This window comes from Paenibacillus sp. RC21 (assembly GCF_044907935.1).
In the GTDB taxonomy this organism is placed as follows: domain Bacteria; phylum Bacillota; class Bacilli; order Paenibacillales; family Paenibacillaceae; genus Paenibacillus; species Paenibacillus terrae_A.
This window is the reverse complement of sequence record NZ_JBIYCS010000001.1, coordinates 1-57,671: the sequence shown is the minus strand read 5'-3', so window position 1 is coordinate 57,671 and position 57,671 is coordinate 1. Positions and strand designations below refer to the sequence as shown.

48 protein-coding genes, 4 tRNA genes and 4 pseudogenes (1 of these 56 running past the window's edge) are annotated in these 57,671 nt (G+C 43.9%); 16 read left to right on the top strand and 40 right to left on the bottom strand.

The annotated features are described in order from the left end of the window. Positions 1-345, bottom strand: the 5' portion of a protein-coding gene (locus tag ABIA61_RS00280) for a hypothetical protein (protein ID WP_404580174.1). Its footprint begins 171 nt before the window's first position; only the first 345 of its 516 coding nucleotides appear in the window; it begins with the start codon at positions 343-345; the stop codon falls past the left edge of the window. 381 nt (positions 346-726) lie between these two features. Between ABIA61_RS00280 and ABIA61_RS00275 the strand changes: the two genes are divergently transcribed. Beyond that, positions 727-1,215: a hypothetical protein gene (locus ABIA61_RS00275; RefSeq protein WP_283655421.1), complete on the top strand. Its 489-nt coding sequence runs from the start codon at positions 727-729 to the stop codon at positions 1,213-1,215. 94 nt (positions 1,216-1,309) lie between these two features. Here ABIA61_RS00275 and nspC read toward each other — a convergent pair whose 3' ends face one another. From nspC to ABIA61_RS00255, 4 genes are all read right to left on the bottom strand, one after another. Further along, positions 1,310-2,449 carry a carboxynorspermidine decarboxylase gene (gene nspC / locus ABIA61_RS00270; RefSeq protein ID WP_283655420.1) on the bottom strand — a complete coding sequence of 380 codons (1,140 nt, stop codon included), beginning with the start codon at positions 2,447-2,449 and terminating at the stop codon, positions 1,310-1,312. An 8-nt stretch (positions 2,450-2,457) separates the two neighbouring features. Continuing rightward, positions 2,458-3,657 carry a saccharopine dehydrogenase family protein gene (locus tag ABIA61_RS00265; protein ID WP_137062499.1) on the bottom strand — a complete coding sequence of 400 codons (1,200 nt, stop codon included), beginning with the start codon at positions 3,655-3,657 and terminating at the stop codon, positions 2,458-2,460. Positions 3,658-4,082: 425 nt separating this feature from the next. After that, positions 4,083-5,963, bottom strand: a complete 1,881-nt coding sequence (gene htpG / locus ABIA61_RS00260; protein WP_283655419.1) for a molecular chaperone HtpG — start codon at positions 5,961-5,963, stop codon at positions 4,083-4,085. Positions 5,964-6,144: 181 nt separating this feature from the next. Next, positions 6,145-6,768 carry an SMI1/KNR4 family protein gene (locus tag ABIA61_RS00255; protein ID WP_283655418.1) on the bottom strand — a complete coding sequence of 208 codons (624 nt, stop codon included), beginning with the start codon at positions 6,766-6,768 and terminating at the stop codon, positions 6,145-6,147. Between the two features lie 249 nt (positions 6,769-7,017). On the opposite strand from ABIA61_RS00255, the gene ABIA61_RS00250 reads away from it, so the two are divergent. After that, on the top strand, positions 7,018-8,148 hold the full coding sequence (locus tag ABIA61_RS00250; RefSeq protein WP_283655417.1) for a phosphodiester glycosidase family protein: 1,131 nt from the start codon (positions 7,018-7,020) through the stop codon (positions 8,146-8,148). A gap of 188 nt (positions 8,149-8,336) precedes the next feature. Here ABIA61_RS00250 and ABIA61_RS00245 read toward each other — a convergent pair whose 3' ends face one another. The 3 genes from ABIA61_RS00245 to ABIA61_RS00235 form a co-directional block, all read right to left on the bottom strand. Continuing rightward, the gene (locus ABIA61_RS00245; protein ID WP_283655416.1) at positions 8,337-8,519 is read right to left on the bottom strand and encodes a DUF6386 family protein; all 183 of its coding nucleotides are present in this window, start codon (positions 8,517-8,519) and stop codon (positions 8,337-8,339) included. Between the two features lie 231 nt (positions 8,520-8,750). Beyond that, on the bottom strand, positions 8,751-8,855 hold the full coding sequence (locus tag ABIA61_RS00240) for a hypothetical protein (protein ID WP_014280781.1): 105 nt from the start codon (positions 8,853-8,855) through the stop codon (positions 8,751-8,753). 119 nt (positions 8,856-8,974) lie between these two features. Next, positions 8,975-9,340, bottom strand: a complete 366-nt coding sequence (locus ABIA61_RS00235) for a hypothetical protein (RefSeq protein ID WP_404580173.1) — start codon at positions 9,338-9,340, stop codon at positions 8,975-8,977. 253 nt (positions 9,341-9,593) lie between these two features. Here ABIA61_RS00235 and ABIA61_RS00230 point away from each other — a divergent pair, with 253 nt between their 5' ends. Further along, a complete protein-coding gene (locus ABIA61_RS00230) occupies positions 9,594-9,938 on the top strand; it encodes a helix-turn-helix domain-containing protein (protein ID WP_044647110.1) in 345 nt (114 codons plus the stop codon). 142 nt (positions 9,939-10,080) lie between these two features. Here the strand turns inward: ABIA61_RS00230 and tkt are convergent, their stop codons facing one another. The 10 genes and pseudogenes from tkt to ABIA61_RS00180 form a co-directional block, all read right to left on the bottom strand. Further along, positions 10,081-12,093 (bottom strand): transketolase, encoded by a 2,013-nt coding sequence (gene tkt / locus ABIA61_RS00225; protein ID WP_283655414.1) that lies wholly within the window; start codon positions 12,091-12,093, stop codon positions 10,081-10,083. A 55-nt stretch (positions 12,094-12,148) separates the two neighbouring features. Beyond that, a complete protein-coding gene (locus ABIA61_RS00220; RefSeq protein ID WP_283655413.1) occupies positions 12,149-13,507 on the bottom strand; it encodes a PTS ascorbate transporter subunit IIC in 1,359 nt (452 codons plus the stop codon). A 15-nt stretch (positions 13,508-13,522) separates the two neighbouring features. After that, positions 13,523-13,804: a PTS sugar transporter subunit IIB gene (locus ABIA61_RS00215; protein WP_044647107.1), complete on the bottom strand. Its 282-nt coding sequence runs from the start codon at positions 13,802-13,804 to the stop codon at positions 13,523-13,525. Next, positions 13,801-15,846, bottom strand: a complete 2,046-nt coding sequence (locus ABIA61_RS00210) for a BglG family transcription antiterminator (protein WP_283655412.1) — start codon at positions 15,844-15,846, stop codon at positions 13,801-13,803. The genes ABIA61_RS00215 and ABIA61_RS00210 overlap by 4 nt, the downstream gene beginning before the upstream one ends. Before the next feature lie 415 nt (positions 15,847-16,261). After that, positions 16,262-17,401 carry a 5-methyltetrahydropteroyltriglutamate--homocysteine S-methyltransferase gene (locus ABIA61_RS00205; RefSeq protein ID WP_404580172.1) on the bottom strand — a complete coding sequence of 380 codons (1,140 nt, stop codon included), beginning with the start codon at positions 17,399-17,401 and terminating at the stop codon, positions 16,262-16,264. Positions 17,402-17,524: 123 nt separating this feature from the next. Then, complete coding sequence (locus tag ABIA61_RS00200) at positions 17,525-18,427, bottom strand: LysR family transcriptional regulator (RefSeq protein ID WP_283655410.1); 903 nt, start codon at positions 18,425-18,427, stop codon at positions 17,525-17,527. Positions 18,428-18,571: 144 nt separating this feature from the next. Beyond that, positions 18,572-19,981, bottom strand: a complete 1,410-nt coding sequence (locus ABIA61_RS00195; protein ID WP_404580171.1) for a glycoside hydrolase family 1 protein — start codon at positions 19,979-19,981, stop codon at positions 18,572-18,574. A 76-nt stretch (positions 19,982-20,057) separates the two neighbouring features. Continuing rightward, positions 20,058-21,917: a beta-glucoside-specific PTS transporter subunit IIABC gene (locus ABIA61_RS00190; protein ID WP_404580170.1), complete on the bottom strand. Its 1,860-nt coding sequence runs from the start codon at positions 21,915-21,917 to the stop codon at positions 20,058-20,060. Between the two features lie 184 nt (positions 21,918-22,101). Next, on the bottom strand, positions 22,102-22,959 hold the full coding sequence (licT, locus tag ABIA61_RS00185) for a BglG family transcription antiterminator LicT (RefSeq protein WP_044647101.1): 858 nt from the start codon (positions 22,957-22,959) through the stop codon (positions 22,102-22,104). Between the two features lie 224 nt (positions 22,960-23,183). Beyond that, positions 23,184-24,235, bottom strand: a pseudogene (locus tag ABIA61_RS00180) (GntT/GntP/DsdX family permease); the annotation flags it as partial. Between the two features lie 22 nt (positions 24,236-24,257). Between ABIA61_RS00180 and ABIA61_RS00175 the strand changes: the two are divergent. Next, positions 24,258-24,878, top strand: a complete 621-nt coding sequence (locus ABIA61_RS00175; protein ID WP_283655406.1) for a GntR family transcriptional regulator — start codon at positions 24,258-24,260, stop codon at positions 24,876-24,878. Between the two features lie 106 nt (positions 24,879-24,984). On the opposite strand, the gene ABIA61_RS00170 is transcribed toward ABIA61_RS00175, so the two are convergent. Together ABIA61_RS00170 and ABIA61_RS00165 are read right to left on the bottom strand one after the other, a co-directional pair. Further along, complete coding sequence (locus ABIA61_RS00170; protein ID WP_283655405.1) at positions 24,985-25,320, bottom strand: carboxymuconolactone decarboxylase family protein; 336 nt, start codon at positions 25,318-25,320, stop codon at positions 24,985-24,987. 68 nt (positions 25,321-25,388) lie between these two features. Continuing rightward, positions 25,389-25,775, bottom strand: coding sequence for a tautomerase family protein (locus ABIA61_RS00165; RefSeq protein WP_404580169.1), 387 nt, complete (start codon positions 25,773-25,775; stop codon positions 25,389-25,391). Positions 25,776-25,886: 111 nt separating this feature from the next. Between ABIA61_RS00165 and ABIA61_RS00160 the strand changes: the two genes are divergently transcribed. Then, complete coding sequence (locus tag ABIA61_RS00160; RefSeq protein WP_283657786.1) at positions 25,887-26,777, top strand: LysR family transcriptional regulator; 891 nt, start codon at positions 25,887-25,889, stop codon at positions 26,775-26,777. Between the two features lie 179 nt (positions 26,778-26,956). Here ABIA61_RS00160 and ABIA61_RS00155 read toward each other — a convergent pair whose 3' ends face one another. The 4 genes and pseudogenes from ABIA61_RS00155 to ABIA61_RS00140 form a co-directional block, all read right to left on the bottom strand. Then, entirely contained in the window at positions 26,957-28,885 is a 1,929-nt protein-coding gene (locus ABIA61_RS00155; RefSeq protein ID WP_283655403.1) for a PTS fructose transporter subunit IIABC, read from the bottom strand. Between the two features lie 67 nt (positions 28,886-28,952). Beyond that, positions 28,953-29,864 (bottom strand): 1-phosphofructokinase, encoded by a 912-nt coding sequence (gene pfkB / locus ABIA61_RS00150; RefSeq protein WP_283655402.1) that lies wholly within the window; start codon positions 29,862-29,864, stop codon positions 28,953-28,955. A gap of 2 nt (positions 29,865-29,866) precedes the next feature. After that, a complete protein-coding gene (locus tag ABIA61_RS00145; RefSeq protein WP_283655401.1) occupies positions 29,867-30,613 on the bottom strand; it encodes a DeoR/GlpR family DNA-binding transcription regulator in 747 nt (248 codons plus the stop codon). Between the two features lie 313 nt (positions 30,614-30,926). Beyond that, positions 30,927-31,067 (bottom strand): annotated as a pseudogene (locus ABIA61_RS00140) (methyltransferase); the annotation flags it as partial. A 74-nt stretch (positions 31,068-31,141) separates the two neighbouring features. Here ABIA61_RS00140 and ABIA61_RS00135 point away from each other — a divergent pair. Beyond that, positions 31,142-31,360 (top strand): annotated as a pseudogene (locus tag ABIA61_RS00135) (LysR substrate-binding domain-containing protein); the annotation flags it as partial. Between the two features lie 98 nt (positions 31,361-31,458). Here ABIA61_RS00135 and ABIA61_RS00130 read toward each other — a convergent pair. Beyond that, entirely contained in the window at positions 31,459-32,541 is a 1,083-nt protein-coding gene (locus ABIA61_RS00130; protein ID WP_404580168.1) for an ankyrin repeat domain-containing protein, read from the bottom strand. A gap of 198 nt (positions 32,542-32,739) precedes the next feature. Here ABIA61_RS00130 and ABIA61_RS00125 point away from each other — a divergent pair, with 198 nt between their 5' ends. The 3 genes from ABIA61_RS00125 to ABIA61_RS00115 all read left to right on the top strand — a co-directional run bounded on the left by ABIA61_RS00125 (position 32,740) and on the right by ABIA61_RS00115 (position 34,883). After that, positions 32,740-33,414, top strand: a complete 675-nt coding sequence (locus tag ABIA61_RS00125) for a Crp/Fnr family transcriptional regulator (RefSeq protein WP_404580167.1) — start codon at positions 32,740-32,742, stop codon at positions 33,412-33,414. A 158-nt stretch (positions 33,415-33,572) separates the two neighbouring features. Continuing rightward, positions 33,573-34,385: a DNA alkylation repair protein gene (locus ABIA61_RS00120; RefSeq protein ID WP_404580403.1), complete on the top strand. Its 813-nt coding sequence runs from the start codon at positions 33,573-33,575 to the stop codon at positions 34,383-34,385. A gap of 87 nt (positions 34,386-34,472) precedes the next feature. Continuing rightward, a complete protein-coding gene (locus ABIA61_RS00115) occupies positions 34,473-34,883 on the top strand; it encodes a DUF4183 domain-containing protein (protein ID WP_404580166.1) in 411 nt (136 codons plus the stop codon). A gap of 113 nt (positions 34,884-34,996) precedes the next feature. Here the strand turns inward: ABIA61_RS00115 and ABIA61_RS00110 are convergent, their stop codons facing one another. From ABIA61_RS00110 to lpdA, 3 genes are all read right to left on the bottom strand, one after another. Beyond that, positions 34,997-36,691, bottom strand: coding sequence for a methyl-accepting chemotaxis protein (locus tag ABIA61_RS00110; protein WP_404580165.1), 1,695 nt, complete (start codon positions 36,689-36,691; stop codon positions 34,997-34,999). 472 nt (positions 36,692-37,163) lie between these two features. Then, positions 37,164-39,095, bottom strand: a complete 1,932-nt coding sequence (locus tag ABIA61_RS00105; protein WP_404580164.1) for an AraC family transcriptional regulator — start codon at positions 39,093-39,095, stop codon at positions 37,164-37,166. Positions 39,096-39,266: 171 nt separating this feature from the next. Next, positions 39,267-40,652 carry a dihydrolipoyl dehydrogenase gene (gene lpdA, locus ABIA61_RS00100; RefSeq protein ID WP_283655393.1) on the bottom strand — a complete coding sequence of 462 codons (1,386 nt, stop codon included), beginning with the start codon at positions 40,650-40,652 and terminating at the stop codon, positions 39,267-39,269. A gap of 196 nt (positions 40,653-40,848) precedes the next feature. Between lpdA and ABIA61_RS00095 the strand changes: the two genes are divergently transcribed. Next, a complete protein-coding gene (locus tag ABIA61_RS00095; protein ID WP_404580163.1) occupies positions 40,849-41,415 on the top strand; it encodes a TetR/AcrR family transcriptional regulator in 567 nt (188 codons plus the stop codon). A 141-nt stretch (positions 41,416-41,556) separates the two neighbouring features. On the opposite strand, the gene ABIA61_RS00090 is transcribed toward ABIA61_RS00095, so the two are convergent. After that, positions 41,557-42,435 (bottom strand): radical SAM/SPASM domain-containing protein, encoded by an 879-nt coding sequence (locus tag ABIA61_RS00090; protein WP_404520677.1) that lies wholly within the window; start codon positions 42,433-42,435, stop codon positions 41,557-41,559. A 201-nt stretch (positions 42,436-42,636) separates the two neighbouring features. On the opposite strand from ABIA61_RS00090, the gene ABIA61_RS00085 reads away from it, so the two are divergent. Genes ABIA61_RS00085 through ABIA61_RS00075 form a run of 3 tightly spaced genes read left to right on the top strand, consistent with a single transcriptional unit; the run spans position 42,637 to position 45,083 of the window. Then, a complete protein-coding gene (locus tag ABIA61_RS00085) occupies positions 42,637-43,401 on the top strand; it encodes a helix-turn-helix domain-containing protein (protein WP_404520678.1) in 765 nt (254 codons plus the stop codon). A 27-nt stretch (positions 43,402-43,428) separates the two neighbouring features. Beyond that, positions 43,429-44,082 carry a GNAT family N-acetyltransferase gene (locus tag ABIA61_RS00080; RefSeq protein WP_404580162.1) on the top strand — a complete coding sequence of 218 codons (654 nt, stop codon included), beginning with the start codon at positions 43,429-43,431 and terminating at the stop codon, positions 44,080-44,082. After that, on the top strand, positions 44,079-45,083 hold the full coding sequence (locus ABIA61_RS00075) for an alpha/beta hydrolase family protein (RefSeq protein ID WP_283655389.1): 1,005 nt from the start codon (positions 44,079-44,081) through the stop codon (positions 45,081-45,083). The genes ABIA61_RS00080 and ABIA61_RS00075 overlap by 4 nt, the downstream gene beginning before the upstream one ends. Positions 45,084-45,344: 261 nt before the next feature. Here ABIA61_RS00075 and ABIA61_RS00070 read toward each other — a convergent pair whose 3' ends face one another. The 5 genes from ABIA61_RS00070 to ABIA61_RS00050 all read right to left on the bottom strand — a co-directional run bounded on the left by ABIA61_RS00070 (position 45,345) and on the right by ABIA61_RS00050 (position 51,434). Continuing rightward, on the bottom strand, positions 45,345-46,352 hold the full coding sequence (locus tag ABIA61_RS00070) for a FecCD family ABC transporter permease (RefSeq protein WP_283655388.1): 1,008 nt from the start codon (positions 46,350-46,352) through the stop codon (positions 45,345-45,347). Further along, entirely contained in the window at positions 46,349-47,356 is a 1,008-nt protein-coding gene (locus ABIA61_RS00065) for a FecCD family ABC transporter permease (RefSeq protein ID WP_404580161.1), read from the bottom strand. The genes ABIA61_RS00070 and ABIA61_RS00065 overlap by 4 nt, the downstream gene beginning before the upstream one ends. Before the next feature lie 160 nt (positions 47,357-47,516). Then, positions 47,517-48,467 carry an iron-hydroxamate ABC transporter substrate-binding protein gene (locus ABIA61_RS00060; protein WP_404520681.1) on the bottom strand — a complete coding sequence of 317 codons (951 nt, stop codon included), beginning with the start codon at positions 48,465-48,467 and terminating at the stop codon, positions 47,517-47,519. A gap of 181 nt (positions 48,468-48,648) precedes the next feature. Next, positions 48,649-50,304: a helix-turn-helix domain-containing protein gene (locus tag ABIA61_RS00055; RefSeq protein ID WP_283655385.1), complete on the bottom strand. Its 1,656-nt coding sequence runs from the start codon at positions 50,302-50,304 to the stop codon at positions 48,649-48,651. Positions 50,305-50,552: 248 nt separating this feature from the next. Further along, positions 50,553-51,434 (bottom strand): SDR family NAD(P)-dependent oxidoreductase, encoded by an 882-nt coding sequence (locus ABIA61_RS00050; protein WP_404520682.1) that lies wholly within the window; start codon positions 51,432-51,434, stop codon positions 50,553-50,555. 206 nt (positions 51,435-51,640) lie between these two features. On the opposite strand from ABIA61_RS00050, the gene ABIA61_RS00045 reads away from it, so the two are divergent. Further along, complete coding sequence (locus ABIA61_RS00045) at positions 51,641-52,102, top strand: MarR family winged helix-turn-helix transcriptional regulator (protein WP_283655383.1); 462 nt, start codon at positions 51,641-51,643, stop codon at positions 52,100-52,102. A 200-nt stretch (positions 52,103-52,302) separates the two neighbouring features. Here the strand turns inward: ABIA61_RS00045 and ABIA61_RS00040 are convergent. From ABIA61_RS00040 to ABIA61_RS00030, 3 genes and pseudogenes are all read right to left on the bottom strand, one after another. Then, positions 52,303-52,375: transfer RNA gene (locus ABIA61_RS00040), tRNA-Lys, on the bottom strand. Positions 52,376-52,387: 12 nt separating this feature from the next. Then, positions 52,388-52,501, bottom strand: a tRNA-Ala gene (locus ABIA61_RS00035). A gap of 452 nt (positions 52,502-52,953) precedes the next feature. Continuing rightward, positions 52,954-54,102: pseudogene (locus ABIA61_RS00030) on the bottom strand (recombinase family protein); the annotation flags it as partial. Between the two features lie 115 nt (positions 54,103-54,217). Between ABIA61_RS00030 and ABIA61_RS00025 the strand changes: the two are divergent. Then, a tRNA-Ala gene (locus ABIA61_RS00025) sits at positions 54,218-54,292 on the top strand. Positions 54,293-54,306: 14 nt separating this feature from the next. After that, a tRNA-Lys gene (locus ABIA61_RS00020) sits at positions 54,307-54,379 on the top strand. Positions 54,380-54,401: 22 nt separating this feature from the next. On the opposite strand, the gene ABIA61_RS00015 is transcribed toward ABIA61_RS00020, so the two are convergent. The 3 genes from ABIA61_RS00015 to ABIA61_RS00005 form a co-directional block, all read right to left on the bottom strand. Beyond that, the gene (locus ABIA61_RS00015) at positions 54,402-54,617 is read right to left on the bottom strand and encodes a hypothetical protein (protein ID WP_283655382.1); all 216 of its coding nucleotides are present in this window, start codon (positions 54,615-54,617) and stop codon (positions 54,402-54,404) included. 165 nt (positions 54,618-54,782) lie between these two features. Further along, positions 54,783-55,613, bottom strand: a complete 831-nt coding sequence (locus tag ABIA61_RS00010) for a hypothetical protein (RefSeq protein WP_404580160.1) — start codon at positions 55,611-55,613, stop codon at positions 54,783-54,785. A 1,229-nt stretch (positions 55,614-56,842) separates the two neighbouring features. Continuing rightward, entirely contained in the window at positions 56,843-57,427 is a 585-nt protein-coding gene (locus ABIA61_RS00005) for a hypothetical protein (protein ID WP_404580159.1), read from the bottom strand. Positions 57,428-57,671 lie beyond the last annotated feature (244 nt).

Here is a 57,671-nt window from a genome sequence, read left to right as displayed (position 1 = left end):
CGGCTTCCAAATTTGCGTCAATAAATCTTCAATCTGACTGCACTGTGTTTCAATCTCACGAATCTCCATATAGAAGCTGAGCAGCAGCACGCATCCGGGAATTTGATCTTCGATCTCCAAAATTTCTGCAGCCAAGTTATTTAAATCTGCATTTAAGCGAATTTCCGCCGTCACACCGGGTCGTTCCGTCAGCCTGAACTGTATAGCGAATTCACGCGACATCACGGACATTTCCAATCGGTCGATCCGTTGCGTGATTTCAATACGTGAATCCAGACTATCCAGATCGTATACTGCATTTTCCATACCTACTTTTAAATTATCAAAAACCGTCGGGTCAAACATGTTCATTTCACCTCTGCCTATCATTCCATATGTTTCATACATTTAACATTCAAATAGGTTTCCAATCCAATGAGTATATCATAAATGTTTGCAGCCAAGAAATTCCCCGAATTTCCAGCAAAAAAAGCTCTGATTATGTATTCCATTTTGAGCTGTTAGTACATACTTCATTTCCTTTCTACAGAACTTCCTTAGATTTTACTTCTGAGGGATGAAAAAATACACCTTTGTAACAAAATGTTCTATTATATTTATTTTATTGATAAATATACCTTTTTATTGTTCCAATTTACTGGGAAATCATTTACAATTGATCTGAGTTCTATTACTAATATATTCATATAAATGAATATAAATCCCAAAAAGAGAGGTAGTTTATTCATGAAAAAAACGTTGTTAGCTTCATTAGGTCTGACACTTATGTTAAGTACTTCTGCCGGTGCCGCCTTTGCTCAAGAAGACATTGCTTCACCCACTAAGGAATCGATTAAACTCTATGATAACGGGACCGACAGAGAGCCTAATAATAGCTTTGAAGAAGCAAGCGAAGTTTGGTTGGGTGATGATATATATGGAACCATTGGAAAACTTACTCAAGGGAATTGGGATTCATACGATGTTTTTAAGTTCAAGGCTTTTCAGACCAAACGGGTTAATTTTAAAATTGAAGGGGATAAGTATCCTAATGCATGGTTAAAATTGGTTCTATCCGATAGCAATGGTCATGAGATTAGAGCAGCGGAAAATCGTCAGAACACTTTAGGCAAAGAACTTGAAGCTGGCAAATGGTATTATATAGCAGTTGAGGTTCCAGGCTACGAAATTGGTCAACAGTTCGATTATAGGCTTACAGCTACGATTGAACAATAAATATTAAAAATTCTAACCTTATAAATCAAAAGCCGCGTCCCTATCTCAAGGGACGTGGCTTTTTGTAGTTCAGTCATTTCACACTATCCATATCTTACGACAGACGTGAGCTAAAATCCTCATAGGAGAACTGGCGGATCACCTTAATGCCTTCTTCGTCATTGTAGCTGGCGATGGCTGGCAGGTTGACTCCGTTAAACATGTGGTTTTTGACCATCGTATAATGGGCCATGTCGCAGAATACAAGCTTGTCTCCCGGCTTCAATGGCTCTTTAAAGGAATAGTCGCCAATCACATCTCCGGCCAGGCAAGTAAGTCCACCGAGTCTGTAGGTGTGTGCATACTCACCAGGTTGGCCTGCATCAATGATATTCGGGCGATACGGCATAGCCAGTACATCAGGCATATGACATTCAGCCGAAGTATCCAGAATGGCAAGGTCCATTCCGTTTTTCATCGTATCCAGAACTGTAGCAACCAGATAACCGGTATTCAAGGCGATAGCTTCGCCCGGCTCCAGGTAAACCTGTACACCATACTTATCCTGAAAATATTGGATGCAGCGTACCAGCGTGTCCAGATCATAGTCTTCTCTGGTGATATGATGACCGCCGCCAAAATTAAGCCATTTCATTTGCTTAATGTATGGCCCGAACTTCTCATCCACGACTTTAATGGTGCGCTCCAGCGTGTCCGAATTCTGTTCACACATCGTATGAAAATGAATACCGTCTACGCCATCCAGATCCTCAGGTCTGAAGTTAGCCAAGGTCACACCCATTCTGGAGTTGTTGTAGCAAGGATCGTACAACGGAGTTTCGATTTCCGAATATTCCGGATTGACCCGAATTCCAATTTCTATCTTTTTGGAAGTCACGCCTTGCACCTTACTTTTGAACCGTTTCAATTGATCGAAGGAGTTGAAAACGACGTGGTCAACATACTCCAGTAGCTCGTCAAATTCACTGTCAACATAAGCTGGTGCGTATACGTGAACCTCCTTGTCCATTTTTTCGCGACCCAGTCTCGCCTCGAACAACGAACTGGAAGTTACGCCTTTTAAATATTTACCAACCAGAGGAAATGTCGAAAACATCGAAAATCCCTTAAGAGCAAGCAAAATATTGCAGCCTGTTCGCTCTTGAACAGAATTTAAAACCTCAAGGTTTTTCACAAGAAGTCTTTCGTCAACAAGGTAACAAGGTGATGGAAGTCCGCTAATATCAATATTCATCACAGGCCTCAATCAAGCAACGTTGGCGTAAAGCTCTCTTGCCATGGCAATCCGTGTTTATTCAGTGCTTCCATGAATGGATCTGGATCAAATTCCTCAACGTTGTATACGCCTGGTTTTTTCCAGATGCCTTTAATGATAAGCATTGCGCCGATCATGGCAGGAACACCTGTCGTGTAGGAAATGGCTTGGGAGCCAACCTCTGCATAACATTCCTCATGATCACACACATTGTATACATAATACGTTTTCGGTTTTCCGTCTTTAACGCCTTGGATGATACATCCAATGTTCGTTTTACCCTTGGTTCTAGGTCCGAGGGAAGCCGGGTCTGGCAAAATGGCTTTCAGGAATTGCAATGGAATGATTTGCTGTCCTTCGTAATCAATAGGCTCAATGGAAGTCATGCCTACGTTTTGAAGCACGTTCAAATGATTCAGGTAGTTGTCCGAGAAAGTCATCCAGAAACGGATTTTTTTCACGCCTTTAATGTTTACTGCAAGAGATTCCAGTTCTTCATGGTACAAAAGATATATGTTTTTCGGTCCGATTTCAGGAAGGTCGTATACCTTTTTCTCGGAAAGCGGCTCAGTTTCAATCCACTCTCCATTTTCAAAGTAACGGCCCTTCGCCGTAATTTCCCGAATATTAATTTCCGGATTAAAGTTAGTGGCAAAAGGATATCCGTGGTCCCCTGCATTCGCATCTACAATATCAATCGTATGAATTTCATCAAAATAATGCTTTTGAGCATAAGCCGTAAATACTCCAGTCACGCCTGGATCAAAACCGCTGCCCAGCAGAGCTGTAATGCCCGCTTTTTCGAATCTTTCTTTGTAGGCCCATTGCCAGCTGTATTCAAACTTCGGCGTATCCGGCGGTTCATAATTCGCCGTATCAACGTAATGAACGCCTGTCTCAAGGCAAGCATCCATAATCGTCAAATCCTGATAAGGGAGAGCCACATTGATAACTACATCCGGTTGAAAGCTTCGAATCAGGTCAATGACCATGTCGGTGTTGTCAGCATCCAGCTGAGCCGTTTGTATCTTCGTACGGCCTCCACCCAGCTTTTCTTTAAGCGCATCGCATTTCTCAACAGTTCTGCTCGCGATACAAATTTCTTCAAATACATCTGGGTTTTGGCAACATTTATGCACCACAACGCTGGCCACGCCACCGGCGCCAATAATCAATGCTTTTCCCAAAATAAATAACCTCCTTATTCCATACGCTAATCGCTAATCATTCTTGCAAACAAAATGATTATAAAGACATCCCATCAAATAATCAAGAAAAACGATAATTTGCAGTGTAAAAATTCACACCACTATGTCACAAAAATTTTACAAATCCCAAATTCAGGCATGAAATCACCATAAAATAAAGAGCACAAAGCCCCTCCCAAGGCGTTCCAAGGAAGTCAGTGCACGTTTACCGGAAGTTTTTTTGCACTCCAAGTAAACAGCCTTAAAGAGTTAATATTATCTTATTTCTAGTAAAAAGGCCACCCGCCATTTCCTTTGAAGAAGATTCAGAGGGGGGGAAAATGATTGGCTGGTACTGTAGGATTGTTTATCATGAATAAAGCCGCCCCCGATGCGGGAACGGCTCTGTACAGCATTAAAGCTTGTTAAACCATAATTTTGCAAATATCATTGGTGAATTCAACCGGGTCTTGCAGTGGCAAACCTTCGATCAACAGAGCTTGATTATACAGCAATGCCGTATAGAGATTGACCTTCTCCTTGTCCTCAGCAAAAGCCTCTTTCAAAGAGTTGAACACCGCATGGTTGATGTTAATCTCCAGTACTTTATTCGCTTTTACATCGGCGTTGTTCGGCATGGCGTTCAAGATTTTCTCCATTTCAATCGTCACTTCACCGTCTGCGGACAGACACACCGGATGTGTCTTCAAGCGCTTGGAGGCTTTAACACTGGATACCTTGCCTTCCAGCAAGCCCTTCATGTACTCGAACAGCTCTTTGTTGTCGTTTTGTTCCGCTTCTGTTTCCTTCTCGTTCTCGTCAGCCTCAATGCCCAGATCGCCACTGGATACGGATTTGAATTCTTTCTCCTTGTAGCTCATGAGCATTTTAATAGCGAACTCATCAATATCATCGGTGAAGTACAGAATTTCGTAGCCCTTGTCGGCCACCATTTCGGTCTGCGGCAGCTTCTCAATACGTTCGTTGGACTCTCCGGAAGCATAATAAATATACTTCTGATCCTCAGGCATACGCGATATATATTCGTCCAGTGTAACCTGCTTTTTCTCTGTAGAAGAGTAGAACATGAGCAGATCCTGAAGCGTCTCCTTATGAGTTCCATAATCGTTGTAGACGCCAAATTTCAATTGTCTTCCAAATGATTTGTAGAATTGATCATACTTTTCCCGTTCATTTTTGAGCAGAGTCAGCAGCTGGCCTTTGATTTTGCTTTCGATATTTTTGGCAATCAGCTTCAACTGGCGGTCATGCTGCAACATCTCTCTGGAAATGTTCAACGACAAGCTTTCGGAGTCCACCATACCTTTGACAAAGCTGAAATAATCCGGCAGCAGGTCAGGCGATTTTTCCATAATCAGCACGCCGTTGGCGTACAGTTCCAGCCCTTTTTCATACTCCTTGGAATAGAAATCAAACGGGATATTTTCTGGAATGAATAAAATAGCCTGGTACACCACCGCGCCGTCCGCGCTGACGTGGATATGCTGGAGTGGCTTGTCATAGCCATAGCGTTTTTCCACATAAAAATTGTGATAATCCTCGTCGGTCAGCTCGCTTTTGTTCTTTCTCCAGATTGGAACCATGCTGTTAATAAGCTGTTCTTCTTCGTAATCCTCGAACTCGTTGTCACTGCCCTCTTTCAGACGTTTGCCTGTAACATCCATCTTGATCGGATAACGGATAAAGTCGGAGTATTTCTTGATCAGTGCTTTTAAACGATACTCGTCCAAATATTCGTCGTAGGATTCATCCTCGGTGTTTGCTTTGATTTTCAAAACAATCACAGAACCGACTTCATCCTTCTCGGCCGGCTCAATGGTATACCCGTCTGCACCTGTGGATTCCCACTTATAAGCGGTATCGCTGCCCAGTGCCTTTGTAGTCACTGTAACGACATCCGCCACCATGAACGCCGAATAGAAGCCTACCCCGAACTGCCCAATGATGTCATGACCATCCTTGGATTCATTCTCATTTTTGAACGCCAGTGAGCCACTTTTAGCAATGACACCCAAGTTGTTTTCCAGTTCTTCCTTCGTCATACCAATCCCGGTATCGCGAAGAGTGAGCATTCTGTTCTCCTTGTCGGCTGTTACTTTGATATAGTAATTTTCTTTATCAAAGACCAGTTGATCATCCGTCAGCGCTTTGTAATAAATTTTGTCAATCGCATCACTTGCGTTGGAGATCAGCTCTCTTAGAAAAATTTCCTTTTGCGTGTAAATCGAGTTAATCATCATTTCGAGCAGACGCTTGGACTCAGCCTGAAACTGTTTTTTCTCCATTCTGATATCTCCTTTCGAATATGAACCTTATGTAAGGTAAGGCTGCACATGGGGAACCGTCCAAACTCGAAAGTCTGTTAGCACTCCCCTCATTCGAGTGCCAGCCTACCTTTTTTTATAACATTCCTCATTTTTTATGTCAATACGATAGATGCATAATATAGTCCCAATTCCGAAATTGTTAGTGCCTGATCTGCTTAAACATCACGTTAAACATCTCGACAGAAGATGGGAACAGTCCTTGTACATGGGGAATCAGATTTTCCCTGATGCGTAAATCGTCCTCGTCCAGATGTTTCAAATCCTGGTGATAGAACCATACAATCGGATAGTCACCATCTTTTTGTCTACTTCCTGCATTCAAACAGACAGGACCTTCGTTTTCCTCAGCAATTGCAAATGGAATATAACCTGCCGATAGCAAGGGCGACCATTCGCGGAGCAAATCATGAAATCCCTTCAAGCCTTGGCCCACAGGCAGTCGTGGAAACTCAATAAAGGTACAATCGCTCCAGTAGACTCCAGGAATGAATTCGTTATCGAATTGCAAAGACACATAATGATAGGACATGATGAAACTTCTCAGCAAGGGAGGAAGCTCGAAATGGTAGGTTTCCTCAAGATCCCGAACCTCCTGCTCTGTGATCTGCGAAGGAAGAGGCTTCCACTTGATCCAGCCTTCCTCATCGGCATTGCCGTCACGCATCTCGAAGGGTACATTTTCTACCAAATCCATAAAAAAAGCTTCATCCATATGTGCAAATAACTCCTTCATGGATGTGCGAATATCCGCCTTCTTGTCCATGTCCCCGCACCTCTTTCCTTTCTATATCAGAACTGCATCATATGCCATTACACATTCTTCCAAGCTCAGCTTAACAGATTTTGCTTTTATCATCATTTTCAAAATATTCGTATTACCAGCGCAGTGGCTCATGGTTACGCCAGATGATCCAGCGCCCTGTCTCGCACATACATTTACAACTTATAAAATCCGATATAAGTACAAGCACCTCGTAAAGTGTCAAGACTACATAAGGAGATTGATCTATTCATGAAAAGAATCACCGTACTTGTTATCCTGTCCCTGCTAATCCTTGTAACCCCGATCTACGCTGCTGCACCAGCGCCCATGCTGGTCTATGTGGATCAGAATAACCACTCCTTCATCCCGCTTCGCCTCCTGAACAGCTATGAAGGGATCACCATCAACATGACGGCAACGGACAAAAAAATTGAAATTGCCCAAGGCGATACCCGGCTCACCTTATTTGCAGGACAGTCTACGGCTAAAGTTAATGATCAAACAATCCGTATGCAAAAGGCTCCTTTTACCGATAATGGTTCCACCTACGTTCCCTTGCAGTTCATCAGCCAGCACCTAAACCTGCAAGTCTCATGGCAAAAGGAAACCTCATCGGTACATATCAAGCAGGGCACAACGTCTGTCAGGCTTCCGGTATTCACGGGCAAGCTACCTAGCAGCACCACACCGATCCAGACGGCTCACAAAAGCTTCAAGGTCGGATCACGCACCTACTCCGCTAAGGTGGTCACCATCTCCATGCTTCATCCCAAGGTGAATCTGGATGTGGCGCTGGCAGGCAATACCATCGGCAAAGTGGAGAACTTAAGCGGTCTCGCCAAACGCAATCAAGCGGTTGTAGCCATCAACGGCACCTACTTTGACGCCTATACCAAAAGCTCATACAAAACGCCTTACGGCTATCTGGTCAGCCACGGGAATTTGTTGAAAAAAAGCTCTGGCGACCAACGAACCGTCTTTACCTACGATGCTAACCATCTGGCCGAACTGGTTTCGGGTCCTGCCTTTGAACAGCGGTTAAGCGAAGGCAACGTCGAAGGCGCCCTACAAGCCGGACCTCGTCTGGTGACGAACGGAAAGGTTTCCCTGAATGTCAAAGCTGAAGGCTTCAAGGACCCTAAAATATTAACAGGCGGCGGGGCCCGCAGTGCACTCGGGATTACACGGGATCATAAGCTAATCCTCCTGACCACAGGCGGAGCCACTATTCCACAGCTTGCTCAAATCATGAAGCAGGCAGGCGCTTATCAGGCCATGAATTTGGATGGCGGTGCTTCCAGTGGGCTGTATTACAACGGTTCCTATCTCACCACACCCGGCCGCCAAATCAGCAATGCGATTATTATAAAATATCAATAGACGGGTTAAGGGCTGTCTTCACGGATGTGTAAGCCGTGGGGATGGCCTTTTCCATTTTCATAAGCTCAGGTTTCCACCTGTTCAGGGTTTCCGCATATTCAAGCGGCTTGTCAGGGTCGTTACAGGGTTCATCCTGTATTTACAATCGGATCAGACTTGTAAGCTATTGCTGCCTTCGCTGCACTGTATTAAAGAAAGGTAAATAGATTAAATAAAGCCACATTCCCCTGGTTCAACTCGCCCAGTTCGTCCTCTTCGATGGACCACCAATCCGGCTCATCGTCCAAACGATGCTTAAGTGCTTCTGTATCAAATACGCAAAGGGTCGCCGTATCTGTCGTGAATTGAAATGGACTGCTTGCTACGTTCATTGTGTAGTCCTCCTGATTTTGGTCAACGAATCTCCATTTTTTTCGCGTATTCTGCGTATCCATGTATGTCACATTTCTAAGGTAAATTTTCCCTGTATATAAAGTATAGCAATGCTTGCAGGGACAGACAACATGCTTAGGTTAGCATCCGTTCTACACACAAAAAAAGCCTTCCCTCACTATATAGTGAAAGAAGGCTGCTTTGTGAATTTAAGCGATGCTAACCTGCTGTTAGATCAGAAAAGATTTAGTGATAATCACCAGCAAAATAAACAATACCAGAATTGCGCCTGTGGATGTCCATGCTCCACCGCCACCGTAACCAACTTCACCCATGTCTGAATCCCTCCTTGCTTTAAAGCATACTCTTATCGTATGAAGAAAAACGGTTTACGACAGGGCGCATTGGCAACGTTTATTTGGCAAGCGAGTTTATTTTGACAGGATAGGACTTCTTAGAAAATGGACTGATACGTTTCGGATGGATCGGTAATCACACGGGGGGACAACTGGCACAGAATGTCGTCGGTTCTGCGCAGCAGTCTGCCCACATCCTTGTTCTTCATCTTTCGAAGGAGCGGGGTTTCTAACTGGGATGACAGAAATTGAGTGGTGCCGTTAAAAACAACAACATCCAATCCCGGGTTGGTGTCGGTATGTAATAAGTGCAGCAGGTCAGTCATGCTCAGGAAATCTGGAGGGCAAAGGGTATTGTTTTCCTTCATATATAGGGCTTTCAGCATGGAAGTCAAAGCCCAGTCGCACAGGATAATGCAGCATTGGAGCTGGTTGTGCTTTTGCAGGATTTTGGCTAGTTTCATGTGGTATTGGGCTAGGGTGTAAAAATCGGTTATTGAATGATGTAAGTGTTGTGCGCGTCTGGATGGCTGGGTATGACTTCGGTTAAGGGTAGAAGGATCTTTTTTCATATCTATTCCTCCAGAGAATTTCAATATTAGTCTTATTATACCCTGAAATAATACTTATAGATATCATTAATATTTATTGTATTCATCATTCAATGTTTTCCTTTAGATATCTTGTCTACACTTTTAGAATAGTGAGGTGTAGACGATGGAAGATAAAGAAGTTCTCAAATTAGTGGGTGCCAGAATACGTGCTTTGCGAAAAGAAAAGGGCTTGTCTCAGGAATCGCTTGGAGAAAAAGGCGGATTTCATTTTTCATACATAGGGCAGATTGAACGTGGGGAAAAGAACGTATCCTTATTAAATATAGCTAAAATTGCAAATGCACTGGATGTTAATTTGATTCAGCTTTTTGCTTATGTAAATGAGGAAATTAAGGTTACAAAGCATGAAGCCGAACTAAATGAAATACTAACATTGCTTAGAAAGTCAAACCCTCAAAAAATTAAGCTAGCGAAAAATATTGTTAAAGAGATTTTAAACAATGAATAATGACACGCACACATATGTGGTTCAGTTACATCGTGTAGAAACATATCAAAAAAGCCGCTCATCAGATTGATCTAATGAACGACTTTTTTTGCGTAACTGCTTAGTAGCGTGTTTGCGCCTTTTCAGTGTTTCTAATTTCTTATCATTTCCTTAATTCAGCAAGTACCTCTTTCGCTAAAGCAACGATATTGGCTGCGTTAAAGCCAAAGGCTTCTACAACTTCGGTTCCTTTACCGGATGCGCCAAAACGATCAATGGCTAACATCTTTCCGTCCAGTCCGATATAGCGTTCCCAGCCAAAGCTTGCCCCCATTTCAATGCCGACGCGGGCACGTATTGCTTTGGGCAAGACTCTTTCTTTGTAAGCTTCGTTCTGCTGATCAAAAGCAGATGTGTTCGGCAAGCTTACGACAGATGCTGAAATGCCTTCGTTTTCCAAGATACTCTGTGCTTCGACAGCCAGCTTCACCTCTGAACCACTTGCGATTAACAGCAAATCTGGTACTTCTTTGGAAGCAGGCGCTAAAACATATCCGCCTTTTTTCACACCTTCCAACGCCTTTTCAGAGCTGCCTGCAAGGATCGGCAGAGCCTGACGTGTAAGGACAAGTGCTGTCGGTGTTGAAACTGATGAGATCGCCATATGCCAGGCAGCGATCACTTCATTGCCGTCTGCGGGACGGATTACATTTAAATTCGGCATCGCACGCAATCCTGCCAGTTGCTCGATCGGCTCATGGGTAGGTCCGTCTTCTCCTACGATAATGGAGTCATGGGTTAGTACGTAAATCACCGGAAGTTGCTGAATGGCCGCCAAGCGTATAGCTGCTTTTAAATAATCGGAAAATACAAAGAAAGTTCCTCCATAAATCTTTAACCCACCGTGCAGTGCTATGCCATTCATTTCAGCTGCCATCGCAAATTCACGTACACCAAACCAAATGTTACGTGCTGCTGGGGCTGATTTAGAAAAACGTTCATCTCCTGCAATTAATGTCTTATTGGAGCTCGCTAAGTCAGCTGAACCTCCAAAGAAATAAGGGACCTGCTGTGCAATCAAGTTCAAGATGTCGCTGCCGGTATCTCGTCCTGCTTTACTTGAGCTTGCTTCGTAATCAGCCAATGGTTTTTCCCAATCTACGGGCAGTATATTGGTAAAGCTGTCATGAAACTGTTTAGCCAGTTCTGGATAACTTTCCGTATAATTCACCATTAGAGCCTGCCATTCAGCCTCGGCTTTGGCACCACGAACTGCTACTTTTTCACGAAAAAGGGTATATACTTCCTCTGATACGGTAAAAGCCGGTAGTTCCCATTGATAGCTCAATTTTGCCGCAGCCGTTCCTGCTTCTCCCAGAGGTGAACCATGAACTTTATGCGTACCGGCATGCGGTGAGCCATACCCGATCACAGTCTTCACTTCAATAATTGTAGGTTGTGTATGATTTTCTCGTGCCAAGTCAATCGCTGCAGTAATCTCGGTAAGATCATTACCCTCTGTAACCAGGATATGTTGCCACCCACTGGACTCAAACCGCTGTTTTATATTTTCTGAGAAAGAGTGACTCAGTTCTCCATCCAGCGATATGTCATTGGAATCGTATAGCATGATTAATTTATCCAATTGCTCATGGCCGGCATGAGAGATCGCTTCATTAGCCACGCCCTCCATTAAATCACCATCTCCGCACAGACAATACGTGTAGTGATCCACAATCGGAAAGGACTCCTTATTATATAAACCTGCTAAATGCCGTTCTGCCAATGCCATGCCAACAGCCATCGCCACCCCTTGTCCCAAGGGTCCCGTCGTCGCTTCCACACCGTCGGTGTGTCCGACTTCTGGATGCCCGGGCGTTCGGGAACCTAGCTGCCGGAATTTCTTCAAATCGTCAATCATCACATCAAAACCGGATAAGTGAAGCAGACTGTAAAGGAGCATGGATCCATGGCCAGCAGACAGAACGAACCGATCCCGATTTTCCCATCGCGAATTTTTGGGATTTACAAGTAATGCCTGTGACCAAAGAGCATAAGCCATAGGTGCTGCACCTAAAGGTAATCCGGGATGCCCGGAGTTTGCTTCATCAATCGCGTCTAAAGATAATGCTCGGATGGCCATAACGGCTTGAAGGTCTTGCTGGTTAAATCTCATAAAGTTTGTCCTCTCTTCCTGATCCTCGTTTTTTTATAGTGTTCATTTGTATTGTTTATTGCGCACTGCTTTTCGGCTTTTTCAGGCTTACCAAAATCATAATGAGCAGCACCAAACCGATCCCGATCATCGTTATCGTTTTTCCACCCATCTGGTTTAGCCCGCTCAAGAACACCCCCACTACACCGAAGTCGGAATCGGAGAAGGTTGCGTTGGCTAACCCGAGATCCCCTAATACAGGTATTAATAGAATTGGCATGAAACTGATGAGCACTCCGTTCACAAATGCGCCTAAAATGGCGCCACGCACACCGCCCATGGTATTTCCAAACACTCCTGCTGCTGCTCCTGTGAAGAAGTGCGGGACAACCCCAGGTAAAATAACAATCCCGCCGGATAAAACCAGAATGAGCATGCTGACAATCCCCCCCACAAAACTGGAGAAAAAGCCTATCAGTACCGCGTTCGGAGCATAGGTATAAACAATAGGGACATCCAGCGCCGGTTTGGAATTCGGTACAATTTTCGAGGAAATCCCTTTAAATGCCGGTACAATTTCAGCCAAGACCAGACGTACACCCGACAAGATGATAAATACGCCTGCAGAAAACAACCCTGCCTGAAGTAGCGCAAATAAAATATAGTTTTTCCCGTTACTCAAGTGACTTTCGACATAAGCCGGACCTGCAAAAAGGGCTACAATGATGTAGAAGACCGCCATCGTTAACGCAATACTGACCGTACTGTCCCGCAGAAAGCCGAGTCCTTTAGGGAAATTGATTTGTTCAGTGGATACAATGTCTTTCTTGCCTTTCACTGCCATACCTACCAGCCCGCCAATAGCAAAGCCGACCGCGCCAGAATGCCCCAAAGCCACATTGTCATTGCCCGTTAATTTACGGACAAATGGCTGCACAACGGCCGGAGAAAGCGACATGAAAATACCTACAGTCAGCGCTCCAAAAAGGATAAGGGAGACGGATGTGAAACCACTCACTGATAAAATGATAGCAATCATACATGACATATATAGCGTAATATGACCTGTTAAAAAAATGTACTTAAATCGTGTAAAACGAGCAATCAGCAGGTTCACAATCATACCGAAAAACATAATCAGTGCGGTGGAGGAACCATACTTACTCACGGCAAGAGCCACAATAGCTTCATTATTTGGAACGATACCGCTTACATGAAACGCTGCTTTAAACATATCGCCAAAAGGTGCAAGAGCTTGCTGCAAAACACCTGCGCCTGCACTGATGACAAGAAATCCTACAAACGTTTTGGTCGTTCCCTTCAGGATATCCGAGAGATTTTTCCGCTGAGCCAGCAACCCTACCAAAGCAATCAACGCAACTAGCACAGACGGCTCACTCAAAACGTTAATCAGTATATTCAAAGCTTTATTCATATGGGCCAATTCTCCTTACAATAGATTTTTATCTTGTAAGACTGCTGTTAGTTTTGTGCGTAATTCCTCGAGATCGATAATGTTTTCCAGAACGACCACATCACCCAGGCTCGCTCCGCCTTCAGCAATGTCTCTGGCAAGAAAAAACACATCTGCGCTCCCAGGCGTAGCGGAACCCAGATCGGAATGATCTACTTCCACACCCTCTACGCCCATCTCATTCAATAGCTGCTTAATATTCATTTCCACCATAAAGCTTGTTCCCAGACCAGAACCACAAACTGTTAAAATTTTCATTTTTTATCGTCTCCTTTTTTTTGCATCATGGCTATAATTTCGTCCGCTGTTGTAGCTTCTTTCAAACGGTTTAACGAATCGTCGTTGACCAGAAACGAAGTCAATTCCGTCAGCGCCTTTAAGTGCAACTTATTGTCAATCGCCGCTAGGCAAATAAACATATCAATCGCATGCTCCGGCTGATCAAGCAACAACACCGGTTTTTTCACTCGCAACAGCGACATTCCCAATTTCTGCACACCTTGTTCCGGCCTTGCATGTGGGATAGCAATTCCTTTGCCGACATGAATAAAAGCACCGATTTCCAAAACTCTGTTAATCATTGCCTGTGTGTAGTCAGGTGTAATATAGTTCTGTTCCTCTAATGGTTTGGCTGCTAGTTGAATCGCTTCCTTCCAATCCAGGGGAGCATCCGTGAATCGAATTTTATCTACAGTTAAAAGCTCGGACAACATAGGGGAATGACTCCTTTCAATTGAACGCATCTGTCGTAAATGATTTGTTAAATCTGTATAAAGTGCTTTTTCGCTTTTAATCGTGGCATGTTTCCGTATGGTAGCCATTAATTCATCTATGGGCACCGCAGAAGGTACGGGCAGATCAAAATCAGCAGCAACAGCTTGTTGCAAATAATCTTCTTCTAATACGGTTAATAATGGGCGAGTCAAGTAAACAGGTTTGGATGATTCCAAATAAATAGTAGAAAAAATCATGTCATAGCTATCCGGAGATATCTGTTTTAATTCCGCAACCGAATGTGATTCCGTAAAATGCACGCCCGGAAATAGCTGACACAATTGCGTCCGTAACATCATGGAGGAACTGATCCCGTTTGGACATACAATTGTAGCACGGTATACTTTAGGTTCAGGTTCTAATCTGCGGACATGCCCCCCGAACAAAATGGTAAAGTATCCAACCTCTTCATCCGAGATCCACTCCCCTGTAAAATCAGACAATGGCTTCAACGCTTGCTTGACCAGTTTGAACAGGGCATCATGTTCTGCTTTGATAGTGTCAATTAAAGGATTAGATAAAGGCACTTCACACATAATCCTAAAGTAAGCCGGTACCAAATGCTTGTACAAGATCGATTGCAAAATAGGTTTTTCTTTAAAGGGTACTAGGGTCAGGCGTTCTACTTCCCTGATAATTTCGTCAGATACATAACTCAGCTCTTCACTGGGATAAATATGGGGCACGCCCTGCGTAGCTGACAATAATTGAATCGTTAGATATACGATCTCCATCTCATGCACTTCATTAAACAAATAAGCGGATAATTTCTTGCCCATCAGAAAGAGTGGTTGTTGTTGTATTAACTCTGTTTGCTTAACGGGCAAAAACAGTGCATTACGCCCATAGCGGAATTGCAGAAACAACAGCTCATAAATAAGTTGATCCAGCCTGTTGCCCACAAAGACGACCTGATACTCATGAGCCATATCGGTTAATTGCTGCTTGATCGTTGTACTTGCATCTTCATATTTCCAACTATCCATCACCTGCTTGATACCCGGGCGTCCCATCGGCAGCTGTGATAGTGTCCCAATACATACCGATGCAAATCGCCGCTTGTGACGCTCTTCTCCCTCCAATTTAAAACCGTCCGTTCGGTTATAATCTAATTTGACACCTTCTCCCTGACAAAGCGCACGTAGCTTTTTGACATCTGCCAAGGCCGTATTCCTGCTTACCTGGAGCAAAGACTGATAATGAACGATCGAAATCGGCTCCCGCCGGATATACGTGTATAAATAAATCAAATACAGTCGTTCATTCTCTTGAAAAACCAGTTGCTTGCGACCAAGTGATAATTCCTCATTTTTCCAGTGTTTCTTAACTCTTTCGTCAATCTTAAACCCCATTTCAATTACTTCAATCTTCGGTAAATCCAACTCAATTAGTCCGTCATTTAATTTATTCAGCGTATATTCAAACTGTCGAGGCGATAAATTCAATTGAAGTCTCAACTCCGGAATTGACAACTTCGGATAGTTAACCATCTGAGTTAGCAATTGCAATGACTTGTGGTCAAACATCTTATGAGCCTCCTTGTGCTTATTATAAATGAAAATTATGAGCCATATCATAGCTGTTGAATCCAATCTTTGTTGTGATGTTGGCAGGTGTATTGGACTGAAATGTCATCCTTTACTTACATGCGAAAGGCAAGAGGCTCCTGTAAAATCAATAGTGTGACTTGTAGAGGGGAAGACAATAATTCTACAAAACAGGTATGCCCTCTACAGGGTGCGCTCAAACGCAAGAAATAAATGGGGATAAAGATTATACACCAAGTCATGTGCTATCTGAGCGGAATAAAACTATGGGAATATTAATTAAGAAATGAAGCTAAGTCACACGCCAAAATAAAAAACACGCCCCATGTGGCGTGTTTTTTATGATAACGGAGCTTTAGTTTAAAGAACCTACCCAATCAATTCCCCTAAACCCTTACTTCCAAATCTCGTCCGCAATCTCTTTAATGAAGGCAAGCTTCTTCCACTGCTGCTCTTCCGTCAAGATATTGCCCTCTTCCGTAGAAGCGAAGCCGCATTGTGGGCTGAGGCAGATGTGGTTGATGTCCACGAATTGAGTTGCTTCCTTAATGCGGTTAATGACCGTCTGCTTGTCTTCCAATTCACCTGTTTTGGATGAAACGAGGCCCAAGACGATCTGCTGCTGGCCTTTCAGATGCTTCAGCGGTGTGAAATCGCCTGCACGGTCGGTATCGAATTCGAGGTAGTAACCGTCGATGTTGTCGATGCCGAACAGGGTTTCGGCAACAGGCTCGTAGCCGCCGGAGGATGCCCAGGTGGAATGGTAGTTACCACGGCATACGTGGGTTGTAACGATCAAATCGGCTGGAAGATCATTTACGGTTTCCTGATTCACGCGGGCGAACAGCTTTTTGGTATCTTCCACATTCTCACCCGCATGCTGTCTGGCTTCCCAATAGTTTTTATCGCAGAGCATGCCCCATGTGCAATCATCCAATTGCAAGCTGCGGCAGCCCTCATTGTACAACGCTTGAATCACGGATTTGTAAGCTTTGGCGATATCCGTCACCAGCTCGTCCAGATTGCTGTAATAGGTATCGGTTGTTTCTTTATTCTCTCCACGCAGCAGCTCGGCCAGGAACTGTGCTGGTGCCGGAATGGTTTGACGTGCAATCGCATCCTCACCTGCTACTTGCTTCAAGAATTTGAAGTCTTCAATGAAAGGGTGAAGGGAGTGACCGATTTTACCAGTCAAGCGTGCGGTTTCCGCTCTTGTTTCCACGCCTTGGAATTGGTAACCGTTCGAAAGCTCTACCTTTTCCACGCCATCCAGACCCCACATAAAATCAAGATGCCACCAAGAGCGTCTGAATTCACCATCTGTCACGGCTTTAAGTCCTACGGATTTTTGCTTTTCCACCAGCTTGATAATTTCGTTGTCTTCAATCTTTCCCAGTTCGTCCGCAGAAATTTCGTTATTTTGAAATTGAATTCTGGCATCTTTAATCGCTTGCGGACGCAGAAAGCTGCCGACCATATCATGTCTGAAAGGGGTCACTTTTCGTTGGGATGCATTGTCAAGGATGCTGCTCATTAGGGTTATCTCCTTTTTCGCTTCTGTAGTGAAGTTCTTGTAAGAAAGATAACACACATTTTCAGTTATAATGTAACTCCAATAAACTATAGCTAGTTATAGCCTAAAGCTATACCAAACCTTTTACTCGCCTATCGCCTCATGCAGCGCTTCTACATAGACGGAGGCTAGCTTGGAGAGCGAAGCATTTTTATGACAAATCCAGCCCACATTAATAGACTCCTCACATTCCAAAGGTACGGAAATAATCTCGTTACCGTTCAAATCCGCACTGATCACCCCGGTAGAAATGGTATACCCGTTCAGGCCAATCAGCAGATTGAAAAGGGTCGCCCGGTCATTGACACGAATGCTTTTGGGATGCGACAACGTGCTAAGAATTTCCTCGGAGAAGTGAAAGGAATTGTACTCCCCTTGTTCAAAGGACAGATACGGATAAGGATGAAGCTGATCAATGGTCACAATGGACTGTCGGGATAACGGATTATTGGTGCTGATAAAAATATGCGGCTTGGCGATAAACAGGCTGTTAAATTGCAGGTTCGCATCTTTTAGCAGCTTGTTAATGACCTTGGCGTTAAATTCGTTCAGATATAAAATTCCGATTTCGCTGCGCAAGCTTTTGACATCCTGTATGATTTCATGGGTTTTCGTCTCCCGCAAAGCCAGCTCATACTCATCCTGTCCATATTGATTCACCAGATTCACAAATGCATTTACGGCAAAAGCATAATGCTGCGTGGATACGGAAAAATGCTGCGGTGAAGGCTTGGCATCCAGATAGCGACTTTCCAGCAGCTCCGCCTGTTCGACGACCTGACGCGCATAACCGAGAAACTCCACACCCTCCTTGGACAAAGAAATACCTTTATTGGTACGATCAAAAATCGTGATATGAATCTCTTCCTCCAGATCCCGAATGGCGTTCGACAGACTGGGCTGGGAAATAAACAACCGCTTTGCCGCCTCATTCATGGAGCCGCGATTGGCAACCTCGATGACATATTTTAATTGTTGTAAGGTCAATGCATGATGTCCTTTCCGTTTGTGTTTCTTCTATTATATAACACATGATAACACTGCTGTTTAAGAAACCCCTAAACCCAAAATAGCACCTCCTCAAAATGGTAACATCCATTTCAGGGAGGTGCTCTTGCACTGTTGCTTTAATTAACGGACTTCACCATTGGTAGCGATCAGTTTTTGGTACCAATAGAAGCTTTGTTTACGAATACGGCGCAAATCTTTGAGATCAAACTCTTCACGATCAACATAGATAAACCCGTAACGCTTACTGGAGCCCTGATGGGTACTAACAAGATCAATCGCAGACCATGGACAGAAGCCGAATACTTCTACGCCATCTGTAATTGCCAGTTGAATCTGATCAATATGTTTTTTGAAAAAGTCAATCCGATAAGGATCATTCACTACATCGCCTTCTTCAAGCTTGTCAAAAGCGCCTAAACCATTCTCCGTCACGATGAGAGGCAAATGGTAGCGGGAATAAATTTGACGCAGCGTGGATCTAAAACCGACCGGGTCAATCTCCCAGCCAAACTCCGTCGTTTGCAGATTAGGATTCACCGAGCCTCTGTATGCTCCTGGCTCACCCACAATCTCATGCTGATCTCCTGTATGTGAAAAATCATTTCCGTCATCCAAGCTTTCTCCTACGGTTTGAGAGGTGTAATAATTAAAGGCGATAAAGTCTGGATTTCCCTTCGCTAATATGTCCATATCGCCCTCTTCAATGACAGGCTCATATCCTTTTTCGACCAAATAGCTCCAGGCAATGTGATTGTATCGGCCAAATACCGCCATATCCAGATAGAGCCAGTTGCGAATGGCTGCATAGTTGTCAGCCGCCAGCGTATCTTCCGGCTTGGAACTCGCTGGATAAATGACCCCAATATTCGGCGCTGGTCCGATTTTCGCGTCAGGCAGCATCTCATGGCACAACACCATCGCTTTCGCCTGCGCTACTAACATATGATGATTTTGTTGGTAAAGTACCTTTTGCGGATTTTCCAGGCTTGTATCTAAAGTTCCGATGGAGCCGGGATGGAGAATCAGCATATTTTGCTCATTGATGGTTAACCAATATTTCACCCTGTCTCCAAAGTTCTCATACAATATTTTGGCATACTGCTCGAAAGCGTCAATCGTCTCCCTCTTCGACCATCCGCCTTGTTTTTCAAGAGCATAGGGCAGATCAAAATGATACATAGTAACAATCGGTTCAATACCATATTTAATGAGTTCGTCAATTAATGAGCTGTAAAACGCGATTCCCTTCTGATTAACTTCACCTACGCCCTGTGGATAAATACGTGTCCAGGCAATAGAGAAACGATACGCTTTAAAGCCCATTTCAGCCATCAAAGCTACGTCTTCTTTGAACATATGGTAATGATCACTGGTTACCTTAAAATCAGTGACCCCTTCGACGTGATTAGCCATGTCAATGACAGAGGGTCCTTTTCCATCTTCGTCCCATGCACCCTCTACTTGATAAGCGGAAGTTGAACCTCCCCAGAAAAAATCTTCGGGAAATGCCTTCAATTGGTCATGTTTCATGATATAGTCCCTCCAGTTATAGTTATATCCTTCTGATGTTCGCAATCCATGTATGTGATGATGACGCTTTCCTGTATCACACAACCAAAGTTAACAATACTTCGTTTTTCTGAACCTGCTCCTGATTTGTCTCGAATACGTCCACTTTATTTTTAGTAAGTGTAACGATGACAGGGGTCACAATATCGTATCCTGCTTCTATAATCTGTTCCCTGTCAAATTGGATTAACAAATCGCCCTGTTTCACACTGTCCCCCTCTTTAACCACTGGATTAAAATGCTTCCCTTTCAGAGCAACTGTGTTAATTCCGATATGAATCAATATCTCTGTACCCGCATTTGAAGTCAAGCCTATCGCGTGTCCTGTGGGGAACAGCGAGGTTACAACTCCATCTATCGGCGCTACGACCTCACCGACAGACGGTTCAATGGCTAACCCTTTTCCCATGGCCTCTGTAGAAAATGCAGAATCATTCACTTGGCTCAGTGGTATAGTCTTGCCTGTGATCGGGCTGTATATCGTTTCTTTCTTGATGTCGACGGCCACGGGTTCTTCTGTTTTCACGGATTCATCCATTTCCGGGGCCTCCCCTTTAACCTTGCTTTCATACCCAAAAATAAGAACCATTAGCGTTGCAGCTATAAATGAACATGCAATGGCGATAATGTAGATTAAGGTTGGCGTATATACTGGAATAGCAAAAATATTATGAAAAACATAAGCTGTCATTTTCACCCCAAAATGTCCATTGATGGCTCCGCCTATAGCCCCAGCGATAATGACAATGGGAATGACACGTTTAAAACGAAGCACCAGACCATACACAATAGGCTCTGTCACACCAGCCAGCAATCCTGTAATACTCGTGGAACCCGCAAGAGTTCTAAGTGTTTTATCTTTTTTCGCCTTCAGGAAAATACCAAATGCGACACCAATTTGAGCAAATACTGCTGCTGCAGCCATCGCCTCAATCGGATCACCACCAACACCGATATTTTGAATCGTGATGGGTGTAAACCCCCAGTGAAGTCCGAAGACGACCATAAAGGTCATAAAACCGCCAAGAACAATCCCTGACAAAATGCCACTTACACCGATTAACCATGTCACACCTGAAGAAATCCAATCTCCTACCCCTGTACCGAAAGGTCCGAATGCGATCGCAGATAGCGGAACCATAATCATTAAAGCCAGCATCGGAACTAAAAAAAGCTGTAGATCCTTAAGAATGATCTTCTTCAAAAACTTGTCCACCAACGCATATATGCTGATGGATATGAAAACCGGGAAAACACTGGCCGAGTAGTTCATCATGACCACCGGTATTCCCAAAAACGATACATCAGAGCCTTTGTCCATCAGCCCCGTAAAGTTGGGTTCCATGAGGGCCGCACCGATGACACCTGCTACATAAGGATTCGCCTTCAGCTTTATACCAAGCGTGATCCCAAGCAAAATCGGTAAGAAGTAAAACACAGCATTCCCCGCAGCGGACAGGATCATATAGGTATCACTTGTTGCAGACATCCACCCCAGCAAGGTCAAAACCGTCAGGAGTGCTTTTATCATCCCCGAGCCCGCCATCGCCGGAATCAGCGGGGAGAAACTGCCGGAAATGACTTCAAAGATTGTAGATATGATCGATGTCTTCTTTCCGCTTGATTCACCAGCCGCAGGAGAGTCCGATCCAAAATCCCTATTTTTCATGATCTCCGTATATACATAGGCAACGTGGCTCCCGATAACCACTTGAAACTGCCCTCCGCTTTCGACAACAGTAATGATGCCCTCATGCTTCTCTAGCGTTTCTCTTTCGGCTTTTCTTGAATCCTTCAGGTCAAATCTGAGCCGTGTAGCACAATGCACAAGCCCATTAATATTTTCTTCTCCTCCAACGAGGCGTACGATGTCATCGCCCATTTTCTTATGGTCCATGTTCATTCTCCTTCTGGGCAGATTGTCTGAAAACAAAAAAATACCTAAACGAAAGGCCTGTGTAATCAAAGAAAATGATCACTGCCATTCATTTAGGTATCGCCTGCTTAACCAGTAACAATCCTTATATTTAAGTTGTGAGCCTACTATAAATCACTCAGAAATCGTTTGCAAGCTTTTTTTTCTAGGAACCAGCCATATCGTTTCTGGAAGTCACACGCTGTATATGAATCGTCAAGTATACCTTTTCATCAATCGACATAGCGCTTTCATGCTTGCTTTCCAGGTATTGATTAATCAAATGGGTACATTGAAAAGCCTTAGTGTATTTATCTTTGACCTGCTCATACAAGAAGTTGTCGCCTGAAGCTCGTTGCTCTTGTTCGTTACTCAGCATTCTTTGAGCAAAGTATTGTAAATGGGTAATAAACCGGGAATAGTTGAATGAAGTTTCATCCAATGCCAGCTGATAGTAATCGGTTACAATGTTGAAAATGTCATCAATGACCTCCGTAATCTCAACCGTTTGCTTCATTCCCTGACCGTCTTGCCTTGCATTGACAAAATGCATGGCAATAAAGCTTGCTTCATGCTCGTCCATGTGAATACCAAATTGAGCGTGGATCATATCCAGCGCATTCATACCAATCATAAATTCTTTTTTGTAAAATTTTTTAATTTGCCACAAAAGTGAATTTTTTAGTCCCACGGATTTCCTGTACCGAGAGATAGCAAATTGAATATGATCAATCAAAGAGATATAAATGTTATCACTAAAAATATCTCCCATTTCCTTTTTTGCGTTCCCTACAATTTCATCCGCTACCTTTAAATATTCCACAGATGTTTCTCCAATGAGATCAATTAATTTTTGCGGAATTTTATCGGACTTTAATACAAAAGTTTTTTCTATTTTTTCCTCATCGACCCTCTGACCATTTTTCTTTTTAAAGCCCAGACCATTCCCTATGACAACAAATTCATGACCAACCTGATTTTCGGCCCGAATAACATTGTTGTTAAATATTTGCCGGATGATCATATATCTACTCACCTCATTGATGTAATGACAAAGTTTGTAATAACAAAAAAAACCAAATAACGACTAAATAATTAGTCATTATTTGGGTATCGCCTGCTAACCAGTAACAATCCCGAAGGTTACTTGCCCCTTCATTCAATTACTTTTACTATAACGCTTTCAAACCAGAATAACAATACAATCATGATTAAAAGTCGTTTGGTAAATATAGATTATGATATAAGTCAGATAAAGATACTGAGCAGCATTACGATGGCAAAAGCACTAAATCCGAGAATGGTTTCCATGACCGTCCACGTTTTCAGGGTTTGCGGTACGGACAGGTTCATGTATTCTTTGACAATCCAGAAGCCGGAGTCATAGACATGGGACAAAATGATCGAGCCTGCTCCGGTAGCCAGTACCAGCAGTTCCGGGCTTACCCCCGGCATGGTGACCGCGATTGGAGCGACAATACCAGCCGCAGTCATCATGGCTACCGTAGCCGAACCGACGGCTGCACGGATCAGACCCGCAATGACAAAGGCAAGCACAAGCGGTGATAAATGTGCATGCTGGGCAAAACCTGCAATCGCATCACCCACACCACTGGCGGTCAAAATCTTGTTGAAACCGCCGCCACCACCGATCAGCAGGATGATAGAAGCGACCGGGCCGAGACAATCATTCGTAAATTTCAATAGCTGCTTGCTGTCGAAATTGCGTGCATAACCAAAAGAGTAGAGCGAGAACAACAAGGCAAGCAGCAACGCAATGATCGGACTGCCGATAAAATCAAGACCTGTCTAAAGCCGTTGGCTTCTGGCAAAATCAGATCAACAATCGTCGCCATGAGCATCAGAATAACAGGCAGCATAATGGTGAAAAGTGTAATACCGAAGCCTGGCAGCTCTCTTTCTCTCGTTTCCGTAAATTGCTCCATCAACTCACTAGAGGTCTCCACTTTGATACGCTTGGCGATCCAGCTTCCGTAGATCGGACCCGCAATGGCTGCGGATGGCAACGCTACGATGAGCGCAAGGAAGATCGTTTTACCAATATTGGCGTTAAAAATACCTACAGCCAGCATCGCCGCCGGATGTGGTGGAATCAGACTGTGCACGACTGCCAATCCAGCTACAAGGGAAATCCCGATTTTGATCAGTGAGGTTCCCGTATGCTTGGCAATCACGAATACGAGCGGGAACAACAGCACGATACCCACCTGTATGAACACAGGGATGCCGCAGATAACAGCGACAACCATCATAGGTTTAACCTCCGTCTTTTCGCTAAAGTAGACGTAGAGGTGAATGACCATGCAGTACAGCAGCAATAACTCCCGAACGGCGCACCAGCAATCCTATGAAACGCTACGTGATATGATCCTGAACGGAACGATTCCTCAGGGAACCAAGCTGGTCGAGGAAAAGCTTGCTACGCAGCTCGGTGTGAGCCGGACACCTATCCGTGAATCCATCCGCAAACTGGAGCAGGAGGGGCTTATCGTCAATAAGCGTGTAGTCAAGCTCTCTGAAACCGACCTGCGTAATACCTTTGAGCTGCGTATGCTGCTTGAAGGACATGCTGCGCGAAGTGCAGCAGCCTATCTGTCCGAGACAGAGCTGCTGGCTTTGGAGCAATGTGTGGAAATTGGGCGCTCCGGCTCGCTGGATGAGGTGATGCAAGCGAATAAAGAGTTTCACGAAATCATTATGAGCGCCAGCAATAATTCGATGATGATTGGTTTATTTGACCGGATGCAATCCGTCATTTATTTATTCCGTCATACGGTCGTTTACTATCATCGCCCCTTTCTGATTGACGAGCATCAGCACATTTGCGAAGCGATTCGGGCGCATGATGGTGACACGGCAGAACGGCTGATGAAGAAGCATCTCCAGGCCGATCTGGATTTTTGTCTGCATCTGATCAGATAGGCTTTTCTATTCTCCATTTCAATGCCATGCCTAAAAGACCGCTAAACACTTGAGTCCTTGTGCTTAGCGGTCTTTTAGGGTATAAAATTCGTGGATGATCGAACGCCTAACCCTCTTTTCCTCCCCGAAATACGTCTTTGGCGATTTGAATCGCTGAGGCTGCTCGGGGCCATCCTACATAAAAGGCAAGCTGAGTGATGACCTCGACCAGTTCTTCTTCCGATAATCCGTTATCCTTGGCCAAATTCAGATGATAGGGAAGCTGCCCCCCATGCTCACCCGCTACCAATGCGGAAACGGTTATGAGACTCCGTTCTCTGAGAGATAGCTCACTTCTTCTCCATACATCCCCAAAAAGAACATTTTCCGTATAGTTCACAAAAGCGGGCGCAAAATCCCCAACCTTTTCCCGTACACTCGATGTGATTAATTTATGCTTCATTTATTCAACACTTCCCTTCGTTCCTGATGTGCAGTTATGCAGATCGTATGCAGATGTGCAGTTTCCAGCTATAAAATCATCTGGGCAAGTCCGTTGCCAAAGGACCAATCCTCTAATTCCGTTTCCACCAGTGTTACAAATACATCCTCCGGCCTGATCTTGCATTCGGTGGATAAGAGTTCGGCTACCCTTTGGTAGAAGCTCTTTTTTTGTTCCGTACTTCTGCCTGATCCGAGCGTAATTTGGATATAGAGCAGCTTGTCTGTTCTCGGTACCTGTAAATAATCCGGACTGTAATAAAACTCGCTCTGCTTATGAGCATGAAAAACCTGAAAATAATCCTTTGCCGGCACCTGAAAATGTTCGATCAAAGCGTTCATGATACTGCGGCTAATCCCAGGCAGCTCCTTCTCTGTGTATTGATCCTCCATGTATCCTACTCGTACAAATGGCATGTTTATCTCTCCTGTCCGTTGGGATAAATTAATTGTACTCTATCTATTTTTATCTATATAATTGAAAATAATCATAAATATATTCATTTTTACCGATGGAGATGAGTGTTCATGGATCTGAAAGAGCTAACCACGTTTCGTACCATTATCGAAGAAGGAACCTTCTCAAAGGCTGCCGCCAAATTAAACTACGCACAGTCTACAGTAACCAGCCAAGTTCAGAGACTGGAGAAGGAGCTGGGATTTCAGCTTTTTAAAAGAGGATGGGATGCGGAATTAACCGCTGCGGGCAATTATTATGCGGAAGAGGTAGATGGACTTATTCAGCATTGGAATTATGTATTGGATCAGGCCAAGTCTCTGAAAAAGGAGGAAATAGGCACCCTCCACATTGGTGTGATCGAAACCGTGGCGGCTACCGTGCTGCCTGAGGTTCTGCGTCAGTTTCGGGAGCATAAGCCGAATATGACGTGCCATTTTACAGTAGGAAACACAGATGCACTCTCGAATGCTCTGATGGAGAACACACTTGATTTTGCAATTTGCGGGGAACCATACTCGATTCCTTCCCTGCACTTTGAACCTGTGTATCACGAACAGATTGCTTTTATCGTATCCCGTGATCATCCCTTTGCAGCCAAAAGCGAGCTTCATCTAGAAGACCTGTATGAATACCCGCTGATCGTTGGAGGGAAGAACTGCCTGTACCATATCCGGCTGGAAAAAGAGCTTTCCCGCTTTCCGCCGATGCCGTTTTTTTATACCGTAAGCCAAATTTCGTCTATACCCTCATTTGTAAAAACGATCTCTTCGGTGGGGGTGGTTCTATCGTCATTACCTTTGCCAGATGAACTCATCACGATTCCTCTACAGTTGGCAGATCCGTCTATTCCCGTCGGACTATTACACAGCAGCCAGCACCAGCAATACATGCCTTCGGCGCAAAAACTGCTTATGCAACTGGTTAAGGAACAACTGTCTGCGCAAAGCCCCCTGACCTGAATACATGGAAAAGGACTAGCCCAGGTAACAGGCTAATTGCAGCTGAAGCAGCTCCTCCTGTATAGATGATCTATAAAGATATGTTCCTCATATCAAAAAAGCCGCTAAACACACTGAATCTGTGTTTAACGGCTTTGCTTTATAAAAATTGGAGCGAACTTCCACTCATTTATAATACGTTATTTCGCTTCGAGCGGTTTTTTCCACAGTCCCAGAATGAGCGCGGAAATCACGGAGCCAATCGCCACTGCAAGCAAGAACAGCAAAGCATGATTGGCAAGAGCTGCTACAAAAATTCCGCCATGAGGAGCTGGAAGATTGATTTTCCAAAACTGCGTCAGACCACCAGCAATCGCTGAACCTACAATACAAGAGGTTAAGACGCGCAGAGGGTCAGCAGCTGCGAATGGGATTGCTCCTTCCGTAATAAAGGACAAACCGAGTACATAATTTGTCAAACCAGACTTGCGCTCTTGCTCAGTAAATTTATTTTTGAAGAACGTCGAAGCCAATGCGATCGCCAGCGGAGGTACCATACCACCCGCCATAACAGCAGCCATCATAGCCCCGTTCGTGTTACCACTGGAAGTAAAGACACCGATTGAAAATGCATAAGCCGCTTTGTTGAAAGGTCCACCCATGTCAATCGACATCATACCACCCAGAATCAGTCCCAGAATCACTGCATTACCTGTACCCAAATTGTTCAGAACATTGACAAGCCACGTATTAATACCACCGAAAATCGGATCGAACAGGTAGAACATAATCGCGCCTGTAATTAGGAGTCCAAATACCGGGTATAACAGGATTGGTTTTAAACCATCCAGTGCTTTCGGCAGACCTGCAAAAGCTTTACGCAGGAAGATAACCACATAACCAGCCAGGAAACCTGCTGCCAGACCGCCAAGGAAACCGGCATTGGAGTTTACAGCCATCAGACCACCAACCATACCTGGCATCAGTGCCGGACGGTCTCCGATACTCATCGCGATGAATCCGGCAAGAACAGGAATCAGGAAGTGAAACGCACCCGTTCCACCGCCAATCGTTTGTAGCAGCTTGAAGATCGGATTATCTGCTCCCGCTACCTGCTCGAACAGGAAGGAAATCGCCAGCAAAATCCCGCCGCCTACAACGAATGGCAGCATATGAGAGATACCGTTCATTAAATCCTTGTATATTTTACTGCCGACGCTGGCTTTTTCTGCTCTCGTCTCCTCCGCGTTCCCCCTACCTTCGCTTCGGTAAATTGGAGCATCGCCGTTCAGCGCTTTGCGGATCAGTTCTTCGGATTTACGGATACCGTCACTTACCGGTCTTTGCAATACAGGCTTGCCGTCAAAGCGGGCCATTTCGACCTTCTTGTCGGCTGCGACGATTACACCTTTGGCACGACGAATTTCATCCGGGGTTAGTACGTTTTGCGCACCTTCCGAGCCGTTCGTTTCTACCCGGATATTTACACCCATCTCTTTCGCTTTCTTAATGAGAGCGTCTTCAGCCATAAACGTGTGTGCGATACCCGTAGGGCAAGCTGTAACCGCAACCACAAACTCGTCAGAATCCGGGTTGCCAACGATAACGTCTGGCGTTTGCTGTGCCTTGGCAGCTTCTTTCTTCGCCTCTTTTGCTTGCTTGGCTGTTTCTACTTCGGCCTGCTTGGTATCAAACAGCTCGGATACTTCATCTGGTGTTTGCGTATTCATAAGTTTACCGATGAAATCAGTATCAATTAATAACCGGGAAAGTGCCGCCAGTGTGCGAAGATGCGTATTCGCTGCTCCTTCTGGAGCTGCAATCATGAAAAATACGTTCGCTGGCTCCCCATCCAACGATTCGAAATCTACGCCTTTACTGCTTTTCGCGAAAACGACAGTCGCTTCATTCACAGCCTTGGTTTTGGCATGCGGCATTGCAATGCCGCCGCCGATTCCGGTGCTGGATTCTGCTTCGCGTTTGTAAATCATTTCTTTGAACAATGCCCGGTCATTAATGCGTCCGCTGGCTTCGAGACTGGCGATAAGTTCCTCAATCGCCCCGTCTTTTGTCGTTGCCTGCAAGTCCATGATCATCGTTTCTTTAATCATCAGGTCTGTTATTCTCATTTTTCACACTCTCCTAAGTTCGATCAGCGTGTCGACACACGCCTAATAAGCTCATGATGTAGCGGGACTACCAATTCGAAATCGTGACTTGCGGCCGTAATTGTTCAATTTTCTCTCTTGTAGCCAGATCATCGGAGAACGCAGTTGCGCTTCCGGATGCCACACCCGCACGGAATGCTTCGATCGGGTCGCCATGAAGGGCCAGCGTACCCACAAATCCAGCAATCATGGAATCACCTGCGCCTACAGAATTTTTGACCGTTCCTGCCGGTACATTAGCGTGGTACACTTCATTTGCCGTAATGAGCAAAGCGCCTTCTCCTGCCATGGAAATCAGTACATTCTTAGCACCTGCCTCCAGTAGCTTACGGCCGTAAGTGACAATCCCCTCCTTGGAGTTGATAGTAACGCCAAACAACTCAGCCAACTCATGGTGATTCGGCTTGACGAGCAGCGGCTTATGAACCAGTGCCTTCATCAGCGCTTCACCTGTGGTGTCGATGACGAATTCAGCCCCGGTCTGCTGGCATACGCTAATCAACCGATCATAGAAGTCTCCCCCTAGTGACGGCGGGATGCTTCCAGACAAGACGACAATGTCATTTTTCTGGAGACTCGACAGCTTTTGCACCAGCGCATCTGCCTCTTGCTCATGTATAGCAGGTCCCAAGCCGTTGATTTCCGTCTCATCGCCATGCTTGAGCTTAATGTTGATCCGTGTATCATCCTCGATGATTACAAAATTAGTTTTAATGGATTCTTCCCGCAATGTATCGTTGATAAACCTGCCTGTGAATCCTCCGAGAAAACCAATCGCCGTGCTGTCTGCTCCCAACTGATTTAACACGCGCGATACATTAATCCCCTTGCCGCCCGGTAGTTTCAAATCACGTTTCATCCGGTTCAAATCACCTAACTTCAAGTCGTCAACTTCCACGATATAATCAATGGAAGGGTTCAGCGTTACTGTATATATCATCGTTATCCCTCAATTATCTTAGTTTTCTGAGCAATGGATCGGCGTGAGCGTTCAGGCACCGATTCTGTAATAAGGATAGCTTCCTTCAGTTCGAACAGCTTGGCAAAGGTAACTTCACCAATCTTGCTGGAATCGGCCAACACATACGTTTTGCCTGATAGCTGATGGGCACGCCGTTTAATCAGCGCCTCTTCGGGATCAGGAGTTGTATACCCCATTTCCACATCTACCCCGTTCGTTCCTAAAAAGCACTTGTCGAACCGAAAATTGTCCATATTCTGCAGGGCAATACTCCCGATTACGGCCTTGGTATGAATTTTCATCATCCCTCCCAGTAGATAGCTTCTGATTCGTTTGCTTACCAGTGCTTCTACGTGGGATAGGCCATTGGTCACGACCGTCACGTCTTTAGCTTCAATGTAAGGAATCATCGCCATCGTTGTTGTTCCCGCATCCAGATAAATACATTCGCCATCCAAAATTTCTTTGGCGGCCATACGGGCGACTGCGTTTTTCTGTTGAACGTTTTTGAATGCTTTTTCTTCCATGCCAGGTTCCTGACTTTTCTGATTCAGCAAGGAAGCCCCACCATGAATCCGCTTTAGCAACTGACGGGCTTCAAGATCGATTAAATCACGCCGAATCGTTGATTCAGAAGCGCCCAACAGATCGACCAATTCCTGCAACTTTACAACACCACGCTCTTGTAAGCGCTGTATTATTAACGTGTATCTTTCTTCCGTCAGCATCTTCATTCCCCCAACTGTTCATATCGTACCATAAACCTCACAAAAAACAATCATTTTTCTTCAAAAAAATTCAAAAGGCTTCATCTTAACTTCACTTTTTTACAAAATGGTGAATTCCCAGCCCCATCTCCATGGTTGCGTTTACATTGAAAGGAAATGCCATCCATTTTTATGTAAATTCATTCTTCTTACATAGGAATTCAGCAGTAAACGTTCAAAAACGTTCTGACGTTCCAATCAGTATTATTTTACCACAGCAAAAAAAGCTAAACACTCGGTTTGGTCCCCTCTGTGCTTAGCAGATTTCGGCCATTTAACCATTTACGATTCCGATGACGAAACCATCATAGCCTTTGCTCCCTACCGTCTGAATGGCTGTAGCTGTAATCCTCGATTCTTCAGCCAGCAAATCATAAAATTTTCTTACCCCCTGTATACGAGGGTCTGTGCTAACTGTTTCAAAGCCTCTCCCTCTCGAAGTTCGACCATCCCATACAACTGAGCCAACGCTATATTGGACCGGGCTGCTATGGGGGACTGCCGGAGCAACACCCGGATACGATTGAGACAGAAGAATTATTTCGTGATGAGCTATGGTTTGTAGTCGAACCGGACCACCGCTATGCTAATCAGCAGGTCACTTTATTGGAGATGATGCATGAGCCCTTTGTTATGCGTGAAAAGGGAAGCTCGACACGGGAGCGATTATTAACCTTATGTCGAACCTACAATGCTCCAGCTCCAAAATTCAATCGCCATCTGTAAAAAGCCCTTATCGTGCTGAACACAGCAATGAGCCATAAGTACGGTGGTACCCGCAGCTATGGCTCTTTTGCTTTTTTCGCCTAATCTAAAAGCTCTCCTTCGAGAATCTTCTCCAGAAAGATTGCGGGCTGTGCCAAAAATTCGGCAAAGCTGCACACATCCGCATATTCCTGATGCTCCTCGTCGTAATAACCTAGACACTTTTGCTTCGGATTCCACACCAACAGAATATCCGAGTAGTTGTCTACTTTTAAAGAAACACGCAGCAGCTTTTGTCGCCCCACCTTCATCTCAACGGTATCTACCAATGAGAAAAATTCAACAAATCCAATAGCATAATCATTTTCAGGTATATCCACACGAAGCTGGTCACTCGTTAGGAAGGTCACAAGGTCCTTAGGGAGCTTGTAGCTTTTTAAGGCATGTCGTTTATTTTCCAGGTTATGAAACTCTGGAGGCTCCACAGACTTTAAATACTCTGCCATCTCCGTGTTTTTATTAGATATGGCAATTGTATACGCCCGTTCTCCATCTTTTTCTGCCAACGTCACATCAGCGCCTTGCTCGATCAGATACTTCACCATCGCAAAATTATTATCTCTGGTCGCTACGGTTAAAGGCGTGGCTTGATAAGGATATACCATATTAGGAGCATTGAAATTAATATCTACACCATGCTCCAAAAGGAAAGCTACCGTTTTTAAGTCATGCTTACTAACCGCGTTGCGCAGCGTTGCTCCACCATGTTGCTTTATATCCAGCCCAAGCTCATGCATAAGCGGGATATTCTTTTTATTACCGTAGTAGGCTTGTTCATAGGCCCCGGATTTTACTTGATTCTTCCCGTCCAGCTTGGCACCATGGGCAACTACATAGCGGATGATCTCTTCTGTACCATAGCGAACAGCCGTCAGGAATGAGGGATTGTCTTTCACATTGAGTTGAACTCCCTGCTCCACCAGCAGCTTCAACACATCCAACTGCCCGTAAATGAGCGTAATGTCCAAGGGACTTAATGTTGTATATTTGCTGAGTACGATGCCTTGTTCAATATCCCAGTCTTCGGTTAGCGCTTGGCGTAAAGCAGGTATATTCCCTTTAACGATATGCATTGCGATCTCAGGAAGAATGTCAAAGTTACCGATATCTTTTAATTTGATCATAGTCATTCCCTTTCCTATGTATCTCGTATTTATATCTCTATTTTATACCATCCTCTCTTTAACATAAAACCGCCTGATTCCCAAGCGCTCATTACCTTCTCCTTTATAAAAAGGTGAGCAATAGGAGAACAAAGTTCCTTAGAGAAGCTATAATTGTATTATGATTCTGTATGTCACAAGCAACCATAAGGAGAACACATGAATAGCATTCAATACCTATCCCAATTCAATCTGCTTGATAGTCTCTCATTAGAAGATTTAGTTGAAATGGATCAAATGACTTCCATTACGACCATACCGAAAAATACATTTATTCAAACCCCGGATACCTTTTCCGAGGGACTTTATTTTGTGAAAAAGGGAAAGGTCCGTCTGTACAAGCTGAATGCGGACGGTAAGCAATTTACTTTGGATATCCTCAGCGAAGGAAATGTATTTGGCGAAATGGATATGATTTCACTAGGGACACGGGATATGTACATAGAAACCATCGAAGAATGCGATATCTGCCGGATGGACAAAGACCGTTTTGAGCATTTTTTAATCCAACATCCCCGATTCATGATGAACATGATCAAAGTGTTAAGCGATCGAATCTCGGGCATGAGCCGGTTGGCCCAATATCTGGCTTTAGGGAATTTACAGGATAAAATTTTGTATGTTCTTATAAAACTGTCCGATCAGTTCGCCCTCCAAACTCAAGATGAGTATTATAAAATCAATTTCCCGCTATCCCATCAAGAAATCGCTCATTTAGTCGGAGCAACCCGAGAAGCTGTAACTGCTGCTTTACAGGAACTTGTAAAAGAAAAGGTCATTAAAACCGGCTTTAAGACGATTTATATCCATCGCGAAAAGCTGCTGGAGTTGTAAGCTACATTACATCTATAGTCCAGAGAAAAGAAGTATCGTATACCTACCAGAAAATATACGATATGGAGCGAATGAAATGGCCAATCAAAATTTAACTCTATTTGCACTGATGGGGGCAATATATGAATCCTAAAAAACAATTCCTAATTCCAGATTCGATATTACAACGAAAAGGGGCTCGCAAGGGAACAGACATTCCTGATGATGTGCTTCACCTGCTACAGCAAGGACAGCTTCAGACGGTGAATCTTACCGAATGGCTAGCTGTCGACCATGCTTTACTGCTACAAAATGCACTTGATGAGTTTGGATTGCAGCGATCATCCGATAGCTTCCTGTCCGAATTGGATCATCTGAAGGAAAATAAGATCATGAAAATAATCCCTGCGATTGCCCAAGAATGGCTGAACTTGTTCGAGCAACAAACACATCAAGAACGTACTCGATTCTTTAATGTCATGGCCTCCCATCCTTCAGACAGCATTCGCTGTTGGGCTGCCTATATCGTCGGGATTGACCCCCGTTTAAGTATTGAGCAACAATTGGCAGGCATTCGCCCCTTTGCAGCGGACCCCCATTTCGGAGTGCGTGAAATTGCCTGGATGGCTGTAAGAGGGCCCGTAGCCATGCAACTGCTGGAATCGCTCGTGCTTTTAAACGATTGGGTACGGAATCAGGATGCTAATATACGTCGTTTTGCCATCGAATTGACCCGGCCACAAGGTGTCTGGGCCAAGCACATTCCTGAACTGAAAGAACACCCAGAGCTGGCACTTCCACTTTTGGAAGCTGTTAAATCCGACTCGATCAAATATGTTCAGGACTCGGTAGGCAATTGGCTGAATGATGCCAGTAAAACCAAGCCGGAATGGGTGCTTCAAGTTTGTGATGCGTGGCTGAAGACTTCGGATACACAAGAAACGAAGCGAATAGTCACACGAGCCACAAGAAGCTTGATAAAAAAGCAGTAATTAGAGACTCTTCCCCATCCAATCCATATCCAGATGATACACATAAACTATGAGATATATCTGGAATATTAGGAATGGAGAAATTCTATGTCTATTATCCGAATCTATCTGAAAGCAGACAGCATCGTTTCTGGAAACATAGCTGTCACAACGAATATTAATATCACTCCAATCGTCAATCGTTACACAGCTACTGTGGTGCTTGGAAACATTTTAGGAGGAGTGACCACCATACCGGCACAAAGTTTTACAAATGATAGTGGTACTTCAGTCGCGGCAAACGGACTTATCGTTCCCACCAGTAGCGGATACTATAATGTATTTATAAATGGGACGTTGCAGCGAGGCGGGTTAACAACGCTTTCCACTGCTAATCTAATCATAAATACAGGCTTGATTGTTGGCTTAACGGTAGTCATTAAGGTGATCAATTTCAACACTAGCGCCTCCTCAACCTCTGTCAACAACGTCACAGTGACGACTATCATAAGTGACTGAGCTGACTCATCATAAAAAAACCGCCAAACACAGGGTTTCCCCTCGTATTTAGCGGTTTATTTCTCTATGAACCAAATAATTTATCGGAAATGTATACACGTTCTGCACGAAACCTAAATCTTGAAGTTCTCCACCAAAACCTGCAGCTTCTCGGCCAGTGAGGAGAGGAGCGCTGCGGAGGATTCCACTTCTTGCATGGCGGCAAGCTGTTGCTCCGAAGAGGCGGACAGGGACTCCGCCCCTTCAGCTGTATGATTAGAGACCGTAACGATATTCTGAATGGCTTCAACGAGCCCTTCGCAGATCAGCACCAGCTCCCGGACTGTGGCTGATATTTGCTCGCTTTGGGCAGACATATCGGATACGGAGACTTCGATCTCAGAGAAGGAGCGTCCGGCCGATATGATCAGCTCCTTGCCCTGCAGCATTTCGTCCGTGGAACGCTTCATAGTTTCTCCCGCCTTGTGGATTTGGGGAATAATCAGACTGACCAGCTCGCTGATTTGTCTGGCGGATATGGCCGAACGTTCGGCCAGCTTGCGGACGGCGCCAGCGACAACGGCAAAACCCCGACCATCTTCTCCGGCGCGCGCAGCTTCTATCGCCGCATTCAGCGACAGCAAGTTGGTCTCCTCGGCGATACTGGCGATGGTGCCGACGATGTTCTCAATCTCCTTGGAATGACTGCTAAGCGTATCAATAATGCTTGAGAGATCGCCGATGCTTTCGCTCACAACTCCCATTTGGGAGGTGGTGGAATGCATCGATTCCCGGCCAAGACGCGCTTTCTGAACATTATCGGCGGCTTTGTTCATCGCGATGACCGCATTGCCGGCAATATCGCTGATGAAGCGTGACATATCCTGAACGGCTTTATAGCTTCCTTCCAGGTTTTGCAGTTGGGTATGCGCCCCATCGGCCAGCTCAATCGTAACATTCACACCGTGCTCTCCGGCACGGTTCGTTGCCTGGGCGCTGGCAGACAGCTTCTGGGAGGAAGAAGCGACCAGCATGGAGGTGTCATTGACCTGAGTAATCAGGTTGCGCAGGTTCATTGTCATATCGTTGAAGTCGCGGGCCAGATTCCCGATTTCATCCTTGCTTTTGAAGAGAAGCGGTTCATGGGTAAGGTCGCCCTTTGTAATAGTGTTCACAGAGGTTGACAGCTTGGTAAGCGGACTTACCATACGGCGAATCAACAGGTAAGCGACAAGGATAGCCACGATGAAGATGGAGCCGCCAATAATGAAGGGCTGAACAATAATATCCAACGTCCGTTCCTGAATTAATGAGCCGTCAAAATTGATAGCCATCAGTGCAACAATGGGCTTGGTGGGATCATGGTCCTGATAAATGGGGCCATATCCGGTTTTGAGCGAGGTTCCTTCATATGTATAAACCTTGGAGTATGCGGAATGCTTCATAGTAGTTATCATTTCCTTGTCTTCGTCCGTGAAGTAGAAGGAATCGCCAGCTTGATAGCCTCTTTGCTTGAAGTTGGCATCGGCGGCGAGAATTTTTCCATCCAGAGAGAGAATGAAAGCCTCTTTAAAAATAGGCTTATGTGCCACGATCCAGCCTATCCGGTCTTCAACGGCAGCAAGTTTGCTATTATCTCCACTGACCAGAGCTGATATATCCTTAGGATCTATAAGGCCAGTCGTAATATTGGCGCAGCCCACCAGCTCGATCCCTGCAGCTTCATCCACTTGATGGTAAGCGGTACGATATCCGAAGTATCCAATGGAGGATCCTACGAGAAAAAACATGACGAGCATCATCCAAGTTAATTTTGTTGCCAGCTTCATTATTTGAACCACCGATCCTGACTCTAATAAATTTTAGTGACAATCTGTTGTCCTGCTACGATTATAGCCTATCAACACTTGCTAGAATATGGCATTCCGGTGTCGGAATATGTCGTTTTATGTGAGGAAACTCACTGTTTTTTATTGCTTCATCCATACAACAATCCCAAAAGCATTGAATTGTGGTGAATCATAAATACTAGCTTGATTGTCGGCACAACGGTAGTCATTGAGGTGATCAAATTCAACTCTAGCGCCTCCTCAACCGCTGTCAACAACGTTATAGTGACAACTACTATATGCGACTGAGCTGACTTATCATAAAATAACCATAAAAAAACCGCCAAGCACAGGGTTTCCCCTCATATTTAGCGGTTTATTTCTCTATGAACCAAATGATTTATCGGAAATGTATGTTACACGTTCTGCACGAATCAGGCCAAGGGACGATTTTTTAAAGTTATATAAAACTTTATTTTTTGTGGGCTAATAGGATATTCACGATAGTGTCGAGTTGAAGCTCCAGCGAATAAGGATCTTCCATGACAAACTCATCGCCCTTTTCGCTGAATGAGCCATACATATAAACCTGTCCTTTTTTTACAGCCGGAAGGCCTTTCCACAGCTCACTATTTAGAACTTGACTGGCCCCTTCATCTTCAGAACCATATACAAAGATATGATCCCCTGTATACTCAGGCAAAACCTCAAGCGAAATACTTTCGAATCCTTCTTTCATGTTTAAAGCTTTCTTCGTAGGTGGCAGCTTTAGCATCTGATAAATGGTTGGACTTCCGTAGTTGCCGCCTTTCGCCGCTAAAACATATACTGATTTATTCGCGACTTGCACGATGGAAACCGTCTCACCATCTTTAACGATACCGTCAATTTTCTTTCTGGCCTCTGCGACTTTCTTCTCATATTCAGTGATCCACTGCTCCGCTTCTTTCTGCTTGCCAAAGATTTCACTGATTCTGCGGAATTTATCCAGCGGCCCCGCTGTAGATTCGCCCTCCCAATATGGCAGGAACACGGTTGTTCCAACCTTTTGGTAGCTGTCGATATTTTTTTCTATCGAACCTATAATTAAATCCGGTTGCAGAACCGTCAGCTTCTCCAAATTCATAGGGAATTCGCCAAGATCCTTAATTCCGGCCAACTTCTCTTTTGGATATCCCGATTTATCAATCCAAGCCTCATTCAGCATAAAGCTTCTGACTCCTATCGGAATAATCCCCAGTTTCAAAAGATGACCCATATACTGATCAGATGCAACTCGTTTCGGGTTTGCAGGTACTTCTACATCCCCTTTTAGTGTCGATACTATTCTTGTTTTTGCTTGTACCGTTGCTTGTCCATCCTCATTGGATGATGTCGTTGTAGGATTAGCCTCTATTTGCGAGCTTCCATTTGTATTTGTAGGAGCGGAACAAGCTCCCAGCATCAATGATAAACACAGCATAATCATCATAGCCGTTATTTTGACTCTTCCGTGCATAAATAAATCTCCCTCCGCGTTATACCGATATTGATAATCAATATCAGTATAACGTGTGAAAGGTGTCTGCTGAAGGGCATATTTTAGCATCGTTTGGTGCATATCCTGATCTTGCTTCCCGAAATGATGCTGCCGCTCTTTTTTGAATCGTACGGGAGATAATCCCTTATATTTCTTGAAGCTGCGGCTTAATGAATGAGCATCCGAATACCCCACACTCTCCGCAATTTCCTGTAAAGTGGCATCCGTCTGCATTAAAAGCTGAACTGCTCGATCTGTCCGTACCTGACCCAAGTAATGAATCGGACTGGTGTGCATTTTATTCTTGAACAGCCTCGATAGATGCCCAGCGCTGCACTCCAGTTCCTCTGCAATGGACTCAAGTGTCAAAGATCGGCTAGAATGCTCACGAATATAAGCTACAGCCTGCGCTACCAGGTCGGGCTTAAGGGGTTCAATGCCTTGTCGATACAACTGCTGCAACAGCTCATATACAAATTGATGAAATAAAGCTTTGACATGCAGTTTACCAAGTTCGGAAGCCTCGCGCCATTCTTGCTCCAACAGCTTCACTTTATCATACAAAGGCAGCGGATAATGAGGTGCGAAAGCATACTGATTCTGAAAAGGATTCTCCTTTTCCAACAATTGTGCAATCTCCTTGCGACCGGGCAGGGCCAACGTTGCCTTGTACAGAATGATGTAATATTCAAGCACATCTTCCGTAATGATACTTAGGCACATCCCTTTTCCCCCATGCAGCACATGGAAACGCCCCACCCTATGAATGCTGTCGTCCAGCCGCACTCGCGCACTTCCGCGCAGAGTATACAAGAACGCACTGGCCGGAAGTCTATAGGTTCGCAACTCCTCCCCTTTACCCATTTTCTTATGACGAACATCCATCACTTGTATAAAAACATGATTCCAGAGCAAGATGTGATCATTTAATTGCATTGCTTTTGTACAGCCCCCGATCCAAACCATCCACGTACCTGATCGCATTCAGATTTAAACTATAACCCATTATAGTTGATAATCATTCTCACAGGCAATGAAGTGATTCTTACGGAGCCTTTACTTTGTACTATCCATTTTTCTGACCGCGTTCTCCGCAGCCTCCATAATTACTTCTCCCAGTGTGGGATGGGGATGAATGGTTAGAGCCAAGTCTTCTACGGTTGCGCCCATTTCGATGGCTAGAGCAAGCTCCGAAATGAGTGTTGACGCTTCGACACCCACAATTTGCGCCCCCAGTAGGATTCCCGAGTCCTGCTTTGCTACGATTTTGATATACCCCTCTGCTGCCCTTAGTGCCAATGCTCTGCCGTTAATCGAAAAAGAAGCTCTGCCAATGATAATCGGTAAGGCTTTTTCCTTGGCTTCTGTTTCACTTAGGCCAACACTAGCCAACTCCGGTTCAGAAAAGACAACCAGCGGTATGGCTTTATAATCCACTTTGGCAGCTTGACCTGCTATCGCTTCTGCCGCAATCTTCGCTTCATAGGAAGCTTTATGGGCAAGCGCTGGACCCTCCGTAATATCTCCAATGGCAAAAATATGCGGAATAGCTGTTCTACACTGCTCGTCTGTCTCGATCAGCCCCCTGCTCGTCACTGGCAAGCCAATGTGCTCCAGTCCTAACCTGCCATCTGTATTGGGTTTTCTGCCTACAGTAACTAATACAAACTCTGCGGTAACATGATGCTGCTCCTGATCTTTTGAATAATGCAGCGTAATGGTATCCGCATTCTGCACGACGTTTTCGGCTGTCGCCCTAGTTACGATGTTTACACCATCTGTTTTCAACTGCTTGACAACAGGGGCCACAAGATCCGCCTCAAACCCCGGCAATATCCGTTCTCCTCCCTCCAGAATCGTTACCTTTGTTCCAAATTTGGCATACATCTGTCCAAGCTCGACGCCAATATATCCACCGCCTATCACGACCAGACTGGTCGGAGCCTCTGGAAGCGAAAGCGCCTCTGTAGAGGACAAAATACGTCCGCCGAACGGAAATGCTTTCAGCTCGATTGGGCGGGAACCGGTTGCCAATATGGCATGCTTAAAGGATATCGTTTGTTCCGCTCCATTTTGCTTGATGATGGCTGTATGCTCGTCAACCAAGCTTGCCTCCCCTTCCAGAATACTCACACCTGCCGTTTTCATTAAATAGCCGACTCCGCCTGCCTGCTTATTTACAACCGCCTGCTTTAAGGCCTGAGCATTCACGAATGACGCTGCTGTATCGGCCTGATTTAACTGCCTGAGTACCTCATAGCGATGTGCTTCGGCAATCAAAGCTTTGGATGGAATGCAGCCTACATGCGTGCAGACTCCACCTAGCTGACTGCGTTCGACAATCGCTGTCTTCATTCCAAGCTGAGAAGAACGCTCTGCCGCCACATAGCCTCCCGGACCTGATCCAATGACCAGGGTATCTACAGATTCAAGCTTGCTCATAACCTGATGCCTCCCTTTAAAATTGCCTGATTTAAATATGATGATTATAATATATTATAGTCATCATATTTTGTATACGTCAATAGTCGTGATCAGCCATGCTGAGGTAGTCGTTGCAAGAAGAACAATTGACACGTTTAATTATGATGATTATAATATTTTGAAGTTAGCATTATGAAGCCTTGGAGTGATTACAATGCCTTATCCAAAAGGCCATAAGATGAAAGTGCGGAGTAAGATCGTTGAAAGTGCTGCCCAGGCTTTTCGCGCCAACGGTATCCACGATGTAAGTGTGCCCTTTATTATGAAAGGGGCCGGATTAACTCACGGCGGGTTCTATTCACACTTTGACAACAAAGAAGAGCTAGTCGCCGAAGCCTGTCGCTATGCTGTCAGTGATACCCTCGCACTTCTTCAGAAGGCTGTTGACCAAGAAGAGCAAGATCCCAAAATTAATGTTATCATCGACTACTATTTAAGCATCCATCACCGTGATCAAACAGAAATGGGCTGTATTATTCCTGCTCTTTCCGTAGACATAGCCCGTTCTTCCGAAGAAATCCGGCAGATATTCACGCAGGAGCTGACACGAATGATTACGTTTATCTCCCGTTTGGCAGGAATGGATCTGTCCAAAGGTAGCGCGTTGTTCAGCAGCATGGTCGGTTCTCTTGTGCTTGCACGTTCAGTTAATGATCCTGAACTGAGCGACAGCCTTCTCTCGGCAGGCAAACAGCACGCCAAAGCACTGGTTAACAGTTGAATGTAAACATATTTTACGTACGTAAAAAAGCCGCTAAACACCAATCAATCCTTGGTATTTAGAGGCTTTTCCTATGGGCCAAGCTCAAAACGGGGATAGCGATTTGTCAGAGATTCGAAATCTGCACTCGCCAAATGTCTATTATGTTCCAAATCGTTTACGGTACCCGCATTTGCGGCACAGCTCTTCCACCGCTTCTCTCTTGGAGAACCCGAAGTACAAGCGATTTGCACGCTCCCCTTCAACAATGTCGGAAAAAGATTGCTCATGCACGTTACCTAAATTAATAACGCCTTCCCCATCCAGACAGCAAGGGACAACTGTTCCGTCCACCAATACCGCCGCCTGGCTGCGAAGCGCATGGCAAAAGCCTTTGCCATCATCCTCCGGGGCACTCAGGCTAGGCCATTCAAATTCGTGATCCTGATTCAAATAAACGTTGGGGGCAATTTTAATCCCACTCCCAGGTATAACCTTTTCCTCAATCCGGTAGTCCAGCCCAAACTCCTGCTCCAGTCGCTCAAGTGTCTCACGGTTGCGCTGACGCTGCACATTAGTCAAATTATCTTGAGTCAGGTTCCAGAGACGGAACGAGATAATGACATTATGCTTCACAGCTTCCCTTACAAACGTAAAAATATTGCCCAAATACCCTTCCCGATCTACCGAGCCTTCATGCCCGTCAAAGCTGTGAAGCGAAAAATTCATCTGCCGTAGCGCGGATTGACCCAACAGCTTATGTCCGGTTTTGGGCAGCAAAGTGCCGTTGGTGGTAATATTCACTTTCAATCCTTTTTCATGAGCGCTCTCCAGCAAAAGATCAATCTTCGGATGGAGCAACGGCTCTCCTTTTACATGCAAATAAATGAAATCCGTATGCGGCTTGACCTGGTCAAGAACGTCGCGAAAAATTTCCGGATCAATAAATTTTTTAACACGCTGCGTCTGAGGGCAAAAGCTGCAAGCGAGATTACAGATACTTGTAATTTCAATATATACCTTTTTGAAAGTCTTCAACATGATTTCCCCATTCTAACCTTCATCCTAAGCATCTTGTTTATGCTCACTAATCTTATGATTATAACGGGTTATCACTGACAGGTAAATCATTTATGTTCGTTCATTTGCTCTTCCTTTGCTGTCCTCAATTTGCTATTGACCTTAGGTCTGACCTAAGGTTTATAGTGAAGTTATTCAACTACACCATAAGGAGTCTTGTCATTGAAAGAACACATTACGATCAGCCAGCTTTCACAGCTTATGAATGTATCTGTACATCAACTGCGATATTTTGAAGAAAAGGGGATCCTGTATCCGTCATACACAGAAAAAAATCAATATCGAATGTACGGGCTTCATGAAATTTATCAGCTTTCCCATATTTTATTGCTACGTAAATTAAATGTCTCTGTGGGTCAGATTGAAAAATGCATGACTTCCTACGCTGCCGATGATTACAACCAGCTTTTAGAGGATTCGCTGCAGAGGGTACAGGATGAAATAGCTAATTTGAAGTTGCTCGAACAGTTTATTCACAAAGTGCTAAAAGAACATCATAACCTCACTCATCAGGACAATGAGTATCAGATTAGGCTGCTAGGTCCCCGACATTTAAAGCTGTGGTTTGCATTTGAGAGAGATCAAGAGCTCACTGCCAGAGATTTATTCGAACAACGACCCGCTCCACCTCAGTTATTTGAAAATGATCTGCATTATCTATCTGACTCTGGACAAGTGAAGCTATGTTATGAAACGACAGATATGACAGATACAGCTGACTATATTCTGGAAGAAGGCAGCTATCTTTATAAGCATTTTTCCGTCACTGAAGACGACGAGATTGAGTATGAAATCCAACAATTAGAGCGCTATGTCACTCAGCACCAATATAAGTGCCAAAGCAAGATTATTTTAGTAGAAAAATCCTACCTATCCATGTTCGACAACAACAAGCTGCAATATGAGATTCAAGTAAAAGTAAAATAAACTTCTTAGAGTGCGGGAGGCAGTTACATGAGTCCAGAATCAATTGACATTGTTGCTTATCAAAAGCAAGATTATGAAGCTGTATGTAAGCTCTTAGTGGAATCATTTAAAACTAAATTTCAAGCTCTTGTTACACTGGAAGATCAGGATATACAGCAGCTACTCATGAAGGTCTGGGTTCAAGACCCTAATCCTTCAACTATGAAGCAATTTGTAGTTAAAGAGAACCAAGAAGTTGTCGGTGTTCTCTCCCTCAAATGGAAAGCACCTTCCTCTTCGCTCCCTAAAACAAAACCCATTTCTTGGGCTCCGCTCATAAAACAGTTTGGCTGCTTCAATGTATTTAAATTTTTGACAGGTATGCATGCGCTGGAATATAAGCCTGCCTCAGATGAGTGCTATATTGATCATTTGGCGATTCGCTCAAGTCATCGTAATCAGGGAATAGGACGACGTTTTCTAGCTTTCGCACAGCAATTTACGGTTGAATCCGGTTTTCATGTGTTGACGCTTCATGTAGAGCATAAGAACCAGGGGGCCATCCGTTTGTATCAGAAACTAGCGTTTGAAGTAGAACAATCCAAATGCAATGGATTGCGACATTTTTGGTTCAAGGAGCCTGTATGGCATCTGATGACTTGGAAAGAAACTAAACTGCATTCGAGGAGAGAACACCTTTGAAAAGAACATCCAAGCTTATCCTTGGTATTGCGTCAGGTCTAGCTGTTGCCTTAATATTGATTATTCTATATCAAGATTCCTACAAGATGACGGAAGAAAAAATACAAATTACGACTCCTAAAGGGGTATTAACGGGTACATTAGCTTTGCCTAAGGACTACTCGGGAAAGGTTGGACTGGTTGTTTTTGTCCATGGGGATGGTCCTATCAATGACACATATGATGATGGATACAAACCACTGTGGGAAAGGTTCGCTTCCAAGGGTTACGCCTCCTTATCCTTAAATAAGCCCGGTATTAATGGCGCTCCTGGAAATTGGCTGGATCAAAGCATGGAGGACCGGGCACAGGAGATCCGATATGCAATAGACTGGGCGAGTACCTTACCGATGATCGATAAGCAGAAAATCGGCCTATGGGGAGCCAGTCAAGCAGGATGGGTCATTCCTAAGATCGTTAAAAAGGAGCACAATATTGCTTTCAGCATCCTTGTATCGCCGGCCGTGAACTGGATTACACAAGGGCAATTTAACACCAGAAAAGAGATGGAACAGGAAGGGGCTACTCCGCAAAAAATTACAAAGAGATTGGACTACAATCAACAGATTTTGCAATTACTAAAAAAACAAGCTTCTTATGAAGAATACCTGAAAATAGCCAACCCAGACAATTTGATTTCCAAAGAAAGATGGAGCTTTATAGGCAAAAATTTCCGGTCTGATTCCACCGAAGAATTAGGCTACTTTAATTCTCCTGTACTCTTGGTTCTGGCTGGAAAAGATATTAACGTTGATGTAAAAGATACTGAACGAGTATATCGACAGAAGGTGCCTTCAGAGCTGCTGTCCGTCATCCATCTACCTGAAGCCGACCATTCCATGATGAATGAAAAAGTCGCACATTCAAAATCTCTAACTTTTTTAACAGCCGTATTTGCCCCCAGAAAATTGGTGAATGATGAGTACTTGAAAATCCTCGCCGATTATGTCAGCCAGCGTTAAAAGTATTTTAGTACCTCGCTGTAATGCTGGCAGTAACCATTCGGGCTATTTAATTTACTGAATACAAAATACTGCAATCAATCTCCTCATAGATACAACGTATCCTATCTTGGAAATCGCAGTCATGGTAGTACTTCGAAATCAGAACTTATAAACTAATAAAAAACGACATCTCTGCCGTTTTTTAAGGATTGATAATGCGGGACTCTAGCTCTCTAACTCTGGACTACCTGAATTAACCTACCCGACTACGCGTCGGAGCTACTTCCTGAGCAGTAAATAAGCAAAATAAGGCACACCGATTAACGACACCATGATGCCTGCGGGAATACCGTCGGGATCTGTGAGATTGCGACCGATCGTGTCCGCGGTTAACAGCAGCCAGCCGCCAAGCAGAACAGCGACGGGAATGAACAACTGATTGCGTGGCCCGACCAGTGCCTTGGCCATGTGCGGGGCCATCAACCCAATAAACGCGATACCGCCCGTGACAGATACCGCAGATGCAGCCGCGGCGACCGCCGTCAGAATAAGAACGAGGCGTTCTCGTTCAAGCTTCAGACCGACGCCAATCGCCGATGGTTCGCTCAAAGCAAGAAGATTGAGCCGCTGAGACTTGTACAAGGTAAACGGTATAAGCAGGATCAGCCAAGGAAGCAGTGCCCAAATGAACGGCCAGTCCGTGCCCCATATATTGCCCGCAATCCATTTCGCGATAAAATCGACCTTCGATCGTTCAGCCGAGGAGATGATTACAATCATGATCCCCGACAGCGCAAGGGAGAAACCAACCCCCACCAGTACAAGCCGGATGGGATCAAGTCCGCTCGTTCGGCTATACGAGAAAACATAGATCAAAGCTGCTGTTACCAATGCGCCAATAAAAGCGACAAGTGGCAAAACATAAATGAACGATCCGACATCGATCGGGAAGTACAGAAAGAAGCACGCAATGGCTACGCCCGCGCCAGAATTAATGCCGATGATGCCTGGGTCGGCCAAGTCGTTGCGGGTGATACTTTGCAGAATGGAGCCTGACAACGCAAGCGCCATGCCCGATAGCAATGTAATAAAAATCCGTGGCAGTCGGACGGAAAACAGAACAAACTCTTCTTTGAAGGTGCCTTGGCCGAACAAAACAGGGATCAGCCTGTCAAACGACAAAGACGAGTATCCCCAGGCCATGCTGGCTATAGCGGTTAGAACAATTAGCCCTAAACTGACGAGCAGGATCAGGCGTTGTTTTCGAACAAGAGCGGACAGAATCATAAGAAAGCTTTACCTCCTCTACGCACAACGAGCAGAAAGAAGGGCAAGCCCAGCATCGCTACGATCGCTGCCACCGGCGTCTCGTAAGGTGCATTAATCGTGCGGCCCAGCGTATCTGCAAGCAGCATGAACGTAGCTCCTACAAAAGTCGAGAAAGGCAGGATATGCCGATAATCGGTGCCAACCATTTTACGGACGATATGAGGAATCATCAGCCCCACGAATGCCATGTTTCCAACAAGCGCGACCGATGCACCCGTAATCACAATCACAAGGACGAACAGGATGGATTTAATCCACATCAGATTTTGCCCCAATCCAGCCGCCACCTCGTCGCTCAAGCTGAGAATACTCAGTTGGTTGGAAAACATCAAAGCTACCATAATTCCGAGAAGGATCACCGGCGCAATGGCCTGAAGTTGTCCCCACGTCGTTCCGATCAGGCCGCCAGCGGTCCACATGGATACGTCCTTTGAAATCTTGAAAGCGATACTGACGCCATCCGAAATGGCATACAGAAACGCAGAAACTGCCGCTCCGGCCAGCACGGTTCGGATCGGGGACAGGTTGCCTCGGCGCATTGAGCTAAGGACGATGACCAAAACTGCTCCCAGAGCGGCCCCGAGAAAGCAGGCCACCATGATGCCGAAGTAGTTTATGCCCGGTATGAATACGAAAGCCAACGCGAGCGCCATGTTGGCGCCGGAAGTCAGGCCCAGCAAGCCCGGATCGGCCAGCGGATTGCGGGTAACTCCCTGCATAATAGCACCGGACACGGCAAAAGCGGCGCCGACCAGCATAGCCGCCAGCTCGCGGGGTAGCCGAATCTCACGCAGGATGAGAAACTTGTCTTCCTTGGTACCCGAGGTGAGAGCAAGCCACAGGTCGTGGAGCGTCGTTTCCGCTGCACCGAATATCATTGAAATGATGAAACAAAAAATGAGCGCCAGCACGCTGCCAAAGAGCTTATACGCAAAAGGAAAGGCATGTTGTTTAATCTTCATCGGACTCTCATCTCTTCTTTAATGAAATATGCGAAGAAACTGTTAAATAACCAGTTCCTTCGCATCGAATAAAAATGATTCACAACGAAAGACAAATCGTTGCCATGCTTTGAATCGTAGACGCCCCTAAGCGATGCATTCCCGAAATAGGGATCAACGTTTACTGGTCGAGAAAATGCTGAATGAAAAATTTCAATTGGTATTCCATGCTCAGTGGATCGTTAAAGTAGAACGCCTTCGCGTTAGCCTCGAAGACATGTTGATTCTTGACCGCGGGAATATTCTTGTACGTTTCGGTATTCTGGAACGAATTGTCCTCATCCGCGTTTTTACTGAAAATGACATAGTCACCCAAGTAATCTTTCATAACCTCAGACGATAAGGCAAAATAACCTTCTTTCTGGGTCGCCTCCTTGACTTTCTTCGGCATGGTGAGTCCGAACTCCTGATAGAGAATTTCTGTTCCACGGCCAAAGTTATCGCCATAGACATAGAGCTGCTTATTGAATGTCTCGATGACCGAAACCGTCGCGTTGGCACCGATCTTCGCCTTGATTTCTTTTCCGGCTTTTTGGGCACGGACTGTAAAATCATCGATCCAGGCTTGTGCTTCTTTTTCTTTATTCAACAATTTTCCGATTTCACGTTGCTGGGTTAAGAAATCCACCTTGCCATATGTATAAGTGACAGTAGGAGCGATTTGCTTAAATTTATCGACGTTCTTAATATCTGAAAGCCCGATAATAAGATCCGGATTCAACTCGATGATCTTCTCCAGACTTTCGTCCGTAACCGCCTCTGCGCCTTTCAGCTTCTCTTCAAAATTCGGGTTGGTCTTGGACATTTCGTCCACGCCGACCAGAGGCACACCGAGCGCCATCACGTTACCCGTCAAGAACCTGGTAAGCACAACGACGCGTTGCGGATGGGTCGGAACCTCCACGGGTCCATTCTCGGATTGATAGACGAATGTGGTAGATTTCGATTTCGAGTCCGAAGAAGGCACAGAGGACGAACTTTTACCATTCTCGGCATGGTTCGCTTGATTTCCGCCACAAGCACTCAATACAACCACAAGTAAAAGTACCAGCGGAATAAAAAGCTTTTTCATAAAATAACTCTCTCCCTTTCAAAACGCTATGTTCAATGAGTCTTCATATCGTGCATGAGATGCTAATCTTAAACTTAGTACCCCTTTCATTGATTATGAAATTCATTCTCATTTGTATGAACTAATTATATGGAACCGCTATGCGCCGAGCCATGCCTTTTTGTTTGGAAAATGACTTGGACTATTGGTTACTTGTAAATAAAGCTACCGCGCGTTGAAGCTGCAAACGAATAGAAACCGGATTGTAGGGCAACCATTCATCCAGGTCAAGCAGATGTACATTATTCCGCTGTACAGCGGGAAGGCTGTTCCAATAGGAGGACTTGAATATCATTTCACTATGTGCGGTGGAGCCCTTCTCATCCGGAAACATAGCAACCAATAATTGCGACCCGGCATAAGCTGCGAGTTCGGATATCTCAATGGGAATAGAATGAAATTGGTCCCCACGCTTCTTCATCTCCTGCCCAATCAATTCAGGAGGCCGCAGTCCAAGCGATTGATAGATAATATATCCGACATTTCTCGCTCCGTAAACGAGCAGCTTATCCGGCTTAATCACCAGAATCGTTATAATTTCATGAGCGACTGCGCATTGCTGTACCAGTGAACGGGCTGCCTGTTCTTCCTTTTCAAAAGCAGCCAACCACTGCTCTGCCCGATCGCTCCTCTGAACAGCATGTGCGATACGACGCAGATGCTCTTTCCATCCCATTTCCATCCATGAAATTTCCACGATAGGCGCTACAACTCGCAAATGCTCAGGATTCAGCCCATATTGGTGCAAATGCTGTTTGGCTGCAATGATCAACTCAATGTTGGTATCGAGCAATACCGAGTTCACCTGTTCAGCAGAGCAGTTCGTGCTTATAAACTTCATCGTTTGCGGCGGCTCCAGACCATTCGTCTTCACATATTCGCTGCTTTCCGAAATGGTGACAGCAGGTTCCAACCCAAGCAGCAACAGATGGCTGGCGTAAGGTATGAGCAATACAGCCACACGCTGGGATGATCCGCGGTTGTAGCTTGAAGGTGATGCTCCTGTATGCTGCTTAAAACGACGGCTTAGATAAAATTCATCCTTGTAACCTACCTTCATTGCAATTTCCCGGAGCGTGCCTGATCCGCTAATTAACAGTTCTTTGGCTCGGTGAACGCGCAGCCGCGACAAGTATTCGTTCGGGGAAAAACCGGTAAGCTGCTTAAACTGGATAGAATAATGTGATCGGCTTACGCCTGCAATCGCGGCCAACTGCTCACGCATTATTTTCTCGCTATAGTGATTTTCCAAATAAGTAATGCTGTGTTCCATCGACGGCTGCTCACTGGCAGCATACTTGGCCTCCTGCTGTTTCAACAGTTGAAGAATGATTTGGTGAAAGATAATTTGATTTTGCACATGACGGGCTTCACTAGCAGGTAAACGATGAATATACAGATCCTCCACATGGGCCACAATCGCAGGTTCGTAAGGGAAAAACTGAATATTGGCATTGGAGGCCACCTCGCTTTTCCGCATCATTACACCTGTGGGCAGAGAATTTGCCTGCTCTCGCGTACGGATTAAAAGCTTATAAGCATGAAGTGGTTGCTGGAGATTCGTAATTAAAGCGGCATGGCTATGGGCTGGGAGAAGGATGACACTCCCTTCCATGAGTTCGTACATTTGATCATTAATCCTGAGAATGCCTTTGCCGCTGGCAATCGCAATCAGCACGGTTACACTCTCATGAATCTTATACATCGGAAAATTCGAGGTGCTGTACAGCGAATGGATACTGTCAGCAGTATATAAAGGAAAATGGGACTCTGCCCATTCCGAGACAACGTTATCCACAAGCAAAGCCTCCATTACAAAATATTGAGGAACGTTTTTCAGTCCTCTGCATCGTATTAAGCAAAAAAGTCCAATTATATAGCATAAAAACGATATCTATACTATAAATGATCAAACCTTTTCCATGATACGGCTATTCTCCTATTTTTTTAGGCCCCTCGTTAGTTAGTTTTACGGATTCAATTGATGTGAACCCCACCTTAGATTTTTACAAAACAGTCCTCAGTTTACCCCGGTAATCCATAAAATCAGGTCATATTGTTAAGAAGACCTCTTTGTTGTAGTAACTCTTTCGTACAATTCCACAGTCTATTTTGCATAGCAATATCTCCACCGGGGTCTACAGGTACAATTGAATGTCCGGTTCCTACATTAAAATACCCTCCTGTAACTGCCTGGTACTGCGGATCCACAATTAAACGAGTCATAATATCAGCTCCTCTGCGTGGATCACCAATATTAAAAAAATTCAAAAAACGCTCAAGCATTGATGCAAACCATAGCTCACGTCCAAGACCTGTAACATTAAACCCTGGATTCAGAGCATTAACACTGATCCCCGTTCCAGTCCATTGACGTGCCAGTTCACCAGTAAACATAATGTTATACAGCTTGGTTTTCCCATATATTGCAGACGAGCCTCTGGGAGTAAAAGGAGCTATATTGGTCAAATCCTCAGGGAGCTTAAGCTCACCATGATTGCGTGAAGCCTCAGAGGCAACATTTACAATTCTGGCGCTTCCTGCATTTTTCAAGGAATGCTGCAAGGCGTGCGTCAATAACCACGGTGCTAAATAGTTCACAGCTATCATTTCTGCAAATCCCTCGGAGGTTACCCGTTGTTCGAATGCATGCAGTCCTGCATTATTCAAAAGCACATCTATTTTGGGGTATGCAGTTGAAATCTCGTTCCCCATACGTCTGACATCTTCCATTAAGGATAGATCCCCGAAAAAAAAGTCTACTTTTGTTGAGGGCATCATATCTTTTATAATTTTTTTAGTAGCTTCAGCGCGATCCTTGCTCCTGGCTGTCATGACAAGATGAGTACCACGTTTAGCCAATTCAATCGCAACGAGTTGCCCCAGACCACTCGTTCCGCCAGTTATTACAACAATCGGATTAGCCATGATGGTAATTCTCCTTTGTGCTGAATAGTCATTGTCAATGTAATTGGGCCGTTCATTGCTTTACTCCGTTAGACCCGTCTCAAGTTTTGACATACAGCTGACGCAGCCATATACTTGATATAAATCAACTATATTATTTTGATTGATATATGTCAATTAATTGACTTGAATGATTTACTTTATCAATTAAGGTTAGGTGAAATAGGATGAATAATGATCGACACAAAAATACGCCGAGAGGCCAATTGGAACTGGGGCTCGGCGAGCAAATCAATGCCCTCATAAGCGCCTCACATGCGCTAAATGTCAAAACTGCAGCACGTTTCGATCCTTCAATACAACCTGCGGGTTTCCATATTATCCGTTGGCTTTACTCGTACGGCCCAACAAGCGCCACTATGCTGGCGGAATCAACAGCTATGGATCGCAGTTCGGTTAGCCGTCTCGTTAAACAACTTGAGCTTTTGGGTTATGTGAAAAGGGAAGCCTCCCCTGATGATCGTCGAGGAATACTTCTATCCCTCACTGAGCTTGGACAACAAAAGACGATTGATGCTCTAAAAGAGAAAGAATTTGTATTTTACGAACACATTTCAAGATGGGACGATGAACAACTTGAAAATTTTATCGGAATGCTCAGGGACTTTAACGGATTTGATCACAAGTAACAAGTTCATAGGTTGAATGACTGCCTTTCTTAAAAGCATGGAGTAAAACTAAAATAAACGTCGTGTCCTCATTAAAGAGAACATGGCGTTTATTGTTCATCAAGAAAGTAGGGCCTTCTGTGACCAAACGTGTGACCACGAAGGAAAACAAAGCTAAATTCAAAACAAAAAAACGGCATTTCTGCCGTTTTTCTAAAGGATGGACTCTCAGGGACTCGAACCCTGGACCAATTGATTAAGAGTCAACTGCTCTACCAACTGAGCTAAGAGTCCATAATATAAAATTGGTGGAGCCTAGGGGGATCGAACCCCTGACCTCATCGCTGCCAGCGACGTGCTCTCCCACGTAGTTCAAAAACGCTACCATTACCACAATCAGATAGAAACTGAGCTACGTCCAATTTAAACTTAATATCTACGCTGTCTCGAAAGACCTCTATATAATCAATAATGTTTCTAAGCATAACCTTCTTTTTGTCATGATTAGCTTCGTAAAATTTTTCATCCCAAATACTTATATTTGACGCAAACTCTTTAAGAGAATCAATTTCTATTTTCTTCACTTTTAAGTCGTTATGCAATATACCTAATTCCTCATTAAGTGTATCAATATTTTCCTCTTTTGATTGTGTAAGCTCGCTTAACAGTTCAGGCTTAAAAGCGCTCCTGCCAAGTATACTCTTTGGTATTTCTTTTTTTAGTGTATCTAGCTCTTTGTATTCGTTTTCCAATTCTTTATTTTTCTTATCGATTACTTTTTTAATGTTTTCATATTGTTCTTGATTATAATCTTTTGCAAAGTCTTCATAATTAAGTTTCTTCATGTAATCCAGATATATTCTAACCTCATCTAAAACAGTATCCTCGATTTTATCGTTTGAATAAAGTGTTTGCCCACTACATTCTACTTTTGCAAGAGCCTTGCCACTGCATCTGTACTTAGCCTTTTTCCATTTCTTAACCGTTCCATCTGCCACTTTATATGTCTTTTGACAATAAGTTGTAGTCAACGGGGAACCGCAATGCCCACACTTAATTATTCCAACAAACAAGAGAGGACTTTTCGTTGTATTCATCCGAATATAATCTTCATTTTTAACATTTTCAGGTGATCGAGTTGTTCGGATAACTTGCACTGAATCAAAATATTCTTCATTAATAATGACCAGTTCTTCAACTTGTTTTTCTGGCGACACCCAATCTTCTTTGCTTTTTGTGATAAACACTCCCTCTTTCGACTTTCTCTTTCCGTATGTAGGATATCCTTTGTAAACAGGGTTCCTTAAAATAAAGTTAATTGATCCAGTATTCCATTTAGAACCAGTCGAAGTTGTTATACCTCTCTCATTTAATAGTTTAGCTATTCTATTGCTCCCATATCCTTCCTCTTTGACAAGATAAAATATTTCTACAACAATCTGTTTTTTATCTTCATCTATAATCATTTTCATTAGTTCTTTGCCTTTTTTGTTTTTCACCCCGGATTTTACTAGCTTGTATCCAAAAGGCGGTGTACCACCTCTATAAATCCCATCTTGAGCCATCTGGATATGCTTTTCATTTACTCGATCAGATGTTTTTCTGCTTTCCCCACTTGATTGCCAAAACCTTAGATAGTTCATTAATCTGTCGCCATGCTGTTCAATTTTTTGCTGTCCTTCAATAACAGACCACATTTCAACACCTTGCTTCACGAACCACTCAAGAACAAACGGAGTTTCATCATCTTTTCTGCCTAGTCGGTCAAACATAAATACAAGCAAAACATCGAAAACGCCGTTCTCAGCATCATCTTTTGCTTGCTGGATAATATCTCTATTTGCTGCTGAAACCTTGAATCCAGAAACACCTTTTTCTGTATACTCCTTAACCAGTACCCAGTCTTCTCGACCGTCTATCATGCCCCTGCAAGCTCTTTGTTGCAATGGGATATCATTCCCATCCATTTGTCCTTTTGTGGAAACGCGATATAAGGTTGCCACTCTTTTCTTATCTGCCATAAATTGAACCTCCACATCATCTTATTATGCTACCATTAATTATAAATCATTAACTTAATTATGTAAATTAGCTTGACTTCCGTTTTCGATCTGTGATATATTATTTCTTGTGATTGGGGCGTTAGTTCAGTGGGAGAACGCTTCGCTGGCAGCGAAGAGGTCAGGGGTTCGACCCCCCTACGCTCCACCAGAATTTCTTAATATGGACTCTTAGCTCAGTTGGTAGAGCAGTTGACTCTTAATCAATTGGTCCAGGGTTCGAGTCCCTGAGAGTCCATACAGATTATAAAAGAAGACCCTTAATTGGGTCTTTTTTGTTTGAATAAATAATTTTTTTGATTGCTCAACAAGTTTGCACTAACTTTATCTATCTCATCAATATTTACATCATTAGAAAATGATAAATTCACCCACATTTTTGTTTTCTTATTAAACCTCTTTAGTCCGTTTATTCTTCCATCTAAACCTCTACTCGTTATTTTATATGTAACACCGTTTGTTTCAACTTCTTCCATGTATGTATATGTGCCTCCGTTTTAGTTTCCTTGTTTGTCTACCTGCTGAAAATCTATAATTCCAATTCTAAGCCTTTCTAACTTGCTACTTATATTTCCTCTACCTTCACTCTAATATTCCTTAAAACAGCCTTCACGTTCGTCTGAATCAACTTCTATGTATGTTCACTCTGCTGGTGGTTCCTTGAATATTACCGCTGACTGAGTATATGTGAATTCTTTATTTATTGTTGCGGTACGTCCATCACCAAGTTCTATTATTGCTATTAAAATTGATCCTCTATATGTCTTCTCTTTGTCGTCTTCTTCTTTCTGAATCAATTCCTTTTCTCCATGCGTGAGGGCAGATGATTGCAAGAGGTATACACAACCATCTGCTTCATAATACTTCCCACTATCTGATTCTGTTTGAGACAGGCCAATAGCCTCTAGAGCTTCCCGCTTAGTATCGTATTTCCTGAACGTTCTTGAGCTTTCAGGATTTCTAGGGTCGTACATTTTTATTAAAAATTGAGGTTGAGCTGTCGCGCGCTTGGTATTGTTATGTTGGCTCATCGCTGCTATGTTAGAAAAAGAGTAGCCCTCTTTTTCATTAGTTCTATCTATACTTGGGCGTAATCCTCTGGGCTTTCTCTTTTCTAAGTATATTGATGTAAGCCGCTTCCATTCTAACCACATTTCAGGTTTGCACTTGATAATCTGTTCTACTGTCTCCTCAGGATTAGCCCATTCGCAGGGTATGCTTTGATAATACTCGTCACCATGTTTTGTGTTATTGATTCTTGAATTAACCGATCCATAGAGTAAAAAATAAGCACATTCCTCCTCCTCGCTGATTAGGCTACGTTCTTGTGCAATCAAACTATACTTAATTCCGCGCTTTTTATAATCTATTATTTGGATATCCTCATCATATGAGTTGTGCCACCGTTCAAATTCTTTTTCGCTCAGAATTCTTGGTCTGCCTCTACCTTTATTTTGTTTTGGTTCGCTCAAATTATCTACCTCCAATGTTTTATGTTCTTGCAAGTAAAATGTTGATTTTATAAGCTATCCATTGAATACTAGCCAGATGAATCCGTAGATTAAAGACATTAGCCCTATAATACCCAACAAGCAAAAAAGTAAAAGCATAAGAACAAATTTTTTACCGTCCATGATTACACCTCATTATAGAAATAAGTCGGCTACTTCATTACATCTAATCTACAAACCGCCTCTATGGTAAGTCTATGCTGCTATATGGAAAACGTAAAGATGCATCCCCAAATTAATTTTAACGCTCTAATCCCTATAAATTTATCTATGAATAACAGTTATTGTCCTTCCCCTTACAAATACCTTGTCTATGAAGAAACATCTTAATTTCATAATTGATTGTTCAGAAAAAAGGATGTACTAAAGACAAGTCAAAAATTAATTCATTTTGACCAAATACATCTTATTCTGTTATCCCATCTGCCAACTAATCTGACACCCTGATTCCCATAATTCATGTACAACAAAACACAGGAATCAAAATATAGCTTCCAATCTTTTTGCTACTTATGCAACAGGTAACGATTTGAAAACTCCCCTTATCGGGTCGTGTTCAAACATTTACCCCACAGCATACGCTATGTTGTTCAACTCATACACTGTGAACCTTATCCAAATCAAACGACTCAGAAAATTAAACCAATTTTTACATCTCGGCAATCTCCCCATTGTAATCAAAAGTTTGATTGAAAAATAGCCGAATATGGTATGTTTTTGACTATAACTCATAAAAATAAATGTGCAAAAAACATAGATAAACATTGAGTTTTTTATCAATCTCCCCATTTTTCTATATATTATATATAGGGAGATTGGATAGATTAGTATCTGATCAAGTTCAAGAATCCAAATTACAGACAGTCACTTGTGACTGGATGACGGAACGGAATAATTGCTTGCAATTTTTTGAGACGCTTCTTTTGAACTTGCTGTTTGCTCCTAAAGAAAGGGAAACTCTACCACCAACTCGATAAAACACTTCGCTACGCTTCGTAGACGTTTCATCGACCTGCCGCCGTTTCCCTCTTGCCTACGGCAATTCACTCTATGCGGCTAATTTTGATCTTTTGATTTGATGATATCCATGCTCTGGACGCACAAAAGCTATATAAACAACGGTTTTTTTACCGTTTTTTCGAATTAGCGGTGTCTATATAGGTGTTTTTCCACGTTTTGGACGCAACATATTAGTCAAAAACCATATGTTTAGCCAATATCCAGTACCTTTTGTTATAGTTTGGGTTAACATCACCGTTGTCTAATCGTCTTCTTCTGTCCTTGTTCGTTTTAGAATCATTATTGATATTATATGGTAAACTGTTCTTCTGAAAATAAATATTTAACTGTTCAACATCTTTCTGTTGTCTTCTTCTTCCATCATGTAAATCAACTTTTTTAATTAACTCCGCTTGTTCTTCCTTGTATAAACGTTTACCTACAATTGTATCTAGGTAATCTGTAATATCAGCCTTTTCATATGTATCATCCAATATTGTATATGTATCTTGTTGGAGCTTCGTTTTTATGTAATTCATATATCCATTTTCTTCACTGACTACTTGTTCAAAAAACTGCTTGTCATATATCTCTTTGAAGAACATCAAATCATTGATAGCTTTATCATATCCAACTTCATTATTTACTGGACGATCATATACAATTCGATTAGGCTGTTTCCTATACTTCTCCACATAGTTTGATGTTCCATGTTCTTGTAGGTATAAAGCAGGTTCGATCTGTTTGTCACAGTCTCTGATCAGTTTGTTCAACATCTTATTCGAGATATTTTTGATGATTACAGTGACTTTATCTGATTTGTCGATGATCCTCTTCCTACCTAAGCACTGAATCAGAACGTCTATATCCATAATATCGACAATCACATACTTGATTAGTTTATCCTTTAGATTGATGCCATTGTCTAGTACCTTGACCAAATCAAATTTGAGGATAGAGATGTTTTAATTTACCTCTAGCCTGCTCGGTAGTAAACTGCCATTCAACCGATTTCTTCGT

Bases quoted from the DNA above. Each gene is read 5' to 3' on its own strand.
- ABIA61_RS00275 (WP_283655421.1), top strand. From the start codon at position 727: ATGAAAAAAACGTTGTTAGCTTCATTAGGTCTGACACTTATGTTAAGT.
- nspC (WP_283655420.1), bottom strand. From the start codon at position 2,449: ATGAATATTGATATTAGCGGACTTCCATCACCTTGTTACCTTGTTGAC.
- htpG (WP_283655419.1), bottom strand. From the start codon at position 5,963: ATGGAGAAAAAACAGTTTCAGGCTGAGTCCAAGCGTCTGCTCGAAATG.
- ABIA61_RS00255 (WP_283655418.1), bottom strand. From the start codon at position 6,768: ATGGACAAGAAGGCGGATATTCGCACATCCATGAAGGAGTTATTTGCA.
- ABIA61_RS00250 (WP_283655417.1), top strand. From the start codon at position 7,018: ATGAAAAGAATCACCGTACTTGTTATCCTGTCCCTGCTAATCCTTGTA.
- ABIA61_RS00245 (WP_283655416.1), bottom strand. From the start codon at position 8,519: ATGAACGTAGCAAGCAGTCCATTTCAATTCACGACAGATACGGCGACC.
- ABIA61_RS00240 (WP_014280781.1), bottom strand. From the start codon at position 8,855: ATGGGTGAAGTTGGTTACGGTGGCGGTGGAGCATGGACATCCACAGGC.
- ABIA61_RS00235 (WP_404580173.1), bottom strand. From the start codon at position 9,340: ATGAAACTAGCCAAAATCCTGCAAAAGCACAACCAGCTCCAATGCTGC.
- ABIA61_RS00230 (WP_044647110.1), top strand. From the start codon at position 9,594: ATGGAAGATAAAGAAGTTCTCAAATTAGTGGGTGCCAGAATACGTGCT.
- tkt (WP_283655414.1), bottom strand. From the start codon at position 12,093: ATGAGATTTAACCAGCAAGACCTTCAAGCCGTTATGGCCATCCGAGCA.
- ABIA61_RS00220 (WP_283655413.1), bottom strand. From the start codon at position 13,507: ATGAATAAAGCTTTGAATATACTGATTAACGTTTTGAGTGAGCCGTCT.
- ABIA61_RS00215 (WP_044647107.1), bottom strand. From the start codon at position 13,804: ATGAAAATTTTAACAGTTTGTGGTTCTGGTCTGGGAACAAGCTTTATG.
- ABIA61_RS00210 (WP_283655412.1), bottom strand. From the start codon at position 15,846: ATGTTTGACCACAAGTCATTGCAATTGCTAACTCAGATGGTTAACTAT.
- ABIA61_RS00205 (WP_404580172.1), bottom strand. From the start codon at position 17,401: ATGAGCAGCATCCTTGACAATGCATCCCAACGAAAAGTGACCCCTTTC.
- ABIA61_RS00195 (WP_404580171.1), bottom strand. From the start codon at position 19,981: ATGAAACATGACCAATTGAAGGCATTTCCCGAAGATTTTTTCTGGGGA.
- ABIA61_RS00190 (WP_404580170.1), bottom strand. From the start codon at position 21,917: ATGGACCATAAGAAAATGGGCGATGACATCGTACGCCTCGTTGGAGGA.
- licT (WP_044647101.1), bottom strand. From the start codon at position 22,959: ATGATCATCCGGCAAATATTTAACAACAATGTTATTCGGGCCGAAAAT.
- ABIA61_RS00175 (WP_283655406.1), top strand. From the start codon at position 24,258: ATGCAGTACAGCAGCAATAACTCCCGAACGGCGCACCAGCAATCCTAT.
- ABIA61_RS00170 (WP_283655405.1), bottom strand. From the start codon at position 25,320: ATGAAGCATAAATTAATCACATCGAGTGTACGGGAAAAGGTTGGGGAT.
- ABIA61_RS00165 (WP_404580169.1), bottom strand. From the start codon at position 25,775: ATGCCATTTGTACGAGTAGGATACATGGAGGATCAATACACAGAGAAG.
- ABIA61_RS00160 (WP_283657786.1), top strand. From the start codon at position 25,887: ATGGATCTGAAAGAGCTAACCACGTTTCGTACCATTATCGAAGAAGGA.
- ABIA61_RS00155 (WP_283655403.1), bottom strand. From the start codon at position 28,885: ATGAGAATAACAGACCTGATGATTAAAGAAACGATGATCATGGACTTG.
- pfkB (WP_283655402.1), bottom strand. From the start codon at position 29,864: ATGATATATACAGTAACGCTGAACCCTTCCATTGATTATATCGTGGAA.
- ABIA61_RS00145 (WP_283655401.1), bottom strand. From the start codon at position 30,613: ATGCTGACGGAAGAAAGATACACGTTAATAATACAGCGCTTACAAGAG.
- ABIA61_RS00130 (WP_404580168.1), bottom strand. From the start codon at position 32,541: ATGATCAAATTAAAAGATATCGGTAACTTTGACATTCTTCCTGAGATC.
- ABIA61_RS00125 (WP_404580167.1), top strand. From the start codon at position 32,740: ATGAATAGCATTCAATACCTATCCCAATTCAATCTGCTTGATAGTCTC.
- ABIA61_RS00115 (WP_404580166.1), top strand. From the start codon at position 34,473: ATGTCTATTATCCGAATCTATCTGAAAGCAGACAGCATCGTTTCTGGA.
- ABIA61_RS00110 (WP_404580165.1), bottom strand. From the start codon at position 36,691: ATGAAGCTGGCAACAAAATTAACTTGGATGATGCTCGTCATGTTTTTT.
- ABIA61_RS00105 (WP_404580164.1), bottom strand. From the start codon at position 39,095: ATGGATGTTCGTCATAAGAAAATGGGTAAAGGGGAGGAGTTGCGAACC.
- lpdA (WP_283655393.1), bottom strand. From the start codon at position 40,652: ATGAGCAAGCTTGAATCTGTAGATACCCTGGTCATTGGATCAGGTCCG.
- ABIA61_RS00095 (WP_404580163.1), top strand. From the start codon at position 40,849: ATGCCTTATCCAAAAGGCCATAAGATGAAAGTGCGGAGTAAGATCGTT.
- ABIA61_RS00090 (WP_404520677.1), bottom strand. From the start codon at position 42,435: ATGTTGAAGACTTTCAAAAAGGTATATATTGAAATTACAAGTATCTGT.
- ABIA61_RS00080 (WP_404580162.1), top strand. From the start codon at position 43,429: ATGAGTCCAGAATCAATTGACATTGTTGCTTATCAAAAGCAAGATTAT.
- ABIA61_RS00070 (WP_283655388.1), bottom strand. From the start codon at position 46,352: ATGATTCTGTCCGCTCTTGTTCGAAAACAACGCCTGATCCTGCTCGTC.
- ABIA61_RS00065 (WP_404580161.1), bottom strand. From the start codon at position 47,356: ATGAAGATTAAACAACATGCCTTTCCTTTTGCGTATAAGCTCTTTGGC.
- ABIA61_RS00060 (WP_404520681.1), bottom strand. From the start codon at position 48,467: ATGAAAAAGCTTTTTATTCCGCTGGTACTTTTACTTGTGGTTGTATTG.
- ABIA61_RS00050 (WP_404520682.1), bottom strand. From the start codon at position 51,434: ATGGCTAATCCGATTGTTGTAATAACTGGCGGAACGAGTGGTCTGGGG.
- ABIA61_RS00045 (WP_283655383.1), top strand. From the start codon at position 51,641: ATGAATAATGATCGACACAAAAATACGCCGAGAGGCCAATTGGAACTG.
- ABIA61_RS00015 (WP_283655382.1), bottom strand. From the start codon at position 54,617: ATGGAAGAAGTTGAAACAAACGGTGTTACATATAAAATAACGAGTAGA.
- ABIA61_RS00005 (WP_404580159.1), bottom strand. From the start codon at position 57,427: ATGTTGAACAAACTGATCAGAGACTGTGACAAACAGATCGAACCTGCT.